Origin of the sequence: Streptomyces sp. 5K101, from assembly GCF_046506645.1 — a bacterium.
Taxonomy (GTDB): Bacteria; Actinomycetota; Actinomycetes; order Streptomycetales; family Streptomycetaceae; genus Streptomyces.
Genome location: NZ_JBKFFO010000008.1, coordinates 225,180 through 282,114, shown reverse-complemented (window position 1 = coordinate 282,114; position 56,935 = coordinate 225,180). Strand labels below are relative to the sequence as shown.

At 71.5% G+C, this 56,935-nt stretch carries 47 protein-coding genes and 2 pseudogenes (1 of these 49 running past the window's edge); 22 read left to right on the top strand and 27 right to left on the bottom strand.

Going from position 1 to position 56,935, the window contains the following annotated elements; translation table 11 throughout:
- Nucleotides 1–99: 99 nt before the first annotated feature.
- The 3 genes and pseudogenes from ACLB9X_RS18225 to ACLB9X_RS18215 form a co-directional block, all read left to right on the top strand.
- Nucleotides 100–321, top strand: a pseudogene (locus ACLB9X_RS18225) (SRPBCC family protein); the annotation flags it as partial.
- Nucleotides 322–373: 52 nt separating this feature from the next.
- A complete protein-coding gene (locus ACLB9X_RS18220) occupies nt 374–529 on the top strand; it encodes a hypothetical protein (RefSeq protein WP_410361474.1) in 156 nt (51 codons plus the stop codon).
- Nucleotides 526–1,074 carry a TetR/AcrR family transcriptional regulator gene (locus tag ACLB9X_RS18215; RefSeq protein ID WP_410361426.1) on the top strand — a complete coding sequence of 183 codons (549 nt, stop codon included), beginning with the start codon at nt 526–528 and terminating at the stop codon, nt 1,072–1,074. Before ACLB9X_RS18220 ends, ACLB9X_RS18215 begins: the two co-directional genes overlap by 4 nt.
- A 97-nt stretch (nt 1,075–1,171) precedes the next feature.
- Here ACLB9X_RS18215 and ACLB9X_RS18210 read toward each other — a convergent pair whose 3' ends face one another.
- From ACLB9X_RS18210 to ACLB9X_RS18190, 5 genes are all read right to left on the bottom strand, one after another.
- Nucleotides 1,172–1,699 (bottom strand): MarR family winged helix-turn-helix transcriptional regulator, encoded by a 528-nt coding sequence (locus ACLB9X_RS18210; RefSeq protein ID WP_410361425.1) that lies wholly within the window; start codon nt 1,697–1,699, stop codon nt 1,172–1,174.
- A 106-nt stretch (nt 1,700–1,805) separates the two neighbouring features.
- Complete coding sequence (locus ACLB9X_RS18205; RefSeq protein ID WP_410361424.1) at nt 1,806–2,279, bottom strand: DUF1772 domain-containing protein; 474 nt, start codon at nt 2,277–2,279, stop codon at nt 1,806–1,808.
- Nucleotides 2,280–2,428: 149 nt separating this feature from the next.
- Nucleotides 2,429–4,030, bottom strand: a complete 1,602-nt coding sequence (locus tag ACLB9X_RS18200; RefSeq protein ID WP_410361423.1) for a von Willebrand factor type A domain-containing protein — start codon at nt 4,028–4,030, stop codon at nt 2,429–2,431.
- 120 nt (nt 4,031–4,150) lie between these two features.
- Nucleotides 4,151–5,026, bottom strand: a complete 876-nt coding sequence (locus ACLB9X_RS18195; protein WP_410361422.1) for an ABC transporter permease — start codon at nt 5,024–5,026, stop codon at nt 4,151–4,153.
- Nucleotides 5,023–7,824, bottom strand: coding sequence for an alpha/beta fold hydrolase (locus tag ACLB9X_RS18190; RefSeq protein WP_410361421.1), 2,802 nt, complete (start codon nt 7,822–7,824; stop codon nt 5,023–5,025). Before ACLB9X_RS18190 ends, ACLB9X_RS18195 begins: the two co-directional genes overlap by 4 nt.
- A 325-nt stretch (nt 7,825–8,149) precedes the next feature.
- Here ACLB9X_RS18190 and ACLB9X_RS18185 point away from each other — a divergent pair, with 325 nt between their 5' ends.
- Nucleotides 8,150–9,331: a S8 family peptidase gene (locus ACLB9X_RS18185; RefSeq protein ID WP_410361420.1), complete on the top strand. Its 1,182-nt coding sequence runs from the start codon at nt 8,150–8,152 to the stop codon at nt 9,329–9,331.
- A gap of 225 nt (nt 9,332–9,556) precedes the next feature.
- The gene (locus tag ACLB9X_RS18180) at nt 9,557–10,435 is read left to right on the top strand and encodes a hypothetical protein (protein ID WP_410361419.1); all 879 of its coding nucleotides are present in this window, start codon (nt 9,557–9,559) and stop codon (nt 10,433–10,435) included.
- Between the two features lie 56 nt (nt 10,436–10,491).
- Here the strand turns inward: ACLB9X_RS18180 and mmsA are convergent, their stop codons facing one another.
- The 5 genes from mmsA to iolC are packed head-to-tail and all read right to left on the bottom strand — an operon-like array spanning nt 10,492 to nt 16,729.
- Nucleotides 10,492–11,994, bottom strand: a complete 1,503-nt coding sequence (gene mmsA / locus ACLB9X_RS18175) for a CoA-acylating methylmalonate-semialdehyde dehydrogenase (protein ID WP_410361418.1) — start codon at nt 11,992–11,994, stop codon at nt 10,492–10,494.
- 14 nt (nt 11,995–12,008) lie between these two features.
- Nucleotides 12,009–13,880, bottom strand: coding sequence for a 3D-(3,5/4)-trihydroxycyclohexane-1,2-dione acylhydrolase (decyclizing) (gene iolD / locus ACLB9X_RS18170; protein WP_410361417.1), 1,872 nt, complete (start codon nt 13,878–13,880; stop codon nt 12,009–12,011).
- Complete coding sequence (gene iolB, locus ACLB9X_RS18165; RefSeq protein ID WP_410361416.1) at nt 13,877–14,836, bottom strand: 5-deoxy-glucuronate isomerase; 960 nt, start codon at nt 14,834–14,836, stop codon at nt 13,877–13,879. The genes iolD and iolB overlap by 4 nt, the downstream gene beginning before the upstream one ends.
- A gap of 16 nt (nt 14,837–14,852) precedes the next feature.
- Nucleotides 14,853–15,737 (bottom strand): deoxyribose-phosphate aldolase, encoded by an 885-nt coding sequence (locus ACLB9X_RS18160; protein WP_410361415.1) that lies wholly within the window; start codon nt 15,735–15,737, stop codon nt 14,853–14,855.
- A complete protein-coding gene (gene iolC / locus ACLB9X_RS18155) occupies nt 15,734–16,729 on the bottom strand; it encodes a 5-dehydro-2-deoxygluconokinase (RefSeq protein ID WP_410361414.1) in 996 nt (331 codons plus the stop codon). Before iolC ends, ACLB9X_RS18160 begins: the two co-directional genes overlap by 4 nt.
- Nucleotides 16,730–16,854: 125 nt before the next feature.
- Between iolC and ACLB9X_RS18150 the strand changes: the two genes are divergently transcribed.
- The 4 genes from ACLB9X_RS18150 to ACLB9X_RS18135 all read left to right on the top strand — a co-directional run bounded on the left by ACLB9X_RS18150 (nt 16,855) and on the right by ACLB9X_RS18135 (nt 21,050).
- Complete coding sequence (locus tag ACLB9X_RS18150) at nt 16,855–17,766, top strand: sugar phosphate isomerase/epimerase family protein (protein ID WP_410361413.1); 912 nt, start codon at nt 16,855–16,857, stop codon at nt 17,764–17,766.
- 210 nt (nt 17,767–17,976) lie between these two features.
- Nucleotides 17,977–18,174 carry a helix-turn-helix transcriptional regulator gene (locus tag ACLB9X_RS18145; RefSeq protein ID WP_410361412.1) on the top strand — a complete coding sequence of 66 codons (198 nt, stop codon included), beginning with the start codon at nt 17,977–17,979 and terminating at the stop codon, nt 18,172–18,174.
- 194 nt (nt 18,175–18,368) lie between these two features.
- A complete protein-coding gene (locus ACLB9X_RS18140) occupies nt 18,369–18,686 on the top strand; it encodes a heavy-metal-associated domain-containing protein (RefSeq protein WP_410361411.1) in 318 nt (105 codons plus the stop codon).
- Nucleotides 18,687–18,851: 165 nt separating this feature from the next.
- A complete protein-coding gene (locus ACLB9X_RS18135) occupies nt 18,852–21,050 on the top strand; it encodes a heavy metal translocating P-type ATPase (protein WP_410361470.1) in 2,199 nt (732 codons plus the stop codon).
- Between the two features lie 663 nt (nt 21,051–21,713).
- Here ACLB9X_RS18135 and ACLB9X_RS18130 read toward each other — a convergent pair.
- The 5 genes from ACLB9X_RS18130 to ACLB9X_RS18110 form a co-directional block, all read right to left on the bottom strand.
- Nucleotides 21,714–23,003, bottom strand: a complete 1,290-nt coding sequence (locus ACLB9X_RS18130) for a citrate synthase (RefSeq protein ID WP_410361410.1) — start codon at nt 23,001–23,003, stop codon at nt 21,714–21,716.
- A 266-nt stretch (nt 23,004–23,269) separates the two neighbouring features.
- Complete coding sequence (locus ACLB9X_RS18125) at nt 23,270–25,489, bottom strand: ATP-dependent RecD-like DNA helicase (RefSeq protein WP_410361469.1); 2,220 nt, start codon at nt 25,487–25,489, stop codon at nt 23,270–23,272.
- A gap of 89 nt (nt 25,490–25,578) precedes the next feature.
- Complete coding sequence (locus ACLB9X_RS18120; RefSeq protein ID WP_410361409.1) at nt 25,579–26,409, bottom strand: sugar phosphate isomerase/epimerase family protein; 831 nt, start codon at nt 26,407–26,409, stop codon at nt 25,579–25,581.
- Nucleotides 26,406–27,560: a dihydrodipicolinate synthase family protein gene (locus tag ACLB9X_RS18115; protein ID WP_410361408.1), complete on the bottom strand. Its 1,155-nt coding sequence runs from the start codon at nt 27,558–27,560 to the stop codon at nt 26,406–26,408. Before ACLB9X_RS18115 ends, ACLB9X_RS18120 begins: the two co-directional genes overlap by 4 nt.
- Nucleotides 27,557–28,708, bottom strand: coding sequence for a Gfo/Idh/MocA family protein (locus ACLB9X_RS18110; RefSeq protein ID WP_410361407.1), 1,152 nt, complete (start codon nt 28,706–28,708; stop codon nt 27,557–27,559). Before ACLB9X_RS18110 ends, ACLB9X_RS18115 begins: the two co-directional genes overlap by 4 nt.
- Before the next feature lie 138 nt (nt 28,709–28,846).
- On the opposite strand from ACLB9X_RS18110, the gene ACLB9X_RS18105 reads away from it, so the two are divergent.
- The 4 genes and pseudogenes from ACLB9X_RS18105 to ACLB9X_RS18090 all read left to right on the top strand — a co-directional run bounded on the left by ACLB9X_RS18105 (nt 28,847) and on the right by ACLB9X_RS18090 (nt 31,987).
- A complete protein-coding gene (locus ACLB9X_RS18105; protein ID WP_410361406.1) occupies nt 28,847–29,920 on the top strand; it encodes a LacI family DNA-binding transcriptional regulator in 1,074 nt (357 codons plus the stop codon).
- 181 nt (nt 29,921–30,101) lie between these two features.
- Nucleotides 30,102–30,436 (top strand): annotated as a pseudogene (locus ACLB9X_RS18100) (GNAT family N-acetyltransferase); the annotation flags it as partial.
- A 76-nt stretch (nt 30,437–30,512) separates the two neighbouring features.
- A complete protein-coding gene (locus ACLB9X_RS18095; protein ID WP_410361405.1) occupies nt 30,513–31,289 on the top strand; it encodes a sugar phosphate isomerase/epimerase family protein in 777 nt (258 codons plus the stop codon).
- An 86-nt stretch (nt 31,290–31,375) separates the two neighbouring features.
- Nucleotides 31,376–31,987, top strand: a complete 612-nt coding sequence (locus tag ACLB9X_RS18090; protein ID WP_410361404.1) for a DUF6058 family natural product biosynthesis protein — start codon at nt 31,376–31,378, stop codon at nt 31,985–31,987.
- Nucleotides 31,988–32,026: 39 nt separating this feature from the next.
- Here ACLB9X_RS18090 and ACLB9X_RS18085 read toward each other — a convergent pair whose 3' ends face one another.
- A complete protein-coding gene (locus ACLB9X_RS18085; RefSeq protein WP_410361468.1) occupies nt 32,027–32,941 on the bottom strand; it encodes an EamA family transporter in 915 nt (304 codons plus the stop codon).
- 106 nt (nt 32,942–33,047) lie between these two features.
- On the opposite strand from ACLB9X_RS18085, the gene ACLB9X_RS18080 reads away from it, so the two are divergent.
- Entirely contained in the window at nt 33,048–33,959 is a 912-nt protein-coding gene (locus ACLB9X_RS18080) for a LysR family transcriptional regulator (RefSeq protein ID WP_410361403.1), read from the top strand.
- 415 nt (nt 33,960–34,374) lie between these two features.
- On the top strand, nt 34,375–36,192 hold the full coding sequence (locus ACLB9X_RS18075; RefSeq protein WP_410361402.1) for a glycoside hydrolase family 3 protein: 1,818 nt from the start codon (nt 34,375–34,377) through the stop codon (nt 36,190–36,192).
- A 58-nt stretch (nt 36,193–36,250) separates the two neighbouring features.
- On the opposite strand, the gene ACLB9X_RS18070 is transcribed toward ACLB9X_RS18075, so the two are convergent.
- The 3 genes from ACLB9X_RS18070 to ACLB9X_RS18060 form a co-directional block, all read right to left on the bottom strand.
- The gene (locus ACLB9X_RS18070; RefSeq protein ID WP_410361401.1) at nt 36,251–37,678 is read right to left on the bottom strand and encodes a S28 family serine protease; all 1,428 of its coding nucleotides are present in this window, start codon (nt 37,676–37,678) and stop codon (nt 36,251–36,253) included.
- Between the two features lie 113 nt (nt 37,679–37,791).
- On the bottom strand, nt 37,792–38,136 hold the full coding sequence (locus tag ACLB9X_RS18065; protein WP_410361467.1) for a hypothetical protein: 345 nt from the start codon (nt 38,134–38,136) through the stop codon (nt 37,792–37,794).
- A gap of 202 nt (nt 38,137–38,338) precedes the next feature.
- On the bottom strand, nt 38,339–42,193 hold the full coding sequence (locus ACLB9X_RS18060; RefSeq protein WP_410361400.1) for an ABC transporter ATP-binding protein: 3,855 nt from the start codon (nt 42,191–42,193) through the stop codon (nt 38,339–38,341).
- A gap of 248 nt (nt 42,194–42,441) precedes the next feature.
- Between ACLB9X_RS18060 and ACLB9X_RS18055 the strand changes: the two genes are divergently transcribed.
- Nucleotides 42,442–42,852, top strand: a complete 411-nt coding sequence (locus tag ACLB9X_RS18055) for a YybH family protein (protein ID WP_410361399.1) — start codon at nt 42,442–42,444, stop codon at nt 42,850–42,852.
- 63 nt (nt 42,853–42,915) lie between these two features.
- Here the strand turns inward: ACLB9X_RS18055 and ACLB9X_RS18050 are convergent, their stop codons facing one another.
- The 3 genes from ACLB9X_RS18050 to ACLB9X_RS18040 all read right to left on the bottom strand — a co-directional run bounded on the left by ACLB9X_RS18050 (nt 42,916) and on the right by ACLB9X_RS18040 (nt 47,282).
- Nucleotides 42,916–44,598, bottom strand: a complete 1,683-nt coding sequence (locus ACLB9X_RS18050) for a thiamine pyrophosphate-binding protein (protein ID WP_410361398.1) — start codon at nt 44,596–44,598, stop codon at nt 42,916–42,918.
- A 150-nt stretch (nt 44,599–44,748) separates the two neighbouring features.
- A complete protein-coding gene (gene speB, locus ACLB9X_RS18045) occupies nt 44,749–45,738 on the bottom strand; it encodes an agmatinase (RefSeq protein ID WP_410361397.1) in 990 nt (329 codons plus the stop codon).
- A gap of 62 nt (nt 45,739–45,800) precedes the next feature.
- Nucleotides 45,801–47,282, bottom strand: a complete 1,482-nt coding sequence (locus ACLB9X_RS18040) for a sodium:solute symporter (RefSeq protein WP_410361396.1) — start codon at nt 47,280–47,282, stop codon at nt 45,801–45,803.
- Nucleotides 47,283–47,464: 182 nt separating this feature from the next.
- Here ACLB9X_RS18040 and ACLB9X_RS18035 point away from each other — a divergent pair, with 182 nt between their 5' ends.
- On the top strand, nt 47,465–48,877 hold the full coding sequence (locus tag ACLB9X_RS18035) for a PucR family transcriptional regulator (protein WP_410361395.1): 1,413 nt from the start codon (nt 47,465–47,467) through the stop codon (nt 48,875–48,877).
- Between the two features lie 91 nt (nt 48,878–48,968).
- Entirely contained in the window at nt 48,969–49,340 is a 372-nt protein-coding gene (locus ACLB9X_RS18030; RefSeq protein ID WP_410361394.1) for a hypothetical protein, read from the top strand.
- A gap of 72 nt (nt 49,341–49,412) precedes the next feature.
- Here the strand turns inward: ACLB9X_RS18030 and ACLB9X_RS18025 are convergent, their stop codons facing one another.
- Nucleotides 49,413–49,709: a hypothetical protein gene (locus ACLB9X_RS18025; RefSeq protein ID WP_410361393.1), complete on the bottom strand. Its 297-nt coding sequence runs from the start codon at nt 49,707–49,709 to the stop codon at nt 49,413–49,415.
- A 17-nt stretch (nt 49,710–49,726) separates the two neighbouring features.
- On the opposite strand from ACLB9X_RS18025, the gene ACLB9X_RS18020 reads away from it, so the two are divergent.
- The 3 genes from ACLB9X_RS18020 to ACLB9X_RS18010 all read left to right on the top strand — a co-directional run bounded on the left by ACLB9X_RS18020 (nt 49,727) and on the right by ACLB9X_RS18010 (nt 51,225).
- Nucleotides 49,727–49,942, top strand: a complete 216-nt coding sequence (locus ACLB9X_RS18020) for a hypothetical protein (protein WP_410361392.1) — start codon at nt 49,727–49,729, stop codon at nt 49,940–49,942.
- Between the two features lie 274 nt (nt 49,943–50,216).
- Nucleotides 50,217–51,011: a Scr1 family TA system antitoxin-like transcriptional regulator gene (locus tag ACLB9X_RS18015; protein WP_410361391.1), complete on the top strand. Its 795-nt coding sequence runs from the start codon at nt 50,217–50,219 to the stop codon at nt 51,009–51,011.
- On the top strand, nt 51,004–51,225 hold the full coding sequence (locus tag ACLB9X_RS18010; protein ID WP_410361390.1) for a DUF397 domain-containing protein: 222 nt from the start codon (nt 51,004–51,006) through the stop codon (nt 51,223–51,225). Before ACLB9X_RS18015 ends, ACLB9X_RS18010 begins: the two co-directional genes overlap by 8 nt.
- 70 nt (nt 51,226–51,295) lie before the next feature.
- On the opposite strand, the gene ACLB9X_RS18005 is transcribed toward ACLB9X_RS18010, so the two are convergent.
- The 4 genes from ACLB9X_RS18005 to ACLB9X_RS17990 form a co-directional block, all read right to left on the bottom strand.
- Complete coding sequence (locus ACLB9X_RS18005; protein WP_410361389.1) at nt 51,296–51,967, bottom strand: ATP-binding cassette domain-containing protein; 672 nt, start codon at nt 51,965–51,967, stop codon at nt 51,296–51,298.
- A 43-nt stretch (nt 51,968–52,010) separates the two neighbouring features.
- Nucleotides 52,011–54,113: a hypothetical protein gene (locus tag ACLB9X_RS18000; protein WP_410361388.1), complete on the bottom strand. Its 2,103-nt coding sequence runs from the start codon at nt 54,111–54,113 to the stop codon at nt 52,011–52,013.
- Between the two features lie 156 nt (nt 54,114–54,269).
- Nucleotides 54,270–54,566 (bottom strand): lactococcin 972 family bacteriocin, encoded by a 297-nt coding sequence (locus ACLB9X_RS17995; protein WP_410361387.1) that lies wholly within the window; start codon nt 54,564–54,566, stop codon nt 54,270–54,272.
- 444 nt (nt 54,567–55,010) lie between these two features.
- A complete protein-coding gene (locus tag ACLB9X_RS17990) occupies nt 55,011–55,613 on the bottom strand; it encodes a PadR family transcriptional regulator (RefSeq protein WP_410361386.1) in 603 nt (200 codons plus the stop codon).
- Nucleotides 55,614–55,889: 276 nt separating this feature from the next.
- Here ACLB9X_RS17990 and ACLB9X_RS17985 point away from each other — a divergent pair, with 276 nt between their 5' ends.
- On the top strand, nt 55,890–56,935 hold the 5' portion of the coding sequence (locus tag ACLB9X_RS17985; protein WP_410361385.1) for an acyl-CoA dehydrogenase family protein. 112 nt of this gene lie beyond the right edge of the window; the window shows 1,046 of its 1,158 coding nt (coding positions 1–1,046); its start codon is at nt 55,890–55,892; its stop codon lies off the right edge, out of view.

Genomic DNA, 56,935 nt, shown 5'->3' with positions numbered 1-56,935 from the left:
AGTGGGTGGCGCAGCGCAGCCTTGCGCGGCTAACGGCGTTAGTCTTACGCTCGGCATACTCGGCTAACGCCGTTAGCCACCCGTCCGCCCGGAGGCCCCGTGCACGTCGTCCGCACCCGCATCGACATCGCCGCCCCTGCGTCCCGCGTCTGGCAGGTGCTCACCGACTTCGACGCCTACCCGCAGTGGAACCCCTTCATCGTCAGCGCCACGGGGGTGGCTGAAGCGGGGGCAGTACTGGAGAACGTCATCGTCAACAACGGCTCCACCATGCGTTTCCGCCCCACGGTCCTGGCCGCCGTACCCGGGCGGGAGCTGCGTTGGATCGGGCGGTTGGTGGGTCCGCGGTCTTCTCGACGGGGAGCACTCCTTCGTGATCGAGGAGACCGGGCCCAAGAGCGTACGGCTCACCCATGCCGAGACCTTCACCGGTGCCCTCGTGGCCCTGCCCTTCGTACGCCGTAAGCTCGACGTCCGTGACGCCTTCGGCGCCATGAACACCGCCCTCAAGCAGCGAGCCGAGCAGTGACCGACCAGCCCGACCGTTCCCCGCGCAGCCCGCGCGCCGCGCAGATCGTCGCCGCCGCGCGGGAGGTGCTGGAAGAGCACGGGCGTGACGCACTCACCATGCGCGCCCTCGCCGAACGTCTCGGCATCCGCGCGCCTTCCCTCTACAAGCACTTCCGCAACAAGGAAGCCGTGGAAGCGGCCCTCGTGGAGGACGGGCTCGCCGGCATGGGCACCGCCCTGCACGCCGCCCTGCGCACGGCGTCACCCACCGGCCGGGTACGGGCGCTCCTGGCCGCGTACCGGGGGCACGCGCTCGCCCACCCGGGTCTCTACCGCCTCACCACCGCCGGTCCCCTGCCTCGCGCGGCCCTGCCCGCGGGGCTGGAGGAGTGGGCCGGCCGCCCGTTCTTCCTCGCCACCGAGGACCCGCACCTCGCCCAGGCCCTGTGGTCGTACGCGCACGGGATGGTCGTCCTCGAACTCGACCGCCGCTACCCGAGCGGCTCCGATCTCGACCTGACGTGGGAGGCCGGGGCCCGTGCCTTCACGGCGCAAGCCGGGTAGGCGCCCGCAGTTCGCGGGGCCGAGGCGTCGTCGCAGCACGGTCCGGCGCCGGGACGGCGGCATTAGGACCGTACACGACGGCACCGCGCGGCAGGCGTCAGCCGTGGCTCGGCGTCATGTCCGACCAGCCCAGCGGATACAGCTCCGCCTCACGACCCCCTACGGCAGGTTCCGCGCCCGCCTCGGTGAACGCCCCGAGCGCGTCCACGAGCGCCGCTCGCTGCTCCGGGTCGAGCCGGGCCACGATCGCCGCGATCTCCTTGCGGCGGCGGCCGGTGACGTCCTCGACGATGCGGCGGCCGTCGTCCGTCAGCCGCAGCACGGTCTCGCGGCGGTTGTCGGGGTTGACCTGCCGGTCCGCGAGGCCGGCGGCGATCAGCCGGTCCATCATCCGCAGCGCGGTCGACGGGTTCACGCCGAGCCGCTCGGCCAGGACGACCAGCTTCGCGGGCCCCTCCGTGGACAGCACGACCAGCAGACGGAACTGGGGCAGCGTCACCCGGTCCTCCACGGCCGCCAGTGAGCGGGCGGACACGGCGACGAGCAGCCTGGACGCGGTGAGCACCGCGCGGGTCACGGCGTCGACGTCATCCATGTCCCCTGCGGACCGCGCTGGTTGGTTCATGCCATCTTTCTATCGCGCGACGCCCGGCGCGGGATCGCCGGTCCCGGATCCGACACGGAATACGGGCTCTCGGCCGGGCGGCTCACCGCCGCGCCGTCCCCGCTCGCTACGGGAGCGCCGCGCACACCAGCAGGACGAAGGCCGCCAGCGTCAGGAGCGTACGGGCGAGGTGCAGCCGGTTCCACCGGGTCTCGAAAGCCGCGCGGACCTGGCTGTCGGGAACCGGCGGGGTGGCGTTCTCGGATGCCGCGAGCGCGTTGTTGAGGGGGATGTTGCCGGCGACGGTGACGAGGTGGTTGATGACGGCGCAGACGAGCCCGGCGGCGATCAGCCACCGCTCGGCGGCGGTGCGGCCGTCGACGGGGACGGCGAGCGCGGCGGCCGGGAAGGCGACGATCGCGACGAAGACGAGGAGGAAGACCGCGCGCGGCACGGTCTCGTTGATGCGGCGCATCGCGGCCACGAACTGCTCGTCGGACAACCGGGCGAAGCCGGGCATGACCCCGGTCAGGAAGATGAGCATGAAGCCCGCGTACAGACCAGTGGAGATGACGGCGAGGGCGAGCAGCAGGGTCGGCATGGGCGACATCATGACGCTGTGGGGGGGTGTCGTGCAGCCGAGTTGACGTGTGTCGGTGCGCGCCGGGTGGCGGGCGGCCCCCGTGACCCGCGCCGGGCGGCGGGCGGACCCCGTCACGCACACCCGGGGGGGCCGCCGCGGCCCTCCCGTCAGTCCTTCAGGCGCTCCGCCCGGGCGATCGCGTCCGCCAGGTCGCGCACCGCCGTGTCCTCCGTCGCGTCCGCCAGCGCGCGGGCCCTGTCGCCCAGTGCGGCCAGGCCCGGTGAGCCCGGCACCGAGCCGCCGCGCAGTTCGTCGGCGAAATACGCCGCCACCGCCGTCACCTGGAGCCGCGTGGACGCCACGTCCCAGAGCGCCCCGTCGATCGCGTCGGTCTCCACCGAGCCGGACCGCTCGTGCGGCGCCCGCGTCGCGGGATCGAGCCAGCGCACGGTGGCCGTGGCGACGTGGCCGCTCGCGCCCTCCCGGAGGCGTACCGCGTACAGCGCCGTCACCGTGTGGCCGGGGCCGACCTCGCCGCCGTCGACGCGGTCGTTGCGGAAGTCCTCGTCCGCGACGGACCGGTTCTCGTAGCCGATGAGCCTGAACTGCCTGACCGTCTGCGGGTCGAAGGCGACCTGGGCCTTGGCGTCGCGGGCGCGCAGCTCCACGTGCGCGGGGAGCTGGTCGACGAAGACCTTCCGCGCCTCCTCCTCGTCGGAGACGTACGTCGTGTGCCCGTCGCCCTTGTCGGCGAGGCGTTCCATCAGCGCGTCGCCGTAGTCGCTGCCGACACCGACGCCGAAGAGGGTGATGCCGTGCTCGCGGCGGGCGTCGTCGATGCGGTCGAGGATCGCGTCGGCCGCCGTCCGCCCGGTGTTGGCGAGCGCGTCGGAGAGCAGCACGACCCGGTTGGTGGCGCCCTTCCGGCGGCCTTCGACGGCGGCCTCGTAGCCAGTGGTGACCCCGGCCTCCACGTTGGTCGAGTCGGTCGGCTCCAGGTCGTCGACGATGTCGTGGACCCGGTCGCGGTTGCCGTTCAGCCGCGTCATGGGCAGTCGCGTCTCCGCCTCGTCGCTGAAGGTGACCACGGCGATCGAGTCGTCGTCGCGCAACTGGTCGGTGAGGGTGCCGAGCGACTTCTTGACGAGATCCAGGCGGCCGGGCTCGGCCATCGAGCCGGAGATGTCGATGACGAACGTGAGCGCCGCGGGCGGCCGTTCGCTCGGGCGCGCGGGCGCGGCCGTGGACAGTCCCACGCGGACCAGCGACCAGTCCGCGCCGCCGCCGTCGCCGTGTATCTCCCCCTCCCGGGCCTCGGGCCGCGCGCCGTCGACGGTGACGGAGAAGCCGTTGCCCTCGGGGCGTACGTAGTCCTGGCGGAAGCTGTTGACGAACTCCTCGGGCCGCACCTCCTGCGCCTGCGGCAGCCGCCCCTCCCTCAGGGTGCGGCGGGCGTAGCCATAGGAGGCGGTGTCGACGTCGAGGGCAAAGGTGGACAGGTAGTCCGCGGGCGGCGCGGACTCGCGCTCCGTGTCCGCCTCCCCTTCGGCGGCGCCCTCGCCCGGCGCGCCCCGGCCGCCGTCCGGAACGACCGGGGCGGGCAGCGCCCCGCCCGGCTTGCGGCTGTCGGCCTGGTCGATGGCGATGTTGTCGGAGCCCGAGCAGGCCGACGTCAGCAGCACGCCGCCGGCCAGCGCGGCGGCCACCGCCGCCCTGACCGCCCGTCCGCTGCTTCTCCCCCGGGAACTGCGCCACGCACTGAAGGTCATCCGGTTCTCCCCCTCGCATAGAACGGCACTTGTGAATGTGACGTCCGAGGCCGCCGGAAGGAGCGGACGAAGAGGTTGCGGATCGATCTCAAAGCGGCAACGGCACCGGGCCGCACGGCCCTACGACACGATGTCCTTGCGGGAGAAGTTCCGGAAGGCGAGCGCGAACAGCACCAGCGCGTACGTGACCGACACGGACGCCCCCTTCACCATGCCCGTCCACTCCAGCTGCGGCTGCAGCGCGTCGATCCAGGCGAACTGCCAGTGCGCGGGCAGCACTTCGCGCCAGCCGCCCAGCGCCGTGACGGCGTCCAGCACATTGCCGATGATGGTCAGCCCGACCGCGCCGCCGACCGCGCCGAGCGGTGCGTCGGTCTTGGTGGACAGCCAGAACGCCAGCCCTGCCGTGACCAGTTGGGAGACGAAGACGAACGCCACCACGAGCGCCAGCCGCCCCAGTGACTCCCCGGCGCCGAGGGAGCCGCCCGTGGGCAGTGCCAGCGGCCCCCATCCGTAGGCGACCGTGCCGGCCACCAGCGCCACCAGCGGCAGCAGCACCATCGCCGCCGCGCTGAAGCCGAGCGCCACGGCGAGCTTGGACCACAGCAGACGGGTCCGGGGCACGGGCGCGGCGAGCAGGTACCGCAGCGACGACCAGCTCGCCTCCGAGGCGACGGTGTCGCCGTGGAACAGCGCCACCGGCACCACCAGCAGGAAGCCCGCCGAGACGAAGAGGCAGGTGGCGGCGAAGTTGGCGCCGGACGCGGTGGCCGTGTCCATCAGGGTGATGCGGCCGTTGTCGCGGCCGTCCGGGGTGCCGCCGATCGCGAACGCCGCGATCAGGATGAACGGCAGCGCCGCCAGGATGCCGGCCATCACCAGCGTCCGGCGCCGCCTCAGCTGCCGGACCGCCTCCACCCGCAGGGGCAGGGTGTGCCCGGCCCGGTAGCCGGGGGCCGCCCCGACGAGCGTGGCATCGTGGACGGGCGCGCTCATGCCGAGCCTCCGATCAGGGTGAGGAACGCGTCCTCCAGGCGGCGGTGCGGTCCGACGCCCGTCAACGGCACGTCGAGACGGACAAGTTCGGTGATCATCGCGGTGGGGCTCGCGCCGTCCAGCCGTACGAGCAGGCCGTCGTCCGTACGCACGGCCGAGCCGATCCCCGGCAGCGCGGCGATCTTCTCGACGACGGGATCGGGCACCTCGCCCGCCGTGGTGACGAGAAGGGTGTCGCTCTCGCCGGTGATCTCGGCGACGGGACCGGCCTGTACGAGCCGGCCGCGGTCCATGACGACGAGGTGGGTGCAGGACTGCTCGACCTCCGACAGGAGGTGGCTGGACACGATGACGGTCCGGCCCCCGGCCGCGTACCGGATCATCACGTCCCGCATCTCGCGGATCTGCGGCGGGTCGAGACCGTTGGTCGGTTCGTCGAGGATCAGCAGGTCCGGCAGGCCGAGCATGGCCTGGGCGATGGCGAGACGCTGCCGCATGCCCTGGGAGTAGGTGCGTACGGCGCGGGCCAGCGCGTCACCGAGGCCGGCGATCTCCAGTGCCTCCTCGATGTGCGCGTCGGCGGCCGGGCGGCCGGTCGCCCGCCAGTACAGCTCCAGGTTCTCGCGGCCCGACAGGTGCGGCAGGAAGCCCGCGCCCTCGACGAACGCGCCGACCCGTGAGAGCACGGGTGCTCCGGGCCTGATGGCGTGGCCGAAGACGCGGATCTCGCCGTCGTCGGGCCGGATCAGGCCCATCAGCATGCGCAGGGTGGTCGTCTTGCCCGCGCCGTTGGGGCCGAGCAGTCCGAGCACCTGGCCCTTCTCGACGCGGAAGGACAGGTCCCGTACGGCGTACCGGTCGGCGGACTTCGCGTAGCGCTTGGTCAGTCCGGTGATCTCCAGCGGTACGCCGGCGCGGTCCGGGTCGGGCGCCGGCGCGACGGCCCGGCGGCGGGCGGTGAACAGCAGGGCCGCCGCGACAAGGGCTCCGGCGGCGGGCAGCGCCCACACCCACCAGGGCAGGCCGGCGGCCTGGGTGCGTACGGCGGGTGCGGTGGGCACGGTGAGCGCTCCGGCGAGGGAGACGGTGTACGTGGCCGGTTCGGCCGGGGAGGCGTAGCCGAGGTCGGTCGCGGACAGGACGAGACGCAGCCGGTGTCCCGTGTCGACCTCGTGGTCCACGGCCGGCAGCGTGAGGGTCACCTTCCGCGGCGTGGCGGCGTCCTCGACCCGGACGGGCGCGACGAGTTGGGCGGGCAGCACCTGCTGCCTGCCGTCGGGCCCGACGTCGTACACCTTCCCGAACAGCACGGCGTCGCCCCGGTCGGCGGCCACCTCGACGGTGACCGACGGGGAGCCGGTGATCCGGGTGGCGCGGCCCAGCGGCGCCGAGGTGAAACTCGCGAACTGGCCGGGGAAGTCGAGGGAGAGGCCGACGCCCAGCGAGGACAGCGATCCGGCGCCGCCGCCGAGGCCGGGGACGGCGGAGATGGCGGGCGGGTTGGCGCCCGCCGGGTTGGCGATGCGCTGTTCGGGTCCGGCGAGCGGGAAGGTGCGGGGGCCGCTCGCCAGGCCCGGGTAGCGGTCCGCGGTCGCGCCGCGCAGCAGTGCCTGGCCGTCGGTCGAGTCGACGCCGCCGGTGCGGCTGACGCGGAAGGCGGGCCCGGTGTCCACGCCCTTGTCCTGCCCCAGGTACCGGTCGAACCAGGCGGTGATCCGCGCCTCCACCCGGCCCGTCTCGCGGTCTCCGCCGTCGTGTCCGCCCGCGACCCAGTCGACCGCGACGGGTGCGCCGTTGCCGCTGACGGCCCGGGCCATGGCGTCGGCCTGGGAGAGCGTGAAGAGGGAGTCGGACTGGCCCTGGACGATGAGCGCGGGCACCGCGATCCGGTCCGCGACGGCGGACGGGCTGCGCTCCTCGAGCAGCGCCCGCGCCGCGGCGTCGGGCTCTCCGGCGACGGCGACGCGCTCGTACATGGCGCACAGCCGCGGCTCGAAGCGGCCGCAGCCGGCCGGGTTCGCGGGGCCGGCTGCCGTGCGGCCGGCGCGGGCCGCCGCGGCGCCCTGCCCGGCGGCCTCACCCGAGGCGGCCTCACCCGCCGGCGCCTCGCCGGCTGGGGCCTCGCCCGCGGGTGGCGGGGCCACTTGCCGGCCGGGGTCGGGTGCCGAGCCGGTGGAGAAGAAGATGCCGGCCCACAGCTTCTTGAACACGTCGTCGGGGAACAGGGCCTCGGCGAGGTTCCAGTACGTGATCTGCGGGGCGATGGCGTCGACGCGCCCGTCGTACCCGGCGCCGAGCAGCGAGATCGCTCCGCCGTACGAGGAGCCGGTGATGCCGACGCGTGGATCGCCGTCCTCGTCGAGCCGCACCTCGGGCCGCCGCGCCAGCCAGTCGATCAGCCGGGAGACGTCCTTGACCTCCGCCTGCGGGTCGTTGAGGCCGATGCGTCCGGTGGACTTCCCGAAGCCGCGTGCCGACCAGGTCAGGACGGCGTACCCGTCCTGGGCCAGCTTCTCCGCCTGGGCGCGTACGTCCTCCTTGCTGCCTCCGAATCCGTGGCCGATGAGCACGGCCGGCCGGCGTCCGTCGCCGTCGGCGGTGAAGTACGAGGTGTCGATATCGGCCCCGGGCATGTGCAGCACCCGGTCCTCGCGGTGCACGGCGGGCGGGCCGTCGTCGGCGACCGCGGTCCAGGTGCCCGCGCCCGCGAGGACGGCGAAGGCCACGACACCCGCGAGCAACCGCCCGCGCGGTCCGGTCCCGAGCCGGCCCGGGGACCGGCGAAGTCGGATCTGCATGGGGAAAACCCTAAGCGGCCGACCTGTGCGCGCTCGGCTGCCGTCAGGCGGAACTCATGGACCTTCCCGAGGAGTACGCGGCAGGGTCCGCGTACAGCGGACGCGGTACGGCCACCGGACATTCCGGGCGCGCGACAGGAGCACACAAGATCCACACCTACTGACCCGTCGTCAGATCCCTTTGTCCAGGCAGAATACATCCGCCTGACGCCCTCTTGTGTCGCAGGTCACAGCACACGACTCTGGTGAACAGAACCGCACATGCTGGCACCATGCACGCCCGTACTTGTCCGTAACCGGTCAACGAAAGGTACAGGTGCACGAGATGGGACCCACTGCCCGTCGCGCGACGGCGCTGATATCAGCGGTCGCCGCCGCGACCGGTCTCCAGTTCGCCATGTCCCCCACCGCGCAGAGCGTGAACCTTGGCGATCTTCGTCTCGCCCCCACTGCAACCGCCGTCAAGAACAGCTGGATCGTCGTCCTGAAGGACGGCAGCACGCGTGCCGCCGATTTCGGCGTCACCCCCGAGCACACCTACCGCAGCGTCCTGAGCGGTTTCGCCGCCTCCATGTCCGCCGAGAAGGCCAAGGCGCTCGCGGCCGACCCGCGCGTGGCGTACGTCGAGCAGAACTCGGTCGTCCGCCTCAACGAGACCCAGCCGAACGCCACCTGGGGCATCGACCGCATCGACCAGCGCAGCCTGCCGCTGTCGACGACCTACACGTACAACACGACCGCGTCGAACGTGAACGCGTACATCATCGACACCGGGATCCGCGCCTCCCACAGCGAGTTCGGCGGACGCGCGAGCGTCGGTACGGACACGGTGGGCGGCGGCCAGAACGGCCAGGACTGCCAGGGCCACGGCACCCACGTGGCGGGCACGGTCGGCGGCAGGACCTACGGCGTCGCCAAGAACGTCAACCTGATCGCCGTACGCGTCCTGGACTGCAACGGCTCCGGCACCACCGCCGGTGTGATCGCGGGCGTCGACTGGGTGACCGCCAACGCCAAGAAGCCGGCCGTGGCCAACATGAGCCTCGGCGGCTCGGCGAACACCTCGCTCGACAACGCGGTGAAGAAGTCGATCGCCTCCGGCGTCAGCTACTCCATCGCCGCGGGCAACGGCCTCCCCGTCCTGGGCCTGCCGGCCAACGCCTGCAACTACTCGCCCGCCCGCGTCCCCGAGGCGATCACGGTCGGCGCGACGGACAACGCGGACCGCCGGGCGTCGTTCTCCAACTACGGCACCTGCCTGGACCTGTTCGCACCGGGCGTGTCCATCACCTCGGCGTGGAAGGACAACGACACCGCCACGAGCACCATCTCGGGCACGTCGATGGCGGCCCCGCACACCGCGGGCGCGGCCGCGCTCTACTTGTCCACCCACCCCACGGCGACCCCGGCCCAGGTCAGGGACGCCCTGGTCGGCAACGCGACCAGCGGCAAGGTCCAGAACCCGCTCACGGGCTCCCCGAACAAGCTGCTGTACTCGCTCTTCTGATCGCACGGGCGCAGCGACGTCAGTGACAGGGCGGGTCCGGGTGCTTCGGCACCCGGACCCGCCCATCCGTCGTATGTCAAGTCCCGAAATTCAGCGGCATGACGCGATTCGCTTCCTGGGGCGTACTTGAGGCATGGGTTCACGCAGAGCAGGTGGCCCACCCCCCACCCCACCGTCCGGAACGGCCCCGACGGTGCGCCCCTTTCTCATCGGAGGAGAATCCGCATGTCCCGCACCCCCCAGACACGGCGTCTTGTCCTGCTGACCGCCTCCACCGCCCTGGTGGCAGGTGGCACGCTGCTGCCCTCCAGCGCATTCGCCGCCCCGGCGACCCCGCACCTCGGCAACGCGAGCGTGACCGCAGCCGACACGCCGGACCTGGCGATCGATCGGGCGATCGCGAAGACCGAGAAGTTCGACTCGGCCCAGGTGGACATGACAATGACGTCGCCCCCAGAGGGTCCGGTCGCGATGGAGGGCACCTTCTCCTGGGGCGACGGGCCGGCCATGGACGTCGAGGTGGACGCCAAGGCCGTGGACATGCAGCACCTGGTGTCCGACGGGACCGTCCGGTGCCTGTTCACCGACGGGGCGTACTACTACGAAGTCGATCCGCAGTCGAGCGGCCCGCTCAAGGGCAAGCACTGGATGAAGATCGACGCATCGGCACTGTTCGGCGAGCAGAGCGCTTCGGAACTCTCCGGTGTCACGAGCGGTGGTGCCACGAGCGGTCTGGAATTGCTCGCCCTCTCCGACGACGTGAAGAACGTCGGCGAGGAAACCGTCCGCGGCAAGAAGACCACGCACTACCGGGGCGTGATCTCCAAGGACGACCTGGGAGGAGCCGCGGACGCGCTCATGCGGGGAGACAAGGGCTCGCCCGTCAACGAGTTCACCGGAGACGTCAAGGAGATCACGATGGATGTCTGGCTGGACGGCAACGACCTGCCCGTCCGGACAAAGGATCAGACGGGCGCGGTGACCGTCACCACGGACTTCGAGAAGTTCGGCCCGACCAGGGCCGTCGAGGCCCCGCCTGCCGCCGACACCGCGGACATGTCCGACGCGGTCCGGACCGCGGTCGGATCCGGCCCGCAGGTCTGACCCCGGCACACCCGCACGCGGTCGGCCGCCTCCGAAGAGGCGGCCGAACCGGTGCGTCAGTGGTGGCGCGGGAAGCCCAGGTCCACGCCCGCCGGGGCATCGGCCGGGTCCGGCCAGCGGGTGGTGACGACCTTGCCGCGGGTGTAGAAGTGCACGCCGTCGTTGCCGTAGATGTGGTGGTCGCCGAAGAGCGAGTCCTTCCAGCCGCCGAAGGAGTGGTAGCCCACCGGGACCGGGATCGGCACGTTCACACCGACCATGCCGGCCTCGATCTCCAGCTGGAAGCGGCGGGCCGCACCGCCGTCACGGGTGAAGATCGCGGTGCCGTTGCCGAACGGCGAGGCGTTGATCAGCGCCACGCCCTCCTCGTACGTCTCGGCACGCAGCACGCACAGCACCGGGCCGAAGATCTCGTCGCGGTACGCGTCGGAGTCGGTGGAGACCTTGTCGAGCAGGGACAGGCCGATCCAGTGGCCGTCCTCGAAGCCGTCGACCGTGTAACCGGTGCCGTCGAGGACGACCTCCGCGCCCTGGTCGGCGGCGCCCTTGACGTAGGAGGCGACCTTGTCGCGGTGGGCGGCGGTGATGAGCGGGCCCATCTCCGACGTGGGGTCGTTGCCGGGGCCGATCTTGATCTTCTCGGCACGCTCGCGGATCTTCTCGACCAGCTCGTCGCCGACCGAGCCGACCGCGACGACGGCGGAGATCGCCATGCAGCGCTCGCCGGCGGAGCCGTACGCGGCCGACACCGCGGCGTCGGCCGCCGCGTCCAGGTCGGCGTCGGGCAGCACCAGCATGTGGTTCTTCGCGCCGCCGAGCGCCTGGACGCGCTTGCCGTTGGCGGAGGCGGTGGTGTGGATGTAGCGGGCGATCGGGGTGGAGCCGACGAAGGAGACCGCGGCCACGTCCGGGTGCGCGAGCAGCGCGTCGACCGCGACCTTGTCGCCGTGGACGACGTTCAGCACGCCGTCGGGCAGGCCGGCCTCGGCCGCGAGCTCCGCGAGCAGGTTCGCGGCGGACGGGTCCTTCTCGCTGGGCTTGAGGACGAAGGTGTTTCCGCAGGCGATGGCCAGCGGGAACATCCACATCGGCACCATCGCCGGGAAGTTGAACGGCGTGATGCCGGCGACGACGCCGAGCGGCTGCCGGATGGCGGCGACGTCGACGCGGTGGGAGACCTGGGTCGACAGCTCGCCCTTGAGCTGGGTGGTGATGCCGCAGGCGAGTTCGACGATCTCCAGACCGCGGGCCACCTCGCCCAGCGCGTCCGAGTGGACCTTGCCGTGCTCGGCGGTGATCAGGGCCGCGATGTCGTCGCGGTGGGCGTCGAGCAGCGCCCGGTACCGGAACAGGACCGCCGTGCGCTGCGCCAGCGACGACGTGCCCCACGTCGCGTACGCCTCCTTGGCCGCGGAGACGGCCGCGTCGACCTCCGCCACGGAGGCCAGCGCCACCCGGGTCGTGACCTCTCCCGTCGCCGGGTCGGTCACGGGACCCCAGTTGCCGGACGCACCCTCGACGGTCTTGCCACCGATCCAGTGGTTGACGGTCTTCGTCATGGCGAGAAACTCCTTCAGAGATGGCGGCGTCGGGATGCGACTTGCCGGTCGTACTCCTCCCGGGCCGAGGCCGCCGACGGGCGGGTCGCGGTCTCGGCCACCGGAACATCCCACCACGCCTGTGCCTCGGGCGGGCCCGACACAGTGTCTGCCGTTCCGGTCTCCACGTAGACACATGTGGGGGCGTCCGCCGCCCGAGCCTCGGCCAGCGCTTCGCGCAGGTCACGCACCGTCCTGGCGCGGATCACCCGCATGCCCAGCGACTGCGCGTTCGCCGCCAGGTCGACGGGCAGCGGCGGTCCGGTGTACGTACGGCCGGGGCCGGTCCGCTGCCGGTAGTCCGTGCCGAAGCGCTCCGCGCCGACCGCCTCGGACAGACCTCCGATGGACGCGTACCCGTGGTTCTGCAGGATCACCATCCGGATCGGGACGCCCTCCTGCACGGCGGTGACGATCTCGGTGGGGTTCATCAGGTACGTGCCGTCGCCGACCAGGGCCCAGACCGGGCGTCCCGGTGCGGCCATCGCCACGCCGATCGCGGCCGGGATCTCGTAGCCCATGCAGGAGTAGCCGTACTCGACGTGGTACTGGTCGGCGGAGCGCGCGCGCCACAGTTTGTGCAGGTCGCCCGGGAGGGAGCCGGCGGCGTTGATCAGGATGTCGTCCCCGGTCACCAGGGCGTCCAGCGCGCCGAGCACCTGGGGCTGGGTGGGCGCCGCGTCCTCGTCGCCGGCCGCGTACGCGGCGTCGACCCGGTGCTCCCAGCGCTCCTTGCCGCGCCCGTACTCCTTCTCGTACGCCGCGTCCACGCGGTGGCCCGCGAGGGCGGCGGCCAGCTCGCCGAGGGCGGTGCGGGCGTCGGCGACGAGCGCGAGGCCGGACATCTTGTGGGCGTCGAAGGCGGCGACGGAGATGTTGACGAAGCGGACGTCCGGGGCGGCGAAGAGGGTCGAGGACGCGGTGGTGAAGTCGGTCCAGCGGGTGCCGACGCCGATCACCAGGTCGGCGGTGCGGGCCAGGTCGTCGGCGGTGGCGGTGCCGGTGTGGCCGATGCCGCCGATGTCGCAGGGGTGGTCGTGGGGCAGCGAGCCCTTGCCCGCCTGGGTGGAGGCGACGGGGATGCCGGTGGCGTCGGCGAGTGCGCGCAGCGCCTCCTCGGCCTCGCTGTGGCGGACGCCGCCGCCCGCGACGATCAGCGGCCGCCGTGCCCGGCGCACCGCGTCCGCGGCCTGCGCGAGGGCGTCCGCGTCGGGGCGGGGGCGGCGCACGTGCCACACCCGGTCGGCGAAGAACTCCTCCGGCCAGTCGTACGCCTCGGCCTGCACGTCCTGCGGCAGCGCGAGCGTGACCGCGCCGGTCTGCGCGGGGTCGCTGAGGACGCGCATCGCCTGGAGCGCGGCCGGGATCAGGGCCTCGGGGCGGGTGACGCGGTCGAACCAGCGGGAGACGGGGCGCAGGCAGTCGTTGACCGACACATCACCGGCGTACGGCACTTCGAGCTGCTGGAGCACGGGGTCGGCCGGCCGGGTGGCGAAGACGTCGCCGGGCAGCAGGAGGACGGGCAGGTGGTTGACGGTGGCGAGCGCGGCACCGGTGACCAGGTTCGTGGCGCCGGGGCCGATGGACGTGGTGACCGCGTGCGCGGACAGCCTGCGGGACTGGCGGGCGTAGCCGACGGCGGCGTGCACCATGGACTGCTCGTTGCGGCCCTGGACGAAGGGCATGTCCGCGGCGGACTCGACCAGGGCCTGGCCGATGCCCGCCACGTTGCCGTGTCCGAAGATGCCCCAGGTGGCGGCGATCAGCCGCCGGCGGCGGCCGTCGCGCTCGGTGTACTGGTGGGACAGGAAGCGCACCAGGGCCTGGGCCGTGGTCAGCCGCGTCATCGGTAACCCTCCGCGTGGTCGGGGTGGAAGCGGATCAGCCATTCCCTCTCGGTGCCCGGTCCCGCCATCACGTTGAGGTAGTACATGGCGTGGCCCGGCTCCGCGACGGACGGCCCGTGCCAGCCGTCGGGGACGAGGACCGCGTCGCCGCTGCGGACCTCGGCGAGCACGTCGGCGCCGCCCGGCCGCGAGGGCGACACGCGCTGGAAGCCGACGCCGCCGCCGTCGATCTCGAAGTAGTAGATCTCCTCGAGCTCGCTCTCCTCGCCGGGGACGCGCTCGTCGTGCTTGTGCGGCGGGTAGGAGGACCAGTTGCCGCCCGGGGTGAGGACCTCGACCGCGATCAGCCGGTCGCAGGCGAACGCGCCGGCCGCCGCGAAGTTGCGCACCTCACGGGCCTGGATCCCGCTGCCGCGGGCCTCGACGGGTACCTCCGGCGCGGGGCCGTAGCGAGCGGGGAGTCGGCGCTCGCACCTCGCTCCTGCCAGGGCGAAGCGGCCTCCCGCGCCGGAGGCGATCTGGGCATGGGCGTCTCTCGGCACGTACGCGAAGTCGCTCACTCCGCCGAACACGCCATCCCGCCCCTGCAGTTCAAAGATCTCGTCCTGCGTCTGCACCGTGCAACCGCCGCTGAGAGGAAGCACGATCCACTCGCTGTCGCCGGTGGTGAGCAGATGGGATCCGCCCGGCTCCAGCTCCAGTACGCGCAGCTGGGAGTAGCCCCAGCCGGCCTGCTCGGGGGTGATGCTCACGGCGTACGGTCCGAGGGCGGCGCTGCCCGCGGGGACGTGCAGGCCGGGCAGCTTGCCGGCCGGCGGCCCATCGCCGCGCGGTGTGCCGTTGCGCGGTGCGGCGTAGCCCGGTGTACCGGCGCCCGGTGTGCCGTTGCGCGGTGCGGCGCCGGTGTCCGGTACGCCCTCGTGGGGTGTGCCCTGGTGCGGTTGGTCGTGGCTCATGCCTTCTCCGTACCCCCTACAGCAGGCCCACGGCCGTGTCGACCGCGCCCGTCACGTCGCCGTCGGCCGGATAGAGCAGCGCGCGGCCGGCCACGAGCCCTTGGACCGTGGGCAGTTGCAGTGCCGCCCGCCACCTCTCGTACGCCCCGTCCTGGTCCTTGCCCGCGTCGCCGCCGAGCAGCACCGCGGGGAGGGTGGAGGTCTCCATCACGGACCGCATGTCGTCGGGGTCCTCGGTGACGGGCACCTTGAGCCAGGTGTACGCGGAGGTGCCGGCCAGCCCGGAGGCGATGGCGATGGAGCGGGTCACGGCCTCGGCTCCGAGATCGTTGCGCAGCCGGCCGTCGATCCGGTGACAGATGAACGGCTCCACGAAGACGGGAAGCTGACGCTCGGCCATCTCGTCGACCACGCGGGCGGCCGCGGCCAGGGTGTCGAGCGAGGCCGGGTCGTCGTAGTCGATGCGCATCAGCAGCTTCCCCGCGTCGAAGCCGAGCCGGTCCAGATCGCGGGCGCGATAGCCGGTGAACCGGTCGTCTAGCTCGAACGACGCGCCCGCGAGCCCGCCGCGGTTCATGGAGCCCATGACGACCTTGTCGTCGAGCGCGCCGAGGAGCAGCAGGTCGTCGAGGATGTCGGAGGTGGCGAGGACACCGTCGACGCCGGGATGCGTCAGGGCGAGGCAGAGCCGCTCCAGCAGGTCGAGCCGGTTGGCCATGGCGAGCGGGCGGTCGCCGACGGCGAAGGCGCCGCGGGCGGGGTGGTCGGCCGCGATGATCATCAGCCGTCCGCTGTCGCCGACGAGACGCCTGCGTCTGCGCCGCCGCATGGCGGCCTCGGCGACGGCCTCCGGGTGCCGGGTCCGGATCCCGACGAGTTCGCCGATGTCGACGCGGGTCACGACGCCTCCCGCGCCCGGCCGGGGCGGCTGGGGTCCGGGGGGACGGGCCCGCCCGCGAGGACCTGCTCGACCTCCTCCTCGTACGGCATGGCCGTCGAGCAGGCGAGGCGCGCGGCGACCACCGCTCCGGCCGCGTTGGCGAAGCGCGTCACGCGGTCCAACTCCCAGCCCGCGAGGAGCCCGTGGCACAGGGCCCCGCCGAACGCGTCCCCCGCCCCCAGGCCGTTGACCACGTCCACGGGCACGGGCGGGACCTCGGCGCGGGTGCCGTCCCGGTGCACGGCGAGCACGCCCTTGGGGCCCTGCTTGACCACGGCGAGCTCGACGCCGGCGGCCAGCAGCGCCTCGGCGGCCGCTTCCGGCTCGCGCTCGCCGGTCGCGATCTCGCACTCCTTCAGGTTGCCGACGGCGACGGTCGCGAGGGCGAGTGCCTTCGCGTAATGCGGTCCGGCCGACTGCGGGTCCGTCCAGAACATCGGCCGCCAGTCGAGATCGAACACGGTCGTCCCCGACTTCGCCCGGTGCGCGAGCGCGGCCAGCGTCGCCGTCCGGCTGGGCTCCGCGCACAGTCCCGTGCCGGTCATCCAGAAGACGCGCGCCGCCCGGAGCGGCTCCGGCTCCAGCTCGCTCTCCCGGATCTCCAGATCGGGCGCCTTGGGCTGCCGGTAGAAGTAGAGAGGGAAGTCGTCGGGCGGGAACACCTCGCAAAAGGTGACCGGCGTCGGATACTCCTCGACCGGCGTCACCCACCGGTCGTCCACACCGAACTCCCGCAGCGCCTGGTGCAGGTACGCGCCGAAGGGGTCCTGCCCGGTCCGGGTGATCACGGCCGTCCGCCGGCCGAGCCTGGCCGCCGCCACCGCGACGTTCGCCGCCGAGCCGCCGAGGAACTTCCCGAACGTGTCGACCTGCGCCAACGGGACGCCGGTACGCAGTGGATAGAGGTCCACCCCGATCCGGCCCATCGTGATCACGTCGTACGGCAAAGACATGCGCGTCCCTTCGGTCAGGGGGTGCCCTCAGGTCTAGCCCTCCCCCCACGACCCTGTCAATGTTTTGTCCGGACATTCGGACCAAGCCTTGACACCCTTCTCCGGCGGCCGGAAAGCTGACCGGCATGACCTCCTCCGTCCCCGCCCTGAACCGCATCCGGGTCGGCTCGGCCCCCGACTCATGGGGGGTGTGGTTCCCCGACGATCCCCAACAGGTCCCCTGGCAGCGCTTCCTCGACGAGGTCGCGCGGGCCGGGTACGAATGGATCGAGCTCGGCCCTTACGGCTACCTCCCGAGCGACCCCGCACGGCTCACCGAGGAGACCGCCCGCAGGGGGCTGAAGGTCTCGGCCGGCACCGTGTTCACCGGACTGCACCACGGCCCCGCCGTCTGGGAGCAGACCTGGGCCCATGTCTCGGACATCGCCGCGCTCACCCGGGCCATGGGCGCGGAACACCTGGTCGTCATCCCCTCGTTCTGGCGCGACGACAAGACGGGCCGGGTGCTGGAGGACCGCACGCTGACCCCGCAGCAGTGGCGCGATCTCACCACCCAGAGCGAACGCCTCGGCCGCGAGGTGCGCGAACGCTACGGGCTGAGGATCGTCGTCCATCCGCACGCGGACACCCACATCGACACGGAGGAGAACGTCAGCCGCTTCCTCGACGCGACCGACCCCGGCCTCGTCTCCCTGTGCCTGGACACCGGCCATTACGCCTACTGCGGCGGCGACAGCGTGAAGCTCATCGAGACGTACGGCGAGCGGATCGGCTACCTCCACCTCAAGCAGGTCGACCCCGCGGTCCTCGCCCACGTCCTGGCGGACGAGGTGCCGTTCGGCCCGGCGGTCGGCCGCGGCGTCATGTGCGAACCCCCCACGGGCGTGCCCGCTCTGGAGCCCGTTCTGAACGCGGCCTCTGCTCTCGGCGTCGCACTCTTCGCCATCGTCGAACAGGACATGTACCCCTGTCCGCCGGACAAGCCCTTCCCGATCGCCCGACGCACGCGCGCGTTCCTGCGGTCCTGCGGCGTCTGAGCACCTGCTGCACATCTGTCACGGTTGTCGCCGCCTGATCACACATGTCGCCATGACGCGGGCATTGCGTCACAGGTCGTCGACAGCCCTGCCCCGCCTTCCTCCGCCGTCGTTCACAGGGCAAAGGCTCAGTGATCGCCGGCGCCCGCGGCAGCTCCCCCGACGGCACCCCGCCCGCAGCCGCTGCGCGCGCAGGGAGGTGCCGGACACATGACGGACAGAAAGCTCTGGTCCTACAAGGACATCGCCGCGCACATCAAGGTGCAGACGGACACGGTCCGCTCGTACCGCAAGCACCGCCTTCTTCCGCCTCCCGACCACATGGAGGCCGGCAGGCCCTACTGGTTCGCCGACACCATCCGCCGCTGGGTGGCCAACAGACCGGCGAACAGAGGCCGCAGAAGGTGAGGCACCGGGCAGCGGACGCGGAGCCGCGTACGGTTCCCGGCCGGAAGCACCCTCTCCTCGGTGCGTTGTCGCCGCATCGTTGTTCGCATTCATACCCCCTAGGGGTATAGAGTGGTGACGTCAGGACGCCTCGGCGTTCCCGCGGGCCCCTGGCGCATCATGCACTCGTACGTTCCGCTCAGGAGGAGAACGCGATGACCGCCGAGACGAAGATCGAGATCGAGACCGTCCAGGGCTCCGGTTCCTGCTGCTCGGCCGACGGCTCCTGCCACGACACCGGGGCGGACGCACCGGCCGCCGGTGTCACCACGGTCTACCAGGTCTCCGGCATGACCTGCGGGCACTGCGAGGGCGCAGTCAGCAGCGAGATCTCCGAGATCCCGGGGGTCAGCTCGGTGAAGGCCGTCGCGGCCACCGGCACGGTGACCGTGGTCTCCGAGGCGCCGCTCGACGAGGCCGCCGTGCGCGCCGCCGTCGACGAGGCGGGCTACGAGCTGGTCGGCCGGGCCTGACGGCCACGCCGACCGAGCGCGCCGGGAGCCGCCGGCGCATCGCTCCGTAGGTACCGGGGCCGGGCCCGTCCCGATCAGTCCGATACTGGTCGGGTAAGGCCCGGCCCCGGTACGCAGGGAGTCCCGAACGTGGAAACAGCCCAGGTGGAGCTCACCATCGGCGGGATGACCTGCGCCTCCTGCGCGGCCCGCGTCGAGAAGAAACTCAACCGCATGGACGGCGTGAGCGCCACGGTCAATTACGCGACCGAGAAGGCCCATGTCAGCTACCCGCCGGACATGCCGGTCGCGGACCTCATCGCGACCGTGGTCAAGACCGGCTACACCGCCGCAGAACCGCCGCCTCCGGCCCGCGAACCGGAGGAAACGCCGTCGGTAGCCGAGAACGGAGCGGGGGCAGACCGGGAGCAGCGTGCCTGGTGGCAGCGCCTCGCCGTCTCCGCCGCCCTCTCCACGCCTGTCGTCCTCATGTCGATGATCGGCACGCTGCAGTTCGACAACTGGCAGTGGCTCTCGCTCACCCTCGCCGCTCCCGTCGTCGTCTGGGGCGGACTGCCCTTCCACCGCGCCGCCTGGACGAACCTCCGGCACGGCACGGCCACCATGGACACGCTGGTGTCCACCGGCACACTGGCCGCGTTCGGCTGGTCCGTGTGGGCGCTGTTCTTCGGGCACGCGGGCATGCCGGGCATGCGCCACACCTTCGACCCGACGGTCTCCCGCACGGACGGAAGCTCGGCGATCTATCTCGAAGTGGCCGCGGGTGTGATCACGTTCCTCCTGCTCGGCCGCTGGCTGGAGGCCCGCTCCAAGCGCCGGGCGGGCGCGGCCCTGCGCGCGCTGATGGAGCTGGGCGCCAAGGACGTGGCCGTACTGCGGAACGGCACGGAGGTGCGCGTGCCGGTCGACCGCCTGACGGTGGGCGACCGTTTCGTCGTACGGCCCGGGGAGAAGATCGCCACCGACGGCACGGTCGTCGAGGGCGCGTCGGCCGTGGACGTCTCGATGCTGACCGGCGAGTCCCTGCCGGTGGACGTGACCGCGGGCGACGAGGTCACCGGCGCCACCCTCAACACCTCGGGCCGCGTCGTCGTCGAGGCCACCCGTGTCGGCGGCGACACCCGCCTCGCCCGCATGGCGAAGCTCGTCGAGGACGCGCAGAACGGCAAGGCGGAGGTCCAGCGTCTCGCCGACCGGGTGTCGGCGGTCTTCGTGCCCGTCGTGCTGCTGATCGCGCTGACGACGCTCGTGGTCTGGCTGCTCGTGACCGACGACGCGACCGCCGCGTTCACCGCCGCCGTCGCGGTCCTGATCATCGCGTGCCCCTGCGCGCTCGGCCTCGCCACCCCGACGGCCCTCATGGTGGGCACCGGCCGGGGCGCGCAGCTCGGCATCCTCATCAAGGGGCCCGAGGTCCTGGAGTCGACCCGCAGGATCGACACGGTCGTCCTGGACAAGACCGGAACGGTCACCACCGGCCGGATGACCCTTCAGGGCGTGCACCCCGCCGAAACCGCCGACGCGGCGGAACTGCTGCGCTTCGCGGGCGCGTTGGAACACGCCTCCGAGCACCCGATCGCGCGCGCCGTCGCCGAGGGCGCCGAGGCGCGCATCGGCCCGCTGCCCGCCGCCGGGGCGTTCGCGAACGTCCCGGGCCTCGGCGTCCGCGGGACGGTCGAGGGCCACGAGGTGCTCGTCGGGCGCGCGGCGCTGCTGCGGGACGCGGGCGTGGAGCTGCCCGAGGCGCTCGTGACGGCCGCGGCCGGCGAACCGGGCCGTACCGCCGTCTACGCCGCCCGGGACGGCAAGGCGCTCGGGGTGCTCACGGTCGCCGACGCGGTGAAGGAGACCAGCGCCGAGGCGGTACGGGACCTGCGGGCCCTCGGGCTCACCCCGGTACTGCTGACCGGCGACGGGCGGACCGTGGCGGAGGCGGTGGCCGCCGAGGTGGGCGTGGACAAGGTGTACGCGGAGGTCCTGCCCGAGAAGAAGGTGCGGGTCGTCGAACGGCTGCGGGCCGAGGGCCGTACGGTCGCGATGGTCGGCGACGGGGTGAACGACGCCGCGGCGCTCGCGACCGCCGATCTGGGCCTCGCCATGGGCACCGGCACGGACGCGGCGATCGAGGCCGGGGACCTGACCCTGGTGCGGGGCGATCTGCGGGTCGCCGCGGACGCGATCCGTCTCGCCCGTCGGACTCTGGCGACGATCAAAGGGAATCTTTACTGGGCCTTCGGCTACAACGTCGCGGCCCTGCCTCTGGCGGCATTCGGCCTGCTCAACCCCATGATCGCGGGTTTTGCCATGGCCTTTTCGTCCGTATTTGTGGTGACCAACAGCCTGCGCCTGCGCTCCTTCTCGTGACTACAAACAGGTCACAAGACCTTCACAAGGAGACCTAGATCACAGATATTTGGGGGTAACCATTAAGGCTCCTCGCGAGTCTAAGTGGGCGATGCCGAGAACGTCTTGGGGGACGTTCATGGAATGTCTTGGGGGACGTTCCAGGCAAGCGTTGGCCGGGGCACGTGCCCGGGGAGCTTTGAGCGGCCCTCCCGTACGTACGTACCCCGGCAGAGCGCGCGAGAGCTTCTGCTGCCCAGCAGACGCCCGGCCGGATCCCGTGGGGGGAATCCGCTCGGGGATATGGGAAGCGCCCCGTCGCCGACCCGTGGGGGGATCGGCAGCGGGGCGCTTTCCGCGCGTGCCACGCTTGCCGCCTGGCGGCTCGCTCACCTGGGGGGCGCCCGCTGAGGTTCGCCGACGCCATTCGCCACCCCCGGGGCCACCCCGCCCGGCCGGTCGTCCACCGGCGGGCCGGGAAGGGCCCGGGCCCGGGGCCGCAGCCCCGCCCGCCTCGACCAGAGCCGGCCGTGTGGGGCCATGGAACGGGGCGCAAGCCCCACCGGACCTCAGCCGGGGCGCAGCCCACCGGCCGGGGCGGGGCCGGGCCCCGGGAGGGGCGGGGCCGGGCCCAGGGAGGGGCCGGGTCGGGGGCGACCCGGTATGCGCGCGCCTTCGGCGCGCCTAGCGGGACTCGACCGGGACGAAGTCGCGCAGGACCTCGCCCGTGTAGATCTGGCGCGGACGGCCGATACGGGAACCGGGCTCCTTGATCATCTCGTGCCACTGGGCGATCCAGCCCGGAAGCCGGCCGAGAGCGAAGAGCACGGTGAACATCTCCGTCGGGAAGCCCATCGCGCGGTAGATCAGACCCGTGTAGAAGTCCACGTTCGGGTAGAGGTTGCGCGAGACGAAGTACTCGTCGGAGAGCGCGTGCTCCTCCAGCTTCAGGGCGATGTCCAGCAGCTCGTCGGACTTGCCGAGGGCCGAGAGGACGTCGTGCGCCGCCGCCTTGATGATCTTCGCCCGGGGGTCGAAGCTCTTGTAGACGCGGTGGCCGAAGCCCATCAGGCGGACGCCGTCCTCCTTGTTCTTCACCTTGCGGATGAAGGAGTCGACGTCGCCGCCGCCCGCCTGGATGCCCTCGAGCATCTCCAGGACCGACTGGTTGGCGCCACCGTGCAGCGGGCCCCACAGGGCGCTGATGCCGGCGGAGATCGAGGCGAACATGTTCGCCTGCGAGGAGCCGACGAGGCGCACCGTCGAGGTGGAGCAGTTCTGCTCGTGGTCCGCGTGCAGGATCAGCAGCTTGTCGAGCGCGGAGACGACGACCGGGTCCAGCTCGTACTCCTGGGCGGGGACCGAGAAGGTCATGCGCAGGAAGTTCTCGACGTACCCGAGGTCGTTGCGCGGGTAGACGAAGGGGTGGCCGATCGACTTCTTGTACGCGTAGGCCGCGATCGTCGGCAGCTTGGCCAGCAGCCGGATCGTGGACAGGTGGCGCTGCTTCTCGTCGAACGGGTTGTGGCTGTCCTGGTAGAACGTCGACAGCGCGCTGACCACGGAGGACAGCATGGCCATCGGGTGCGCGTCGCGCGGGAAGCCGTCGAAGAACCGCTTGACGTCCTCGTGCAGCAGGGTGTGCTGCGTGATCTCACCCTTGAACCCCGCGAGCTGGTCGACCGTGGGAAGCTCACCGTTGATCAGCAGGTACGCGACTTCGAGGAAGGTGGAGCGCTCGGCCAGCTGCTCGATCGGGTAGCCGCGGTAGCGCAGAATGCCCTGCTCGCCGTCGAGGTAGGTGATCGCGGATTTGTAGGCGGCGGTATTGCCGTATCCACTGTCCAGGGTCACCAGACCGGTCTGGGCTCGGAGCTTCCCGATGTCGAAGCCCTTGTCACCGACGGTGCTCTCGACCACCGGGTAGGTGTATTCACCGTCCGCGTACCGCAGTACTACAGAGTTGTCGCTCACGTCATCCCTCACCGACGTAGTGCCTCTACTTCGAGGTGCCCTGACTGTCTCTACCATCCCCCATTTGGCTCAGGAGAGTGCACTCGGGGTCGACCATTGGGTCCAATGGCGGCACTCAGTGCCGTCAACCTGCTCATCTTGCCCCCTTCGCCCTGGTTCTGAAAGCCGGGACGGGGGCAGGGTGGTGTTTCCCACCCTTCCCGGCACCTTCCCGCCGAGCGGGGGTCCCGAACCGCCGCCCGGCCCGCTCGACGGATGCCACCGGCTCAGCCGGTCGACTGCCCGCCCGCCAGCCGGTGGTCCAGCGCCGTGAAGCGCCTGCCTGCGGAAACGGTCCGCACGGCCTGTCCTATCGCCTTGCGGGAGCCGACCAGCACGACCAGTTTCCTGGCCCGCGTGACGGCCGTGTAGAGCAGGTTCCGCTGGAGCATCATCCAGGCCCCGGTGGTGACCGGGATCACCACGGCCGGGTACTCGCTGCCCTGCGAGCGGTGGATCGTGACCGCGTACGCGTGGGCCAGCTCGTCCAGCTCGTCGAAGTCGTACGGCACCTCCTCGTCCTCGTCCGTGAGCACGGTCAGCCGCTGGTCGTCGGTGTTGAGCGAGGTGACGACCCCGACCGTGCCGTTGAAGACGCCGTTGCGCCCCTTGTCGTAGTTGTTCCGGATCTGGGTCACCTTGTCGCCCACGCGGAACACGCGCCCGCCGAAGCGCTTCTCCGGCAGGTCCGGCCGGGCCGGGGTGATGGCCTGCTGCAACAGTCCGTTGAGCGTGCCCGCGCCGGCCGGACCGCGGTGCATCGGGGCGAGGACCTGCACGTCGCGCCGCGGGTCGAGCCCGAACTTGGCCGGAATCCGCCGTGCCGCCACGTCCACGGTCAGCCTCCCCGCGTCCTCCGTCTCCTCCGCCACGAAGAGGAAGAAGTCCTTCATGCCCGAGGTGACCGGCTGCTTCCCGGAGTTGATCCGGTGGGCGTTTGTGACGACACCCGACTGCTGGGCCTGCCGGAAGATGCGCGTCAGCCGCACGCTCGGCACCGGCCCGTTGTCCGCGAGCAGATCCCGCAGCACCTCTCCCGCCCCGACGCTCGGCAGCTGGTCCACGTCCCCGACGAGCAGCAGGTGCGCGCCCGTCGCCACCGCCTTGACCAGCTTGTTGGCGAGCAGCAGATCGAGCATCGACGCCTCGTCGACGACCACCAGGTCCGCGTCCAGCGGCCGGTCCTGGTCGTACGCCGCGTCCCCGCCCGGCTTGAGCTCCAGCAGCCGGTGCACCGTCGACGCCTCCGCCCCGGTCAGCTCCGCGAGCCGCTTGGCCGCCCGGCCGGTGGGCGCGGCGAGCACGACCTTCGCCTTCTTCGCCCGGGCCAGCTCCACGATCGACCGCACCGTGAACGACTTGCCGCAGCCCGGACCGCCGGTCAGCACCGCGACCCTGCTGGTCAGCGCCAGCTTGACCGCGGCCTCCTGCTCGGGCGCCAGCTCGGCACCCGTACGCGCCGCGAGCCAGGCCAGCGCCCTGCCCCAGTCGACGTCCCGGAAGGCCGGCATCCGGTCCTCGTCGGCGCGCAGCAGCCTGCGCAGCCGGCCCGCGAGGGACAGCTCGGCCCGGTGGAAGGGGACCAGGTAGACGGCCGTGACCGGCTCACCGCCGTCGGGTCCGGGCACCTGCTCCCGGACGACCCCCTCCTCGTCGGCCGCGAGCTCCGCGAGACAGTCGATGACCAGCCCCGTGTCCACCTGGAGCAGCTTCACGGCGTCCGCGATCAGCTGCTCCTCGGGCAGGAAGCAGTGCCCCTGGTCCGTGGACTGGGACAGCGCGTACTGCAGGCCGGCCTTGACCCGCTCGGGGCTGTCGTGCGGTATGCCGACCGCCTGCGCGATCTTGTCCGCGGTCAGGAAGCCGATGCCCCACACGTCGGCGGCGAGGCGGTACGGCTGGTTCTTCACGACGGAGATCGAGGCGTCCTCGTACTTCTTGTAGATGCGCACGGCGATGGACGTGGAGACGCCGACGCCCTGGAGGAAGACCATGACCTCCTTGATGGCCTTCTGCTCCTCCCAGGCGGCCCCGATCATCTTCGTCCGCTTCGGACCGAGACCGGGCACCTCGATGAGCCGCTTCGGCTCCTGCTCGATGACGTCCAACGTGTCCACACCGAAGTGGTCGACGATCCGCTCGGCGATGCGCGGCCCGATCCCCTTGATCAGCCCGGAGCCGAGGTAGCGCCGGATGCCCTGGACGGTGGCGGGCAGGACGGTGGTGTAGTTCTCCACGGTGAACTGCTTGCCGTACTGCGGGTGGGAGCCCCAGCGCCCCTCCATCCGCAGCGACTCCCCGACCTGCGCGCCGAGCAGCGACCCGACGACGGTGAGCAGCTCACCGCCCCCGCGCCCGGTGTCGACGCGCGCGACCGTGTAGCCGTTTTCCTCGTTGGCGTACGTGATCCGCTCGAGAACGCCTTCGAGGACGGCGAGGCGAGGCATGACCTGTTGGGACATGCTCCGACGTTATCGCCGGGGTCGGACAGCGCGGGAGGCCTGTGGACAAGTGCAAGCGCTGCGCGGCCGACGCTTCAGAACACCTCCCTCGCGAACCTCTCCGCCGTCTCCTCCAGCACTTCCACGCCGTCCCGCGCCCACAGCCCCTCGTTGAACAGCTCCACCTCGATGCAGCCCGTCCAGCCCGTCGCCTCCACGCGTTCGCGCCATGCGCGCATGTCGATCGCGCCGTCGCCGAGTTGGCCGCGGCCGGTCAGGACGTCCGCGGGCAACGGCGTGACCCAGTCCGCGAGCTGGAAGGAGTGGATGCGGCCCTGTGCGCCCGCGCGGGCGACCTCGGCGGGGGCCCGGTCGTCCCACCAGATGTGGTACGTGTCCACGACCACGCCCACCTGCGACGCCGGGAAGCGTTCCGCGAGGTCCAGTGCCTGGGTCAGGGTGGAGACCACGCAGCGGTCCGCCGCGTACATCGGGTGGAGCGGCTCGATCGCCAGGCGGACGCCGCGTTCAACGGCGTAGGGGGCCAGTGCCGAGAGCGCGTCGGCGATCCGTTCGCGCGCCGCGACCAGGTCGCGGCTGCCCGGCGGGAGGCCGCCCGAGACCAGGACCAGGGTGTCCGTGCCCAGCGCGGCCGCCTCGTCGATCGCCGCGCGGTTGTCGTCCAGGGCACGCGCGCGTGCGTCCGGGTCCCGTGCGGTCAGGAAGCCGCCGCGGCACAGGGACGTGACCGTCAGGCCCGCGTCGCGTACCAGCTTCGCCGTCGCCTCCAGGCCGTAGTCGGCGACCGGTTCGCGCCACAGGCCGACGGCCGGCACGCCCAGGCGGACGCAGGACTCGACGAGCGAGGGCAGGGTCAGCTGCTTGACCGTCATCTGGTTGATGCTGACGCGGGAGAGAGCGTTCACTGGGGGACTCCGTAGACCGTCAGCAGGGACTTCATGCGGGACTCCGCCAGCGCCGGGTCGGGGAACAGGCCCAGCCCGTCGGCGAGTTCGTACGCGCGTGCCAGGTGCGGCAGCGAGCGCGCGGACTGGAGGCCGCCGACCATCGAGAAGTGCGACTGGTGGCCGGCCAGCCAGGCGAGGAACACGACGCCCGTCTTGTAGAAGCGCGTCGGCGGCTGGAAGAGGTGGCGGGACAGCTCGACCGTCGGGTCGAGGAGTTTGCGGAAGCCCGCGGTGTCGCCCGTGTCCAGGACGCGTACCGCCGCCGCCGCCAGCGGGCCCAGCGGGTCGAAGATGCCGAGCAGCGCGTGGCTGAAACCCTGTTCGTCACCGGCGATCAGTTCCGGGTAGTGGAAGTCGTCACCCGTGTAGCAGCGCACGCCCCGCGGCAGGCGGCGGCGCAGGTCGACCTCGCGCCGCGCGTCCAGCAACGAGACCTTGATGCCGTCGACCTTGTCCGGGTGGGCGGCGATCACGTCGAGGAAGACCGACGTGGCGGTGTCCAGGTCGGAGGAGCCCCAGTAGCCCTCCAGGGCCGGGTCGAACATGGGCCCCAACCAGTGCAGGACGACCGGCTCGGAGGCCTGGCGCAGCAGGTGCGTGCAGACGGTGACGTAGTCGTCCGGCGAGGAGGCGGCGGCCGCGAGGGCGCGGGACGCCATCAGGATCGCCTGTGCGCCGGTGGACTCGACGAGGGCGAGCTGTTCCTCGTACGCCGCGCGGACCTCGTCGAGCGTCGCGGGCCCGGTCAGCCGGTCCGTGCCCACGCCGCACGCGATCGTGCCGCCGACCGCCTTCGCCTCGGCCGCCGAGCGGCGGATCAGTTCGGCCGCGCCCGCCCAGTCCAGGCCCATGCCGCGCTGCGCGGTGTCCATCGCCTCCGCGACGCCGAGCCCGTGCGACCACAGGTGGCGGCGGAAGGCGAGGGTGGCGTCCCAGTCGACGGCGGCGGGTGAGTCGGGGGTGGTGTCGGCGTACGGGTCGGCCACCACGTGGGCGGCGGAGAAGACCGTACGGGAGGTGAGGGGCGCGCCCGTGGTGAAGGTCAGCGGCTCCGCGCGGGGTTCGTAGGCGCGGGTCGTGCCGTCGGTGCGCGGGAGTCGGATCGTCACAGGGACAGCTCCGGGACGTCCAGGCGGCGGCCCTCGGCGTTGCTGCGCAGGCCGAGTTCGGCGAGCTGCACGCCGCGCGCGCCGGCCAGCAGGTCCCAGTGGTACGGCTCGTCCAGCGCGACATGGCGCAGGAACAGCTCCCACTGGGCCTTGAAGCCGTTGTCGAACTCGGCGTTGTCCGGGATCTCCTGCCACTGGTCGCGGAAGGACTCGGTGACGGGCAGGTCCGGGTTCCACACCGGCTTCGGCGTGCCGGAACGGTGCTGGACCCGGCAGTTGCGCAGGCCCGCGACGGCCGACCCGTGGGTGCCGTCGACCTGGAACTCGACCAGCTCGTCCCGGTTGACGCGGACCGCCCAGGAGGAGTTGATCTGGGCGATCGCGCCGCCCTCCAGCCCGAAGATGCCGTACGCGGCGTCGTCGGCGGTCGCCTCGTACGGCTTGCCGTCCTCGTCCCAGCGCCGCGGGATGTGCGTGGCGACCTGCACGGTGACCGAGGTGACCCGGCCGAACAGCTCGTGCAGCACGTACTCCCAGTGCGGGAACATGTCGACGACGATGCCGCCGCCGTCCTCGGCGCGGTAGTTCCAGCTGGGGCGCTGTGCCTCCTGCCAGTCGCCCTCGAAGACCCAGTAGCCGAACTCGCCGCGCACGGACAGGATCTCGCCGAAGAAGCCGCCGTCGATCAGGCGCTTCAGCTTCAGCAGGCCCGGCAGGAAGATCTTGTCCTGGACCACGCCGTGCTTGATGCCCGCTGCGGTGGCGAGACGCGCCAGGTCGAGTGCGCCCGCGAGGTCGGTGGCGGTGGGCTTCTCCGTGTAGACGTGCTTGCCGGCGGCGACGGCCTTCTTCAGCGCCTCGACCCGGGCGGAGGTGACCTGCGCGTCGAAGTAGACGTCGATCGTGTCGTCGGCGAGTACGGCGTCGAGGTCGGTGGAGATCTCCGTCAGTCCGTGCCGGTCGGCGATGGCGCGCAGCGCGTGCTCGCGGCGGCCGACGAGGACGGGCTCGGGCCACAGGATGTTGCCGTCCCCGAGGTCGAGACCGCCCTGCTCGCGGATCGCGAGGAGGGAACGCACCAGGTGCTGGCGGTAGCCCATCCGTCCGGTGACCCCGTTCATGGCGATCCGCACTGGCCTGCGTGTCACGAAGGTACCTCCCTGTTCCCCTCGGTTTTCCCGAGATCCCCGATATGGGCGTAGCAAGCGCTTTCTACGCGGTATGAAGCTAGCCTGCCGACAGCGGCCCGGACAAGGGGGCCGGTCCATCTCCTGCGGAGGAAAGCGATGACAGTCACCCTGGCGGATGTGGCGGCGCGCGCCCGGGTGTCCCCGGCGACCGTCTCCCGCGTGTTGAACGGCAATTACCCGGTCGCGGCATCGACCCGGGAACGGGTCCTGCGAGCGGTCGACGAACTGGACTACGTGCTGAACGGCCCGGCGAGCTCGCTCGCCGCCGCGACCTCGGACCTGGTCGGCATCCTCGTCAACGACATCGCCGACCCGTTCTTCGGGATCATGGCCGGGGCGGCCCAGACGGAGATCGGCGGAAAGGAGGGCTCGGGGCGGGCCGGGGGCGAGAAACTGGCCGTGGTGTGCAACACGGGCGGCTCCCCGGAACGTGAACTGACCTACCTGACGCTCCTCCAGCGCCAGCGGGCCGCGGCGGTGATCCTGACCGGCGGGGCGATCGAGGACCCGGCGCACATCGCGACGATGAGCGCCAAGCTGACGAGGATGGCGGACGCCGGGACGCGCGTGGTGCTCTGCGGGCGGCCCCCGCTGCCGGGCAGCGACGCGGTCCTCGCGGCTCTCGCCTTCGACAACCGGGGCGGCGGGCGGCGCCTCACCGAGCATCTGATCTCGCTCGGTCACCGGCGGATCGGCTACGTCGCCGGGCCCGAGGAGCGCACGACGACCCGGCACCGGCTGGAGGGGCACCGTGCGGCGATGGCCGCGGCGGGGGTGGCCGGCTCGGACGCCGAACAGGACCGGCTGACGGTGCACGGACCGTACGACCGGCAGTCGGGATACGACGCCACGCTCGAACTGCTGCGGCGGGAGCCCGGGTTGACGGCCGTGGTGGCCGCGAACGACACGGTGGCGCTGGGCGCCTGCGCGGCGCTGCGCGACCAGGGGCTGCGCATCCCCGACGACATCTCGGTGGCGGGCTTCGACGACCTGCCGTTCTCGATCGACGCGGTGCCCGCGCTGACGACGGTGCGACTGCCGCTGTTCGAGGCGGGGGCGCGGGCGGGGCGGCTGGCAATGGGGAACGAGGCGCCGCCGCCGGGAGGCATCGCGACGATAGCGGCGGAACTGATGGTGCGCGACTCGACGGCCCGGCCGGGGCGGGGCTGAGGGCGGCGGCGAGCGGGCGGCGAGCGGGGTCTGACGGGCTGCGGGGGCCGCGGATTCTGACTGGCGGCGACGTGCGTGTGGGGGCGCGGGCGGCGCGGCGGTGTCGGGCGCGACCCGGCGCGGGCGAGCCCTGGGCACAGGGCGCGCGGCTGCGGTGGGCGCGCGCCCCGTGACTCGCGCGGGCCTCGTCGCGAAGATCGTCGCCGACTTCGCGCAAGGCACGACCCGAGCCGGGAGCGGGTGTGGACAGCCGAGCTGGACGGCCGCCCGGTGGGGTCCGTGATGTGCGTGCGGGACGACGCCCCGGCCACCACGCGGCTGCGGCTGCTGCTCGTCGAGCCGGAGGCCCGCGGGCACGGGCCGGGCGACCGGCTGGTGCGCACGGCCGTGGATTTCGCGCGCGAGGAGGGGTATCGGGACATGGTGTTGTGGACGAACGACGTGCTGCACGGCGCCCGCCGGATATACCAGCGCACCGGCTTCACGCTCGTCGCGGAGAAACCACATCGCTCGTAGGGGGCGGAGCTGGTCGGCCAGGACTGGTGGCGGCCCTGCCCCTGCACGAACCGCCCCTGCAGGAAGGACCGACCCGATGAAGTTCGCCTTCTCGACCCTCGGCGTGCCCGGCATGCCCGTCGCGGACGTGGCCGCGCTCGCCGCCACGACCGGATACCGGGGCGTGGAGCTGCGCACGCACCCCGAGGAGCCGGTGCACCTGGGCCTCACCACGCCCGAACGGCAGGCGGTGGTGAAGGAGTTCGGGCAGGCGGGTGTCGAGATCCTGACCGTCGCGGGGTATGCGCGGGTCGCGGCGCCGGGTGACGACCGTCCCGTCCTGCAGGAGCTGGACCGGCTGGTCCGCCTGGCCGGCGACCTGGGGGCCGCGTTCGTCCGGGTGTTCCCGGGGGGCGGCGACCAGGACCCGGCGGAGGCCGACGCGACCGCGGCGCGGCGGCTGGGCGCGGCCGCGGAGACCGCGGCGAGCGCGGGCGTGCGGATCCTGCTGGAGACGCACGACTCGCACCGCACGGGCGCCGATGTCTCACGTGTCCTCGGCACCGTCGGCCACAAGCACGCGGGCGCGCTGTGGGACGTGATGCACCCGTGGTTGGGCGGCGAGGAGCCCCGGACGACGCACGCCGGTCTGAGCCCCTTCCTCGGCTACCTCCAGGTCAAGGACGTGGCCTCGCGCGACGACCTGACGCCTCTCCCGCTCGGCGCCGGCGTGCTCCCGCTCGCCGAGTGCCTGTCCTTGGCGGACCCGGACGGCTGGGTGTGCTGGGAGTACGAGAAGCGCTGGTACGAGGCGGCGGCCGAGCTGCCGGGGCTGCTCGCGGCGGGCCGGGAGCATCTGGAGGGACTGGCCTGAGGGGGCGGCGGGGACGGTTCGGCCGGGGCCGAACGGATGAGCGGCCAGCATGTGGGGACGGCGTCCGACCGAAGGAACGAGGTCCCATGTACGAGCAGGAACTGGCCGAACGCTTCCGCCGCGTCAACGGCGACCATCCGATGACGCCCGCGGACGACGCGTACGTCACTGCCCAGTTCGCGGTGTTGGAGGAGGTGTGCGCGACCGAGGGCTACGACCCCGGCGCTGTGCGGCTGATGATGCTCGCCGGCCTGCTGCCGCTGCCCGGCTACCTGCGCTCCGACGGCGTGGCGATGGTCCCCAGGGACCTGTTCGCACTGGCGGAGCTGGCCGGCGGGCCGGAGCGGCTGGAGGAGTGGTTCACGGCGCACTGGGCGGACGAGGGAACGGGACGGCGCGAGTGGGAGGCGTACCTGAGCGGGCAGTACGTGTGCCTGCACGAGGTGAGTCCGGCCACGATCCGGCGCAAGGAGTACCTGACGGCGGCCATCACGGCGGCTCCGTCCGAGCCGGACGCGGGCTCGGCCGCGTGGACGGCTCGGCTGCACGAGCTGATCGACGAACTGGACGCGCTGGTGCCGGCGTTCACGAGCTACGACCGCCTCCGCTTCGGCGGCCCCACCTCACGTGACACATGCATCGACGCGATGCGGTCACGCTACCCGCGCCCCGGAGCGGCCATCGCCACGGGAGCGTGAGCCAGGGGCTCTCGGGGTCGGGGGTGAGCACCTTGACTCTCAGGTCCGGCCGGCCGCGGCCGGCTCCGGCTCCGCCTCCCGGCTCGCCTGCCCCGCCTTGCGGCCGCCGGGCAGCGACGTCAGGGCCACCCCGGCCACGAGCAGCGCCGCCGCGCACCAGCGCAAGGGGCTGATCGACTCGTCGAGGAACAGGGCCGCCGACGACATGCCGAACACCGGGACCAGCAAGGAGAAGGGCGCGACCGAGGAAGCGGGGTGATGGCGCATCAGGTAACCCCAGGCCCCGAAGCCGAAGATCGTGGTGATCCAGGCGACGTAGATCACGACGCCGACGCCCGTCCAGTCCAGGGAGCGGAGCGCCGCCATGTCGCGGCCCACGCCTTCCGTGAGCAGGGAGAGGCCGAGCAGCGGAAGGATCGGGACGAGGCTCACCCACACCATGAAGTTCAGGGCATCGGGAGGGGACGCCTTGCGGGTCATGACGTTGGAGACGCCCCAGCAGGCCGCCGCGGCGATGCACAGCAGAAAGCCCAGCAGCGGGCCGGACGTGCCCTCGTCGACCGCCGCGACCGCGATGCCGCCGAGGGCGACGGCCATGCCGACGGCCCGTACGGGACCGGGCCGTTCACCGAGGGCCACGAAGGCGAACAGGGCCGTGAAGACCGCCTGCACCTGCAGGACCAGCGACGACAGACCGGCCGGTGATCCCAGGTCCATGCCCGTGAAGAGCAGGCCGAACTTGGCCACACCCAGTACCAGCCCCACTCCGACGATCCACTTCCAGGCGACTTTGGGGCGGCCGACGAAGAAGACCGCGGGCAGGGCCGCCGCGAGGAAGCGCAGTGCGGAGAAGAGCAGCGGCGGGAAGTGGTCGAGGCCGATCTCGATGACGACGAAGTTGACGCCCCAGACGGCGGCGACCAGGGCGGCGAGGGTGATGTGAGCGGGCGGCATGACACGGGCGGGAGGCATGGCATCGAGCATCACCGCCAGGCACTGTGCAGGACCAGCGCGGATTTCTTCATGGTTGGATGAAGCACTGCTTACGAAAGGATGCGCCGTGCTCGATCTCGGCCGACTGCGCGCCCTGCACGCCGTCTCCGTCCACGGCACGGTCGGCGCCGCCGCCGCGGCGCTCGGCTACACGCCCTCCGCCGTCTCCCAGCAGATCGCCAAACTGGAGCGGGAGACCCGTACGACGCTGCTGGAGCGGCAGGGGCGCGGCGTGCGGCTGACCGACGAGGCGCGGCAACTGGCGGCGATTGCCCAGCAGTTGCTGTCCCTCGTCGAGGAGGCGGAGGTGCGCCTCGAGGAGCAGCGCGGTGTGCCGTCGGGGCAGCTCGCCATCGCCTGTTTCGCCAGCGCGGCGCGTGGCCTGATGCCCCTCGTGCTCGCCGATCTCGCCCGCCGCCACCCCGCTCTGGACGCGCGGCTGCAGGAGCTCGATCCGCATCTGTCGGTCGACCTCGTCGCCCGCGGCGCCATCGACCTGGCCGTGGCGCACGACTGGGACATCGCCCCGATGCCGGCCCCGCCCGGCGTGGAGCAGGCCGTCATCGGCGACGACCTGTGCGACGTGCTCGTCCCGGCGGATCACCCGATGGCCGGCGAGAAGTCCGTACGGCGTGAGGACCTCGGCGGCGAGCGGTGGATCACGCAGCCACCGGGCACGGTCTGCCACGACTGGCTGATGCGCACCCTGCGGGCCGCCGGCCACGAGCCGCTGATCGCGCATCAGGCCGAGGAGTACCACACGCAGGTCGCCCTCGTCTCCGCCGGGCTCGGCATCGCGCTGGTCCCGCGGCTGGGCCGCGGGCCGCTGCCGCCGGAGGTCGCGGTCGTCGGACTGGATCCGGCGCCGAGCCGCCGGCTCCGCGCGCTGTGGCGTGCGGGAGCGGCCCGACGGCCGGCGATCACGGAGACCGTCCGCACGCTGAAGCGGCTGTGGCCGCAGGTCGCCGCCCGGGCATAGGGGTCACCCCCGATGCGTCGGGCCACCGGCCCGCGCGAGTCCCCGCACCGTCCGACGCGTGCGGGACGGGTACGGGTGCGCGTACGGCGAGTGGGGCCGCGCCACGCCGCGCCGGCGGCCCAGGTACGGGTACGACCGGGCCCGGCCCGCCCCGCGGTCGCGCCACACTGCACGGGCCGGCCCGACCTCCGATGCGGTACGGCTACGACGCGGTCGGCCCCACCCCGCGGCACGCACCACCCTCACCGAGGTGACGGGCCCGGCGCCCAAGGGCCCTCTGGCGGCAGTCATTCGTGCCGGTTCTGCGCGGAGCCTTGACCTGGCAGTTACTTTCCGGATATCCGTGGCACCTTGGAAGTTTCCTTCAACCTCCCTTGGGCAACTCCCTTGTCGAGCAAGGCCGGAAGGAGCACCAGTGCACGACCGGAACCTCTCCAGACGCACCCTCCTCACCGCGACGGCGGTCGCCGCCGGGACGGCGGCGGTGGCGTCGCCCGCCGTCGCGTCGCCCGCCGCCCGTGGCACCCGAGACCGCCTCAAGCGCCTCATCTCCCGGATGAGCCTGGAGGAGAAGGTCGGCCAGCTCTTCGTGATGCGCGTCTACGGGCACTCCGCCACCGCCCCCGACCAGGCCGACATCGACGCCAACCTGAAGGAGATCGGGGTCCGCACGGCCGCCGAGCTCGTCGCCCGGTACCACGTCGGCGGCATCATCTACTTCGCCTGGGCGCACAACACCCGCGACGCGCACCAGATCGCGGACCTGTCGAACGGGATCCAGCGCGCCGGGCTCGCCCAGCCCACGCCCGTGCCGCTGCTGATCTCCACCGACCAGGAGCACGGGATCGTCGCCCGCGTCGGCAAGCCGGCCACGCTGATGCCGGGCGCGATGGCGCTCGGGGCCGGCGGCTCACGGTCCGCGGCCCGCGCCGCCGCGCACATCGCCGGGACCGAGCTCGCCGCCATGGGTATCGTGCAGAACTACGCGCCCGTCGCCGACGTGAACGTGAACCCGGCCAACCCGGTCATCGGCGTGCGGTCCTTCGGCGCCGACCCGGCCGCCGTCGCCCACATGGCCGCCGCCCAGGTGACGGGCTATCAGGCCGCGGGCATCGCGGCGACCGCCAAGCACTTCCCGGGCCACGGGGACACCACGGTGGACAGCCACACCGGCATCCCGGTCATCACCCACACCCGTGAGGAGTGGGAGCGGATCGACGCCCCGCCCTTCCGGGCGGCGATCGACGCCGGGATCGACTCGATCATGACGGCCCACATCCAGTTCCCCGCGCTGGACCCGAGCAACGACCCGGCGACGCTCTCCCGCCCCATCCTCACCGGCATCCTCCGCGAGGAGCTCGGCTACGACGGCGTCGTCGTGACGGATGCGCTCAACATGCAGGGCGTGCGGGAGAAGTACGGCGACCACCGGGTGCCGGTGCTCGCGCTGCTCGCGGGTGTGGACCAGCTGCTCAACCCGCCGGATCTGGCGGTCGCCTGGCACGGCGTGCTGGGCGCGGTCAGGAGCGGCGAGCTGAGTGTCGCCCGCATCGAGGAATCGATCCTGCGGATTCTGCTGCTCAAGGACAAACTCGGGCTGTTCCGCGACCCGTTCGTCACCCACCGGGGCGTGGACCGTGTCGTGGGCACGGCCCCGCACCTGGCGGCCGCCGACCGGATCGCCGAGGGGACCACCACCCTGCTGGCCAACCCGGACGGCCTGCTGCCGCTCAGCCGCCGCAGCCGGCCGAACCTGCTGGTCGTCGGTGCCGACCCGGCCTCTCCCAGCGGCACGACGGGCCCGCCGACGACCGTGCTGGCCGGTGCCTTCACCGAGCTGGGCTTCCGGGCGAGCTCCCTGTCCACGGGCATCGCCCCCAGCAGCGCCAGGATCGACGAGGCGGTGGCAGCGGCGCGGGGCAAGGACGTCGTGGTCGTGGGCACCTACAACGTCACAGCGGCGAGCTCGCAGCGCACGCTGGTGGACCGGCTGGTCGCCACGGGGGTCCCGGTCGTCGCGCTGGCGATCCGCAATCCGTACGACATCGCCCGGCTCGCCGGGGTGCAGGCGGCGCTCGCGAGCTACTCGTGGACCGACGTCGAACTCCGCGCCGTCGCCCGGGTCATCGCGGGCGCGGCCGACCCGCGGGGCCGGCTGCCGGTCCCGGTCCAGCGCGCCGACGACCCGTCCCGGGTGCTGTTCCCGATCGGCCACGGGCTCTCGTACAGCTGACGCGCGAAGGGGCTGTGTCCGCCGTACCGCGGACACAGCCCCTTCTCTTGCACAGGCGTCACGGGCGCAGGGTGTGCTCCGTGTCCCTCTTGTCGAGCTTGGCGTCCGCCTTCGCGAGCGGCCTGGCCTTCGTCGGGTCCTCCTGGACGGCGGCCGGGGCGACGCCCGCCCACCTCAGGATGGCGGCCGTGGCCTTCGCCTTCTCGTCGGCGGCGAGACGGGCGACACTCGCACCGTGGTTGGCGCCCGGCGCGGTGTAGACGTAGCTGTCACGCGCGCCGTGGCCGAGACGGAACGGTTCCGCGCTCCACGGGTCGTTCTGGCCGTTGACGAACATCATCCGGGTGGCGTTGTGGCGCACCCAGGAGTCGACGTCCCTCATCACCCACGGCTTGAACCGCATGGGGATGTCACGCGGCACGAAGTTCCGCGGCGGCTGGTAGCCGTAGCGGCTCAGGCCGTCGAGGTGCGGCTGCTTGATGTCGGGAGAGCCGAGCTCGGTGCCCGCCTGGTAATAGTACGGCGTGTAGGTCGAAAGACCCTGGTCCGCGTAGGCGGAGAAGCCCGAGATCGCCTCGATGCTGTCCCAGATCTCCTGGTCCGTGGCGGTGGCCGCGGCCGGGATCGAGTCGCAGTCGGCGAGCAGGCTGTACTGCCAGAAGGCCCACACGTAGTCGAGCACCACGGCCTCGAAGGCGCGGTCCAGGCCGCCGACGGTGTCGAAGGTGTAGCCCCTGTCCGCCGCGTACTTCTCGTACAGGGCCGCCATCGGCTCACGGCGCACGAGGGCCTCGCGCTGCACGGCGTTCAGCCTGTCGCGGCACTCCTTGGTGCCGACGTTCTCGAAGAAGCGGTCGTAGGCGCTGTCCTCTTTGTTGACGACGTCGTTGGGCGCGACGTAGGCGACGACGCCGTCCATGTCACGCGGGTAGTGGCGCTCGTAGTACGTGGCGGTCATGCCGCCCTTGGAGCCGCCGGTGGACAGCCACTTCTTGGTGTAGATCTTCTTCAGCGCGGCGAAGACCCGGTGCTGGTCGCTGGCGGCCTGCCAGATGTCCAGCGTGGACCAGTCCGCGGGAGCGGGCCGCGACGGCGTGAAGAAACGGTACTCCAGAGAGACCTGGTTGCCGTCGACAATGGTCGTCGGCTCACTGCGGCGCGGCGTGGTGGACACGTTGTAGCCGGAGGTGAAGAAGACGGTGGGGCGGCTGGTGTCCTTGTGCAGCAGGGTGATCCGCTGCTCGAAGGTGCCCTTGCCCGGGTGCCGGTGGTCGACCGGCTGTGTGTAGTTGAGGACGAAGAACCGGTAACCCGGGTACGGCTTCTCCTCGATGAGACTCATGCCCCGGATCGCCAGAATCCGGTCCTTGATGTCCGTGCCGGCCGTCGGCTCGGCGGCGGTCGCCGCACCGGCCGTCGCTCCGGCCGCGCTCACGGTGCCTATGAGCACCACGAGCGACAGCAGCCATCTGAGCGCCTTGCGCATTCACCCTCCCCTGAAGATCTCCCCTTGAGATCAAACGGTCCGGGTGAACCTAGCGGTGCCAAGTCCGGGCCCGCCACCCCCCGTTGGGCCCGGGTCCGCTGACGAAGGGCCGCTCAGCACAGGATCCAGCCGGTCGAGCGGGAGGTGCCGGAGACGGAACCGGTGGCCTTCACGCAGCGGCCGCGCGCCGGCACGGTGACCGGTCCCGCCTGCCGCGTGAAGTTCCCGCTGTCCGTCTCCGGACGGCCGCCGCGCACCTGGAGGGAGACGGACATGGGACGCCTGGCGCCCGGGTTCCTGGCGAAGGTGACGGCGCAGACGTGCTGCCCGTTCTGATAGACCCTCAGCTGCCCGGTGGCGAAGGAGAGCGACTTCGCCAGACGTCCGGCACAAGGCGCCGCCGCCTGGGCGCTCTGGAGGCCGGGGCCCGCCACCGCCAGGGCGGACGCGGCCGCCATCACGGCGAGCGCCCGCGCGAGTGCCCGGGCCGCCCGCCCCGTGTGCCTGTTCCCGTTCCCCACCCGGTCGACCACGTCCGCTCCCGCCTGTCACTGCTCCGTACAGACGTACGACGCACACACGACGGGATTTGGTTGCGATGCGCCCGCGCGGACCGCTGCGCCCGGCGCCGTGGTAGGCGCGCGCCGCCGCACTCCCCCGTCACACGGTCGCGGGCTCGTCCTCCCCTATGAACGTGCGCCACAGGGCGGCGTAGTGTCCGCCGCGCGCGAGGAGTTCGTCGTGCGTGCCGTCCTCGGCGACCCGCCCGTGGTCCATCACCACGACCCGGTCGGCGCGGGCCGCCGTGGTGAGCCGGTGCGCGACCACCAGCGTGGTGCGGCGGCCGGTCAGCCGGTCGGTGGCCTGGTTGACCTGTGCCTCGGTCGCCAGGTCCAGGGCGGCGGTCGCCTCGTCGAGCAACAGCACGTCGGGGTCGACCAGTTCGGCGCGGGCGAGGGCGATCAGCTGGCGCTGTCCGGCCGAGAGGTTGCGCCCGCGCTCGGAGACCTCGTGCAGGTAGCCGCCGTCGAGGGTGGCGATCATGTCGTGCGCGCCGACGGCCCTGGCCGCGGCCTCCACCTCGGCGTCGCTCGCGCCGGGCCGGCCGTAGGCGATGGCGTCGCGGACCGTGCCGGAGAAGAGGTACGCCTCCTGGGGGACGACGCCGAGCCGGTGCCGGTAGGCCGTCAGGTCCAGCTCGCGCAGGTCGTGGCCCGCCCCTGAGCCGTCACCCCGGTCGCCCCGGTCGCTCCGGTCGTCGTGGTCGTCGTGGGAGGAGTCGTCGAGAGTGACCGTGATACGGCCGTGGGTCGGGTCGTAGAACCGCGCCACCAGCTTGACCAGCGTGGACTTGCCCGCGCCGGTCTCGCCGACGAACGCGACGGTCTGCCCGGCCGGGATGCGCAGGTCGACCCCGCTCAGCGCCTCCTCCTCGTCGCCGCCGGAACCGTAGGCGAACGACACGTTCTCGAAGGCGATGTCGCCGCGCAGCCTGCCCACCTCGCGCGGCCGTTCCGCCGCGGCCGTCGACGTCGGCTCCCGCAGCAGCTCCTGCACCCGGCCGAGCGACACGGTGGCCTGCTGGTAGCCGTCGAAGACCTGCGAGAGCTGCTGCACGGGCGCGAAGAAGAGGTCGATGTAGAGCAGGTAGGCGACGAGAGCGCCCGTGGTGAGGGTCCCGGCCTCCACCCGGCCCGCGCCGACGATCAGCACGGCCGCGGCCGCCACCGACGACAGCAGCTGGACGAACGGGAAGTAGACGGAAATCAGCCACTGGCCGCGGACACGGGCCTCGCGGTAGCTGTCGCTGCGCGCCGTGAAGTCGGCCCGGCCGTCACGCTCGCGCCGGAACGCCTGCACGATCCGCAGCCCGGACACGGACTCCTGGAGGTCGGCGTTGACGACGCTGATGCGCTCACGGGCGAGCTCGTACGCCTGCACGCTCTTGCGGCGGAAGAAGTACGTGCCGACGATCAGGACCGGCAGGGTGGCGAACACGACCAGCGCCAGCTGCACGTCGATGACGACGAGCGCGACCATGATGCCGAAGAACGTGACCAGCGAGACGAACGCGGTGACCAGTCCCGTCTGCAGGAACGTGGACAGGGCGTCCACGTCCGTCGTCATCCGGGTCATGATCCGTCCGGTCAGCTCCCGCTCGTAGTAGTCGAGGCCGAGCCGCTGGAGCTGGGCGAAGATCTTCAGGCGCAGGGCGTACAGGACCCGCTCGCCGGTGCGTCCCGTCTTGCGGATCTCGCCGGTCTGGGCGGCCCACTGCACGACGACGGTGCCGAGCGCGAGGAGGGACGCCGTCCACACCGCGCCCAGCGCGAGTTGTTCGACGCCCTCGTCGATGCCGTGCCGGATCAGCACGGGCAGGAGCAGTCCCATGCCCGCGTCGACGGCGACGAGCAGCAGGCTGACCAGCAGGGGCAGCCCGAAGCCGCGCAGGAGCGCGCGGAGCCGGCCGCCCTCCCCGGCGCGGGCGCCGGCCGGTTCGGCCCGGACGGCCCGCGCCTCGTCGATGTCGGGGGTGTCCGTGGCCGGGGGGAGCGCCTCGACCTGGGCGAGCAGTTCGGGCGTGGCGCTCGCGTCCTGCCTGGCCTCCCTGGCCTCCTCGGCTCGTTCGTCGCGCACCCACAGCCTTCGGGTGATGCCGCGCTCGGCGTCGAACTCCGCGTCCAGCTCGTCCCGCACCGTGCGGTCCTCGTCCGGCTCGGGCGCGGCCTCGGGGAGTACGTGGCCGGGCGAGACGCCGCCGAGCTCGTCCGGGTCGGTCAGCAGCCGGCGGTAGAGCGCGGAGCGCTCCTGGAGCTCCTCGTGGGTGCCGATGTCGGCGAGCCGGCCGCCGTCCAGGACAGCGATCCGGTCGGCGAGGCCCAGTGTGGAGCGGCGGTGGGCGATGAGCAGGGTCGTCCGGCCCGCCATGACCTGCCGCAGCGCCTCGTGGATCTCGTGCTCCACGCGGGCGTCGACGGCGGAGGTGGCGTCGTCCAGGAGGAGCAGGCGCGGGTCGGTGAGGATCGCGCGGGCCAGCGCGATGCGCTGGCGCTGGCCGCCCGAGAGGGTCAGCCCGTGCTCGCCGACCTTGGTGTCGTAGCCGTCGGGCAGCTCGGCGACGAACCGGTCGGCCTGGGCGGCGCGGGCGGCCCGGTCGATCTCGTCCTGGGTCGCGTCCGGCTTCCCGTAGGCGATGTTCGCGCGGACGGTGTCGGAGAACAGGAAGCTGTCCTCGGGCACGATGCCGATGGCGGCCCGCAGCGAGTCGAAGGTCAACTCGCGCACGTCGTGGCCGCCGACGAGGACGGCGCCGCGGGTGACGTCGTAGAAGCGCGGCAGCAGGAGCGAGACGGTGGACTTGCCGCTGCCGGACGCCCCGACGACGGCGACGGTCTCGCCGGGCCGGATCTCCAGCGAGAAGCCGTCCAGGACCGGCCTGCCGTCCCCGTACGCGAAGCTCACGTCGTCGAACTCGACGCTCGCCTCGGCGTCCGCCGGCAGCTCCTTCGTGCCCTCGTGCAGGGACGGCCGGGTGTCGATGAGCTCCAGCACGCGCTCCGCACCGGCCCGTGCCTGCTGACCGACGGTGAGCACCATGGCCAGCATCCGGACCGGTCCGACGAGCTGCGCGAGGTACGTCGAGAAGGCGACGAACGTGCCGAGCGTGATCTCGCCCTTCGTCGCCAGCCAGCCGCCGAGTGCGAGCATGGCCACCTGGCCGAGCGCCGGGACGGCCTGCAGGGCGGGCGTGTACCGCGCGTTGAGCCGGATGGTCCGCAGCCGGCCCGCGAACAGCTTCCGGCTGGCTTCGCGCAGCTTCCCGGTCTCCTGCTCCTCCTGCCCGAACCCCTTCACGACCCGCACGCCCGACACGGCCCCGTCGACGACTCCGGCGACGGCGCCGGCCTGGCTCTGCGCGTACCAGGTGGCGGGGTGCAGCCGGGCACGGCTGCGCTTGGCGATGATCCACAGGGCGGGGGCGACGGCGAGGGCGATCAGGGTGAGCGGCAGCGACAGCCACGCCATGACGGCCAGGGAGATCGCGAACAGCAGGAGGTTGCCGATGGTCATCGGCAGCATGAAGAGCAGGCTCTGGATGAGCTGGAGGTCGCTGGTCGCCCGTCCGACGACCTGGCCGGTCGACAGCTCGTCCTGGCGCCGCCCGTCGAGGCGGGTGATCGTGCCGTACATCTCGGTGCGCAGGTCGTGCTGGACGTCGAGCGCGAGCCGGCCGCCGTAGTAGCGGCGGATGTAGGTGAGGACGTACACCGCGACGGCCGCGGCGATCAGCAGACCGGTCCACGTCGCGAGGGATCGCGTCTTCGCGCCGATGACGTCGTCGATGACGACCTTGGTGATGAGCGGTACGAGCGCCATGACGGCCATGCCGCCCAGCGAGGACCCGAGCGCGAGCACCACGTTGCGCCGATAACGCCAGGCGTAACCGGCCAGCCGCCGCGCCCAGCCGTCCTCTTTTCGAGCCGCAGCCACCAGGGCCTCCCCGTCCGCATCCATCGGATCCCGCTGATCCCGACGATCTGATCTTCCGGAAGGCACCAACGCGGACCGGAACGGATTTCATCCCTCCACGACACATACCCGTCCCTGGTCCTGGGACCGCCCGGACACGTAGCACGGACGCCCGGCCCGCCCGTGTGGGTCGTCGCGGCGGTACGGGTCGGAATTCGTCACACCGGCGTGGGCGATGAATTCCGGGGCGCGGCCGGGTCCCTTCTTCGGGGGCCGTCGACGGGAGCAGCGCCATGGGTAGCGACGAACAGCAGATCCGGACCCTGATCGAGCAGTGGGCCGAGGCCGTCCACCGGGGCGACCTGGAGGGAGTCCTGGTGGACCACGCCGACGACATCGTCATGTTCGACGTGCCGCCGCCGCACGACGGCGTCCGCGGCATCGACGCCTACCGCGAGACGTGGCCGCCGTTCTTCGCGTGGCAGGCGCAGGGCGCGGCGTTCGAGATCCTGTCCCTCGACGTCACCGCCGGCGACGACGTCGCCTTCGCGCACGCCCTGCTGCGCTGCGGGACGCGGCAGGAGCTCGCCGAGCGTCCCGAGACCCGGCTGCGGCTCAGCGTCGGGCTCCGCAAGGACCGGGGCCGCTGGGTGGTCGCGCACGAGCACCACTCGTTCGCGGACACGACCGCGGTGGCGGGCTGATACGGGCCCGGCCCCGCCGCCCGGGGGAGTCGGGCGGCGGGGCCGGGTGGTCTGCGGGCCGTGTCACAGGTGCGTCGGGGCGAACATCCGCAGCAGGGCCGGGAGGACGACCACCGACGGACCGGGCTGGGCCAGCGCCTTGGCCAGGTCCTCGGACAGCGTCTCGGGGCTCGTCCGGGTCGCCGGGACGCCGAAGGACTCCGCCAGCGCGACGAAGTCCGGACACGCCAGCTCCGTCGCCGTGGCCTCGCCGAACGCGTCCGTCATGTACTCGCGCAGGATGCCGTAGCCGCCGTCGTCCACGATCAGCCAGGTGACCGGCAGGTCGTACTGGCGGGCCGTGGCCAGCTCGGCGATCGAGTACATCGCACCGCCGTCGCCCGAGACGGCGAGGACCGGGCGGGTGCGGTCGGCGGCCGCCGCGCCGAGCGCCGCCGGGAAGCCGTAGCCGAGGCCGCCGGCGCCCTGAGCGGAGTGCATCGTGTTGGGCCGGCGGGCGTCGAAGGCGGACCAGGCCCAGTACGCGAGGATCGTCATGTCCCAGAAGCTGGGCGAGTCGTCCGGCAGGGCCTCGCGCACGGACGCCAGGACCTGCTGCTCCAGGGTCAGTTCCTGGGAGTCGATCCGGGCGCGGACCGCGGCGAGGACCTCGCGCACGGCGTCGGCCGCCGACGGGTCGCGGCGGTCCTCCACGGTCTCCAGCAGGGCCGACAGCGCGAGGCGCGCGTCCGCGTGGATACCGAGGCCGGCGTGGTTGGACTCCAGCTTTCCGAGGTCGGCCTCGATCTGGATGACGCAGCCGCGGGGGGCGAAGGTGTAGTAGTTCGAGGACAGTTCGCCGAGTCCCGAGCCGACGACGAGCAGCACGTCGGCCGACTCCAGGAAGTTGGTGGTGTGGCGGTCCTCCAGCCAGGACTGGAGGGACAGCGGGTGCTCCCACGGGAAGGCGCCCTTGCCGCCGAAGGTGGTGACGACCGGCGCGTCGATCTTCTCGGCGAGCGCGCGCAGCTTGCCCGAGGCGTCGGAGCGCACGACGCCGCCGCCCGCGATGATCACGGGCCGCTCGGCGGTGGACAGCAGGTGGGCGGCCACGTCGGTCAGTTCGGGGCGCGGCACGACGTCTTCGGGTGTGGCGTCCATCGCCGTGACGACCGGCAGAGCGGTCTCGGCGAGCAGGACGTCCTGCGGGATCTCGACCCACACCGGCCCGTGCGGTGCGGTCAGCGCCGACTGCCACGCCGCCGCGATCGCCGACGGGATCTGGGAGGCCTTGCGCACGGTGTGCACGGACTTCACGATGTCGCGGAACGACGCCTGCTGGTCGCGCAGTTCGTGCAGGTAGCCGTGGCGTCCGCCGCCGAGCCCGGCCGCCGGGACCTGGCTGCCGATCGCGAGCACGGGCGCCGACGCCGCGGCGGCCTCCTGGAGCGCGGCCAGCGACATCAGCGCGCCGGGTCCGGTGGACAGCAGCAGGGGCGCGGCCTCGCCGGTGACGCGGCCGTAGGCGTCGGCGGCGAAGCCCGCGTTGTTCTCGACGCGCAGCCCGACGTAGGTCAGGGCCGAACGGCGCAGCGCGTCGAACATGCCGAGCGCGTGCTGCCCGGGCAGCCCGAAGACGGTCGTCGCGCCGAGGCCCTGGAGGGTCTCGACGACGAGGTCGCCGCCGTTGCGGCCCTTCGGCGGGTTGAGCGCGGCCTCGGTCTGGGCGACCGTCGGCCGCAGCACGAGGTCGTGGTCGTGGGTCACCGTGGCGTCCTTAGCGTCTGGATCGTTTCGTTCGTCTGCGTGCGGGCGCCTGCGCCCGGGGGCGGGGCCTTCCGACCCCCGGCTCGACGTTACGCGCGCGTCCCGGCCGGCAGGCCGGTGCCGGTCCCGCAGGCGGGACCGGCGGCGCGGTCACTTCGCGGTCTGCTCCGCGCCGGAGGCGCGGTTCGCCGCGATCTGGCGCGACATGATCGTGGTCAGCTCGTACGCCGTGTGCGAGGCGGCGACCGCGGTGATCTCCGCGTGGTCGTACGCCGGGGCCACCTCCACCACGTCGGCCGACACCAGGTTGCAGGAGGACAGGCCGCGCAGGATCTCCAGGAGCTCGCGGGAGGTCATGCCGCCCGCCTCGGGGGTGCCGGTGCCGGGCGCGTGCGCCGGGTCGAGGCAGTCGATGTCGATGGAGATGTAGAGGGGGCGGTCGCCGATGCGCTGGCGCAGCTGGTCGGCGACCTCGTCCGCGCCACGGCGGTAGATGTCGGACGAGGTGACGATGCCGAAGCCCATCTTCTCGTCGTCGGTCAGGTCCTGCTTGCCGTACAGCGGGCCGCGGGTGCCGACGTGGGACAGCGCCTCGGTGTCGAGGATGCCCTCCTCGACGGCCCGGCGGAACGGCGTGCCGTGGGTGTACTCGGCACCGAAGTAGGTGTCCCAGGTGTCCAGGTGCGCGTCGAAGTGCAGCAGGGCGACCGGGCCGTGCTTCTTGGCGACCGCGCGCAGCAGCGGCAGCGCGATGGTGTGGTCGCCGCCGAGCGTCATCATCCGGGCGCCGGTGGCGAGCAGGTCGTCGGCCGCGGCCTCGACCGTCTCGACGGCTTCGTTGATGTTGAACGGGTTGGCCGCGATGTCACCGGCGTCGGCGACCTGGGCCAGCGCGAACGGCGAGGCGTCCTGCGCCGGGTTGTAGGGGCGCAGGAGCCTCGACGCCTCACGGATGGCGTTGCCGCCGAAGCGCGCGCCGGGGCGGTAGGAGACCCCGGAGTCGAAAGGCACGCCGACCACGGCGACGTCGGCGGTGCCGACCTCGTCGAGCCGCGGCAGCCGGGCGAACGTGGCGGGTCCGGCGTACCGCGGGATGTGGGACGAATCGATCGGACCGCGCGGCTGCTCGTTGCTGCTCATGTGTGATGCCTTCCTTCTTGCGCTTCGTAAAGCGTTCATCCGTTGACGGACTGTTGTCCGGCTCAGCTGTGGACCGGGGCGGGCTCGGTGGCCGGGGCCTCGGGCTCGGCCTCGTCGCCGCCGCGGCCGGCCAGCCGCTCACGCCAGGCGGCGAGCACGGCCGCGTCGGTGGGCCGGGTGACGAGGCTGACGACCACGTACGCGGCGAGCGAGGCCAGCAGGCCGTAGTAGACGGGCTCGTTGGCGAGGATGCCGTACGTCGCCATCAGGCCGATGACCGAGACGCCTCCGACGGCCACCGCGGCGAGCGCGCCCTGCACGGTGCCGCGCTTCCACAGCAGGCCGCCGAGGATGGGCACCAGCAGGCCGCCGACGAGCAGGTTGTACGCGACGGTGAGGGCCTGGACGACGTCGTTGAGGGCGATCGCGATGAGGACGACGGCGGCGCCCATGATCAGGATGAAGGCGCGGTTGCCCTTGACCTCGTCGTGCTCGCCCTCCGTCCTCTTCGCGGTGAGGCCGCGCAGCCGGGACCAGATGTCGTTGTTGGCGACGGTGGCACAGGCGATGAGCGCGCCGGAGGAGGTGGACATGACGGCGGCGAGCGCGGCGGCCAGCACCAGGCCGCGCACACCCATCGGCAGCTCGTCCTTGACGATGGTGGCGAAGGCGTCGTCGGCGTGGGGCAGCTTCGGGTAGAGCACCTTGGCGGCCGTGCCGATGACGGCGCCGGCGAGGGCGTAGGCGAGACAGTACGTACCGGCCACGGTGCCGCCCCACTTGGCGACCTTGTCGGTGCGGGCGGTGAAGACGCGCTGCCAGATGTCCTGACCGATGAGCATGCCGAAGGTGTAGATCAGCACGTACGTGAAGATCGTCTCGCCGCCGATGCCCAGCGGCTCGAAGTACGCGGTCGGCAGCGCGGCCTTCATCTCGGCGAAGCCGCCCGCCTTGACAACGGCGATGGGCAGGAGCAGAAGCAGCACGCCGATGGTCTTCACCACGAACTGCACCATGTCGGTGATGGTGATGGACCACATGCCGCCGAGGGTCGAGTACGCGACGACGATCGTGCCGCCGAGGACGATTGCGGCCGTCCGGGGCAGGTCGAAGAGGACGTCGAAGATCGTCGCGTAGGCGATGGTCGAGGTGACCGCCAGCATCAGCGTGTACGCCCACATGACGACACCCGAGATGACACCGGCCTTGCCGCCGTAGCGCAGGTCGAGCATCTCGGAGACCGTGTAGACCTTGAGCCGGGCGATCCGCGCGGAGAAGAAGACGGACAGCGCGAGCAGGCCGAGGCCGATGGTGAAGACCATCCAGGCGCCCGAGAGCCCGTACTTGTAGCCGAGCCCCACACCGCCGATGGTGGACGCGCCGCCCAGGACGATGGCGGCCATGGTGCCGGAGTACATCCAGGGCCCGAGGCGGCGGCCCGCGACCAGGAAATCGCTCTTGGACTTGGCGCGGCGCATACCCCACCAGCCCATCGCCAGCATGCTGGCCAAATACAGGACGATCACTGTGTAGTCGACGGCCATGGGGCCCTCCTCTGCTCACCTCGGTGGCGTGTCGTGCGGGGAAAGGTGCCAGGGCCGTTCGCGGGGACATCCGCCCGTACCCGCTGCCGCTGGATGGCACGACAGTAGGTGGCCGGAAAGCGACGCTGAAGTGTACGTTTCCTCCACTGTTCTTACGATGGGTGTACGAAGGGTCCACGGTCATGTCCGCGCAGGAGCCCACCTCCACCCCACCGGCGTCCCCGGTCCCGCTCGCCGCTCTGCTCGCCCGCCGGGACCTCGGGCTGCGCCTGCTCGCGGGTTCCGAGGACGCCGCCCTCCACTGGGTGCACACCTCCGAGATGGCGGACCCCTACCCGTATCTCCTGGGCGGCGAGCTGCTGATGACGGCAGGCGTGCAGCTCACCGACCCGGCCCGGTACGTGGAACGGGTCGTGGAGGCAGGCGCGGCGGCGCTCGGCTTCGGCGTGACGCCGGTGTACGACACCGTTCCGGCCGAGCTCGTCGAGGCGTGCGCGCGGCACGGCCTGCCGCTGATCGAGGTGCCGCCGAAGACGCCGTTCACGGCGGTGGCCCGGGCGCTGTGGCGGCTGATGGCCCAGGCCCGCCTGCAGGAGCTGCGCCGGGTGACCGAGGCCCAGCAGTCACTGGCGACGGCGGCGGCCCGGCCGGCCCCGGTCCCGGCGGTGCTCGGCGCGCTGGCCTCGCGGCTCGGCGGACGCGCGGTGCTCTTCGCTCCGGACGGCACGGAGTCGGCGGCGGCCGGCCGGTCGATCCCGGACGCGGCGAGCCGGGCCCTCGCGGATCTGGCGCGCGTGGTGGGCCCGCGCCCCGGCGGGCCGGCGACCGCGAGCGGGGACAGCGGCGGGCTGCGGCTCGCCGCGTACGCACTCGGCGGCGAGGGCCTCACGCTCGGGGTGGCGTCCGAGCACCACGAGCCCGGGAACCACACGATCGCCGGGGTGGCGGTCGTTCTGCTCTCCCTGCTCACGGCCCCGCGACAGGCCGCGGACTCGGCGGTGCGCGACGCGACCCTGGTCCGCCTGCTCCTCGGCGAGGCCCCGGCCGACGCGGCGCGCGCCCTGGACCCGGGGCCCTGGACGGTGGTCCACGCGCGGGGCGGCGACGGGACCCCGTTCGCGGCGGCGGCGCTGGCGGCGGCGCTGGGCACGCCCCTGTTCGAGGCGCCGGAGGCCACGGCGGTGCGCCTGCTGCTGCCCGCGAGTACGGCCGTCGCGGCCCAGCCGGACTGGACGCTCGGGGTCAGCGTCCCCGTCGAGGCGCGGGACCTCGCCACCGCCGACACGCAGGCGGCCCGTGCCGTACGCAGTGCGCTCACGACGCGCAAACCCCTGGTGCGCCACCGCGACGCTGGCCCGTTCTCCGCCGACGCCGCCCGCGCGCGCCTGGCCCCCCTCGCGGACACCCCCGCGCTGATCGAGACGCTTCGGACCTGGCTGTCGCTGCACGGCAGTTGGGACCGGACGGCGGCGGCGATGGGGATCCACCGCAACACCGTCCGCCAGCGCATCGCGCGCATCGGCACGCTGCTGGACGAGGACCTGGACGATCCGGACGTCCGGATGGGGCTGTGGTTCGCGCTGCGGCAGGGGTGAGAAGCCGGACGTCCACGGTTCCGTGGGAAGCCCACCACGAACGCCTGCCAGGACTGTCGGGACAAGGCCAAGTCCCCTTTGCCTCACGTGTGTGGGAATTTTCCGCAGGGCCATCGCCCCTGACGGCACCACCCGGTCCACGCCGGACGAGCCCGCCCGCCGTCTGCGCGCCGAGATCACGCGGCTGCGCGAGGAAGCGGAGCGGCAGCGCGGACTCGCCCACCGCAGAGCCGAGTTCTGGACCAAGGTCGACATCGGCCTCGGCTTCCCCGCGGCCCTCCTCGCCGCCACGGCCGGTGCCACGGGCCTGGCCACGGCGAACGCCCGCATCCCCGCGGCGCCGGCGGCCCTCGCCGCGGCGGGATTCGCCGCGGCGCGGGCTTCCTGCGCAGCGACCACCGCCGCAGAGCCAACGAGCGCGCCCGTCACGCGTGGGCGGCGGCGGAGGGCCGGGCCACGGTGAAGCTCGCCCAGGAGCACCTGACCCACGAGGACCTGGCCGAAATCCTGGAGCACCGCCAGACGGCCTTTCGGCCTACGACGGGGACGAGCCGTCGGCCTGAGCCGCGGGGAGCCGCGCTCCCCGGCTGAGCGCAATGCGGTGCACGTCACGCAGAGCCTCGGCCATGCGGGCCACGACGTACCGGAGCTGCTCTGGGGTGGCCTGCCGGTCGGCGAGCAGGTCGTCGACGTGCCCGAGCAGATCAAGGGCCATGCCGAGCTGCACGCTCTCGACGTTGTCGGCGACGCGGGAGACGTAGCCGGTGCCATCGCCGATGAGGTAGCAGGGCCGGCCGTCCGGCGTGGACCACGGCAGCAGACGGTTGTTCACGCCGTCACCTCCACTCCGTGGATGGGACACGGGCCGATGTCGACGCCGTGCACGGCGAGCCACAGGGCCCGCCGCCGGGCCCGCTGACGGCGGGCTTCCTCGCGCTCTTCGTGCACGACGAGGTAGAGGTAGGGGCGGACGAGGGGGCCGTCTTCGCCGGGGGGACACGGCTCCGGCGCGCGGGTGTGCCGGAGCGGGAGCACGGGTGGGCGGAGCGTGGGGTCCTGGCCTGAGCGTGGCAACCGGTGGCGTCCGGGCAGAGGCGGCCAGTCAAGCCGCAACAGCGGATCGAGCGGCCGGAAGATACAGAGCAACACGTCGTCAACTCCTGGTTGTTGAGGGCCACACCCTCGGACCGTCGCGCGGTCGCCGGGCCCTGTGCATAGAGCGCGCGGGTGACACCGGACCGCTTCGCTCTGTAGCGATTCACTCACAGCGTGAGACCGACAGAACTACCCTGACCAGGAGGTTCGATGTGACAGAGCGTTTGTCACAAGGGAGTTGACGATGAGCAACGTGTATGGGGAATGGTTGAAGGCGCAACGCGCTGCGGCACGCCTGACACAACAGGAACTGGCGGACGCCGCGATCATGACGCGTTCGCATATCGCTCACATCGAGGCGGGGCGTCGCATCCCGTCGAGGGAGGACGCGCGACGGCTGGACAGGGCACTGAACACGGGAGACGTGTTGAGTAGCTTCCTGCCGCAAAAGGATGTCGCGGTCGCCGACTATTTCGAGTCGGCGCTGCTACTCGAACAACAAGCGTCGGTCATCCAGGAGTTCACGCTCTCCCTCGTGCCAGGCATCCTGCAGACAGAGGGGTACGCGCGTGCGGTTCTGCGCCCCGACGTCTCTCCCCGGAGTGAAGAGGAATGTGACACGCTCCTTGTCACACGGCTGGACCAAGGAAGGGTCCTCACCAACCCTGTGACCCCGCTGGTCTGCGTCCTCATGGACGAGGCGGTGCTGCGCCGCAGCGTTGGAAGCCCCGAGATCATGGCGGAGCAGCTGACCCACATCGTCCATATGACGGAGAGGGAACGCATCCGCGTGCATGTCCTCCCCTTCGGGGTGGGCTACCACCCACTGCTCCAAGGAATGCTGTCGCTGATGATGTTCGAGGACCAACCTCCGGTCGCCTACGGCGAGGGCGTACTCATGGGCAAGCTGCACGACTCCCCCGCCCTGGTTGAGACTCTGCAGCGCACCTACACTCTCGCCCTGGGCGACGCACTCCCCCGCAGGGCATCCCTCGCCCTCCTGAAGGCGACGGCAAAGGATTACGAGCAGCATGTCTGAGCGCACCATCCCCGATTCCGCCAGATTGAACGGCTGGCGCAAGTCGTCCTACAGCAGCGGGGACGGAGGCAGCTGCGTGGAGGTGCTGGACGACCACCCCGCCGGCGTCCCCGTCCGCGACTCCAAGCGCCCGCACGGCCCCGCGCTGGTCTTCCCGGCCGACGGCTGGTCGGTGTTCGTGAACGCCGTGAAGGACGACGGCGTGCCTGCCTGAGGTGCACGCACGCCGCCTGATCCACCGCACTTCCGTGGGGCGTAGTTCCCCAGCTTCTCGGAACAGGTCGCTACATCGCCGAAACCTCAGGAGCAGCAGCGGTCCCGGAAGGGCGCACATTGAACACGGTGTCGCACCGATCACGCACATAGTCGTCGTGAGTGGCGAGGACGACCGCACATCCTGAATCGCTCATCTCCCGGAGGATGTCCACAACCATGACGGTGTTGTCGTGGTCGAGGGCGCCGGTCGGCTCGTCGGCAAGCACAAGGGACGGCTGCTTGACCATGAGCCGGGCGAGAGCGACGCGTTGCTGTTCGCCACCGCTGAGCCGGGAGACTCGCTCCCCTTGGCGCCCGGCGAGGCCCACTCGCTCCAGGGCTTCGGCGATGACGCTGTCCGCGGTCCGGCCGAGTCGGCGCCGGGGTTTGGCGACGACATCCAGGTTGGCCGCGACGGTGGCATTGTCGATCAGGGCATAGTTCTGGAAGAGATAGCCGAGAATGTCGCGGCGGAACGAACGGGCCTGCCTCGGCCCGAATCGGGTGATGTCCTTTCCCTGATGACGGATGGCCCCGGAACTGGGCGCGTCCAACATCCCGAGACAGTTGAGCAGAGTCGACTTGCCCGAGCCACTGGGGCCGGTCAGGGCGAGCATCTGCCCACCGTGGACGGTGAGGTCGATGCCGGACCACAGAGTGCGCGGTCCGAAGGACTTCGACAGATTCTCGATGTCGATCACTGCGTTGCTCCTGCTGGAATGGGGTGGGAAAGACGCGCCGTGGTCATGCCTCGCTGCTGCCTTCCCTGACGATGCGACGGTGGAACAGGGTGAGCGCGCAGAGCACCACGCCGACCGAGGCAGCAGCCAGGCCGACCATGGCCCCCACGTCCAGCCCGGTGATCTCGACAGGAGGACGTGGGGCAGGAATCCCCAGTGCCGCAAACTGCTCAAGCTCCCGGTTCACCCACCATGTCCGCACCGGAAGCCAGACAGCAAGCAGTACAGCGATGGCTGCCTCCGCTGCGAGGACCGTGCGGTGGGTCGCGGCGAACAGCCATCCGCTGATGTGCCGGACGAAGATGGCCTGTGCGTTCCTGCGGGCATGGACGATGCACACGCCGGTGGCAGTGATGAGCAGCACGGCCGCGCCCGCAATGAAGTTGAACAACTGGAGCCGGAACTCATGGGCTGCCTCACCCATGGCGACCGCGGCCTTCTGCTTCACCGGGAGAAGCGCGGCGATGTAGGTCCGCATCTTCTCGTCCCGCAGGATGTCGTGGACGTCCTGCGGGTCGGGGAAGACCACTTGGTTGCGGGTGGCAAAAGCGTAGTAGTTGATATCGGTGAGATAGCGGGACCCGTTGGGCAGGACGAGGACGACCGGATCGTGCACGAAGGAACGGTCCAGGCCGATCCCGTCACGGTCGCGGCTCTCTCCAGGCGTGTAGGCGAAGATGCGCTGGTCGCTCTTCATGGGATGGGTCTCGATGTCGCTCTGTGCGATACGCCCGGGGTCAGCGGGGCTCAGGATTCCAGGTGTTCCTGCCCGAAAGAGTTGCAGGTGGTCACCGAGGACTTCGGGCACGAGCAATCGCACTCTGCCGTCGCCGGATTCCCCCACCTGCCGACTACCAGGTACGTGGCGCCGCCCGTCCGGGGCAAGGACGGGCTGTTCGGCGAGGAAAGCCTCATTGACGATGAGCAGCTCTCCCGGCAGCTCCTCTTGAAAGACATCGCGGAGCCATAGCCTCCCCGCAACGATGATCTCTCCCCGCTTGTCCGCCTGGTGAAGCCGGCTCCCCACCGCCCGCTCCATCTCCGGCATCTCGTCCATTCCCACACTGCCGTTGATCCGGATTCCGGTCGCGTCGCCCGTCCGGGCATAGGTCTCCCAGGCTTGCCTCCGCTCCAGGAGGTCCTGTCCCACCGCGACGACCTCAGCGGCGAGGCCCACGACGAGCAGCAGCGCCGGGATCCGCACCGCGTAGGCGGCAAGGGAGGCGGCTCGGGCGGGGATTTCCCCCTTGAGGGCCGCGAGCACGCTGGTCCTGAAGGTCAGCTTGAGCACAGCCGCGTGAGCCGTCAGCGCGACCAGCTCCAGAACCATGGCGAGAGCCACGGTCACCACCGCATAAAGCCCCAGCCACGCCAAGCCGTTGTAGAGACCGAGCGACAACAGCAGAACCGCGACCAGTACACCGGCCACGATCAGCCAGAACCTGCCAAGTTGTCGCAAGTCCCTGAGGAAGATCTCGGTGAAGGACTTGCCTTGAAGTCTGAGCACTCCATAGGCCTTCGCGTTGAGAAGCACGCTCGCGCCGGTGAGTGTCACAAGGGCGAGAGCCATGATCTGGAAGGCATCGAACAGGGTGCTGCCCAAGAAGGAGGCTCGCAGCTCGGAGAACGAATAAGGGTGGCTGATGGACGCCTTCAGGCCGAGAGCGGCGAACTCCGCAGCCACTTCTCTCTCCGCTGGATGGGCGCCGAAGATGTAATAGAACCCCCGCGGGTCCGTATTCCCGAGCTCGGTCATCGGGTGGACATCTGTAATGACCTGTCGGCCGAAGTTCGGGTAGCCCCTCTCCAGCCACGAAGCTGCGGCGGATCGCGTGTCGCCGACTGCGAGGTAGAGGTGCCGACGGCCCTCCGAGTCCTCCAGGTCGGGCAGTTCACGCCCGATCCCGACATCCCGCTCGGCTGCGAGGTCCGTGAGCGCCCGCACCACTTCCTCGCCGCTTGCCGACCCGTCCGATTCGGCCACCCGCACCACGGCGCGGTTGCCCAGGATCATTCCCTCGTCGAGGTCGCGGACGACGAGGAACGCCAGCACCGCCGAGAAGGCCAGGGCAACGGCATGGACGAACTTGATACCTCTGTGCAGCATCGTTGTCTGTTCTCGAGTCGGAGCGCTCGGCGGTCAGCGGAGCGGAGTGGTCGTGCAGAGACATGGTTCCGCATGCCTGTGGAGAGCGGCTGCGCCCTCCGCTCCCCACAGGCACTCAATCGTCAGCGATATCTCCGGCCACAGCTAACGAACGGGTCAGCCACAGGTGGTGCGGTAGTAGGACTTGTCCTCCACGAAGTCCCGCTCCGGCGCGGAAGCGTACGACCAGCGGCCAGCCGCCGTGTCGGGGCTGCGGTCCGTGTACGTACCCACCGCGGTGGAGCCGTGGCAGAGGCTGCCGTGGTAGTAGTTCGACCACACGGTGGAGCTGTTCGTCCCGTAGTCCCAGGTGCCACCGCCGGCGTTGACCACGACGGCGAGAGCAGGTGTGGCAGTGGCAACGACGAGCGCCCCAGTGGCGACCCCGAGTCTCACAACCTTCTTGATGTTCATTGGAGTTGTCCCTCCCTACGCTCCGATCCCTTCGGAGCGCGCTCACTGTAGGCAGTACTAACGATCTTCGAACAGCTGGTTCCAAGCCACCTGCGAGGGCGTAATGACGAGGCGTTTCATCACCCTTCAGCCCTTCCTCGGCATGCTTGTGAGCAAGTAGCGATGAAAGGCCGCCAGGAGGCGGAAAAGACCGTCACGCGAGGCGCCCGTCACGACGCCATCACAGCGCTCTCACACGGAAATCACAGCTTGCGGGCGGCCCGGAATCCGCGACGCGTGACCGCTGAGCAGGCATGTTCATGCATGGCGTGATCTTGTCAGTGGCACATACCGAAGGTACACCCAGAGATCTTCACCCCGGCGCGTCAGCGCCTGCCAAGGGCGGGTGAGGGTGCGATCTGTGCGCCGCGCAACGCATCCCTCCGCACGTACCTGTCCACATTGCTACGGTCGCAGACGAACGGGCGATGCCTGCGGCGACGGATCGGGAAGGGACGGCGCAAGTCGTGCGAGCCGCATCTCACAGTGGTGGAGCCACTGCAGCTCTGCCGCCACCCGAAAGATCATCTGATCCAGTACGAGCAGTCGTGCGAGCCGGCCACCGGGCCCGCCGACACCCTCGGCATCTTCCCCCTCCTCGGCCGCGATCTGCGCCTTGAGCCGCATGCAGTCCTGCATAGCCTTCACCGTGTGGTGGCGTTGCCCCTGAACGACGGCCCGCACGTCGACACCGGAGGAGCAGATCGCCATTGCCAGCTTGATCGCGAGTTCGTCACGGGGAGGGCTGGTGCGGTCCACGGGCCGCTCGCACCAGGAGTGCAGCTCCTCCCGGCCGGCGTCGGTAATGCCGTACAGCGCGTGGCCCGCACTGTCCTCCCCATCGGAGACGGCCAGCCCGTCGCGTTCGAACCGGGCCAGGGTCGAATAAACCTGGCCCACGTTGAGCGGCCAGGTCGAGCCCGTGCGCGACATGAACTCACGGTGGAGTTGTGAGCCATAGCGCGGAGCCATGCCAAGGAGGGCCAACAGAGCGTAACGGATCGACATACCGAGTATGCATACCGAGTAGGCGCGCCTGACTCAAGCCGCTCCTGACGGACCGGCCGGAGGACGGAGAAGCGTCGCACCTTCACTGGAGGCGATCACAACTCCCTCGTTACGGAGCGCTGAAGACGCGGACTGGGCCTGTTTCCGGCGCCATCCGCGCGAGACATAGCCCCAGCGTGCGCAGCATCACTATGGACACTTTCAACAACCGCCGGGTAACTTAGTTCTGAGCAAGCGCTTAGACATTGTCGTACCCGCAGTCACGAGGAGGCGTCCGTGCGCCGGACCGTATTCAACGAGGACCACGAGGCGTTCCGGGACACCATCCGCGCCTTCATCGAGGCCGAGGTCGTCCCCGTCTACGATGAGTGGTTCGCCGCGGGCCAGGCGCCGCGCGACTTCTACTACAAGCTCGCCGAGCTGGGCATCTTCGGCATCAACGTCCCCGAGGAGTTCGGCGGCGCGGGCCTGGACACGCACAAGTTCGAGGCCGTGCTCTACGAGGAGACCTCGCGCGCGGGCGTCCAGTTCGGCGGCTCCGGCGTGCACGTGCTGCTCGCCCTGCCCTACATCAAGATGCTGGCCGACGACGAGCAGAAGAAGCGCTACCTGCCGAAGTTCGTCTCCGGTGAGGAGATGTGGGCGCTGGCGATGACCGAGCCGGGCACCGGCTCCGACGTCGCGGGCATGAAGACCACCGCCAAGCTCTCCGAGGACGGCACGCACTACGTCCTCAACGGCGCCAAGACCTTCATCACGGGTGGTGTGCACGCCGACCGCGTCATCGTCTGCGCCCGCACCTCCGCCCCGACCGCCGAGGACCGCCGCTTCGGCATCTCCCTGTTCGCGGTGGACACCAAGTCCGAGGGCTACTCCATCGGCCGCAAGCTCGACAAGCTGGGCCTGCGCACCTCCGACACCGCCGAACTGGCGTTCGTCGACGTGAAGGTGCCGGTCGAGGACCTGCTCGGCGAGGAGAACAAGGGCTTCTACTACCTCGGCCAGAACCTGCCGTCCGAGCGCTGGGGCATCGCCTTCGGTGCGTACGCGCAGGCCAAGGCGGCCGTCCGGTTCGCGCAGCAGTACGTGCAGGAGCGCACGGTCTTCGGCAAGCCGGTGGCCCACTTCCAGAACACCAAGTTCGAACTGGCCGCCTGCCAGGCCGAGGTGGACGCCGCCGAGGCCGTCGCCGACCGTGCCCTGGAGGCGCTGGACGCCGGTGAGCTCACGCCCGCCGAGGCCGCCTCCGCCAAGCTGTTCTGCACCGAGGTCGCGCACCGCGTGATCGACCGCTGCCTCCAGCTGCACGGCGGCTACGGCTA

What these genes read in the sequence shown, in the direction of transcription:
- ACLB9X_RS18210 (WP_410361425.1), bottom strand. Translation starts at nt 1,699, where the DNA reads ATGAACCAACCAGCGCGGTCCGCAGGGGACATGGATGACGTCGACGCC.
- ACLB9X_RS18205 (WP_410361424.1), bottom strand. Translation starts at nt 2,279, where the DNA reads ATGCCGACCCTGCTGCTCGCCCTCGCCGTCATCTCCACTGGTCTGTAC.
- ACLB9X_RS18200 (WP_410361423.1), bottom strand. Translation starts at nt 4,030, where the DNA reads ATGACCTTCAGTGCGTGGCGCAGTTCCCGGGGGAGAAGCAGCGGACGG.
- ACLB9X_RS18195 (WP_410361422.1), bottom strand. Translation starts at nt 5,026, where the DNA reads ATGAGCGCGCCCGTCCACGATGCCACGCTCGTCGGGGCGGCCCCCGGC.
- ACLB9X_RS18190 (WP_410361421.1), bottom strand. Translation starts at nt 7,824, where the DNA reads ATGCAGATCCGACTTCGCCGGTCCCCGGGCCGGCTCGGGACCGGACCG.
- ACLB9X_RS18185 (WP_410361420.1), top strand. Translation starts at nt 8,150, where the DNA reads ATGGGACCCACTGCCCGTCGCGCGACGGCGCTGATATCAGCGGTCGCC.
- ACLB9X_RS18180 (WP_410361419.1), top strand. Translation starts at nt 9,557, where the DNA reads ATGTCCCGCACCCCCCAGACACGGCGTCTTGTCCTGCTGACCGCCTCC.
- mmsA (WP_410361418.1), bottom strand. Translation starts at nt 11,994, where the DNA reads ATGACGAAGACCGTCAACCACTGGATCGGTGGCAAGACCGTCGAGGGT.
- iolD (WP_410361417.1), bottom strand. Translation starts at nt 13,880, where the DNA reads ATGACGCGGCTGACCACGGCCCAGGCCCTGGTGCGCTTCCTGTCCCAC.
- iolB (WP_410361416.1), bottom strand. Translation starts at nt 14,836, where the DNA reads ATGAGCCACGACCAACCGCACCAGGGCACACCCCACGAGGGCGTACCG.
- iolC (WP_410361414.1), bottom strand. Translation starts at nt 16,729, where the DNA reads ATGTCTTTGCCGTACGACGTGATCACGATGGGCCGGATCGGGGTGGAC.
- ACLB9X_RS18150 (WP_410361413.1), top strand. Translation starts at nt 16,855, where the DNA reads ATGACCTCCTCCGTCCCCGCCCTGAACCGCATCCGGGTCGGCTCGGCC.
- ACLB9X_RS18145 (WP_410361412.1), top strand. Translation starts at nt 17,977, where the DNA reads ATGACGGACAGAAAGCTCTGGTCCTACAAGGACATCGCCGCGCACATC.
- ACLB9X_RS18140 (WP_410361411.1), top strand. Translation starts at nt 18,369, where the DNA reads ATGACCGCCGAGACGAAGATCGAGATCGAGACCGTCCAGGGCTCCGGT.
- ACLB9X_RS18135 (WP_410361470.1), top strand. Translation starts at nt 18,852, where the DNA reads ATGACCTGCGCCTCCTGCGCGGCCCGCGTCGAGAAGAAACTCAACCGC.
- ACLB9X_RS18125 (WP_410361469.1), bottom strand. Translation starts at nt 25,489, where the DNA reads ATGCCTCGCCTCGCCGTCCTCGAAGGCGTTCTCGAGCGGATCACGTAC.
- ACLB9X_RS18105 (WP_410361406.1), top strand. Translation starts at nt 28,847, where the DNA reads ATGACAGTCACCCTGGCGGATGTGGCGGCGCGCGCCCGGGTGTCCCCG.
- ACLB9X_RS18095 (WP_410361405.1), top strand. Translation starts at nt 30,513, where the DNA reads ATGAAGTTCGCCTTCTCGACCCTCGGCGTGCCCGGCATGCCCGTCGCG.
- ACLB9X_RS18090 (WP_410361404.1), top strand. Translation starts at nt 31,376, where the DNA reads ATGTACGAGCAGGAACTGGCCGAACGCTTCCGCCGCGTCAACGGCGAC.
- ACLB9X_RS18085 (WP_410361468.1), bottom strand. Translation starts at nt 32,941, where the DNA reads ATGCCGCCCGCTCACATCACCCTCGCCGCCCTGGTCGCCGCCGTCTGG.
- ACLB9X_RS18070 (WP_410361401.1), bottom strand. Translation starts at nt 37,678, where the DNA reads ATGCGCAAGGCGCTCAGATGGCTGCTGTCGCTCGTGGTGCTCATAGGC.
- ACLB9X_RS18065 (WP_410361467.1), bottom strand. Translation starts at nt 38,136, where the DNA reads ATGGCGGCCGCGTCCGCCCTGGCGGTGGCGGGCCCCGGCCTCCAGAGC.
- ACLB9X_RS18060 (WP_410361400.1), bottom strand. Translation starts at nt 42,193, where the DNA reads ATGGATGCGGACGGGGAGGCCCTGGTGGCTGCGGCTCGAAAAGAGGAC.
- ACLB9X_RS18055 (WP_410361399.1), top strand. Translation starts at nt 42,442, where the DNA reads ATGGGTAGCGACGAACAGCAGATCCGGACCCTGATCGAGCAGTGGGCC.
- speB (WP_410361397.1), bottom strand. Translation starts at nt 45,738, where the DNA reads ATGAGCAGCAACGAGCAGCCGCGCGGTCCGATCGATTCGTCCCACATC.
- ACLB9X_RS18040 (WP_410361396.1), bottom strand. Translation starts at nt 47,282, where the DNA reads ATGGCCGTCGACTACACAGTGATCGTCCTGTATTTGGCCAGCATGCTG.
- ACLB9X_RS18035 (WP_410361395.1), top strand. Translation starts at nt 47,465, where the DNA reads ATGTCCGCGCAGGAGCCCACCTCCACCCCACCGGCGTCCCCGGTCCCG.
- ACLB9X_RS18015 (WP_410361391.1), top strand. Translation starts at nt 50,217, where the DNA reads ATGAGCAACGTGTATGGGGAATGGTTGAAGGCGCAACGCGCTGCGGCA.
- ACLB9X_RS18010 (WP_410361390.1), top strand. Translation starts at nt 51,004, where the DNA reads ATGTCTGAGCGCACCATCCCCGATTCCGCCAGATTGAACGGCTGGCGC.
- ACLB9X_RS18000 (WP_410361388.1), bottom strand. Translation starts at nt 54,113, where the DNA reads ATGCTGCACAGAGGTATCAAGTTCGTCCATGCCGTTGCCCTGGCCTTC.
- ACLB9X_RS17995 (WP_410361387.1), bottom strand. Translation starts at nt 54,566, where the DNA reads ATGAACATCAAGAAGGTTGTGAGACTCGGGGTCGCCACTGGGGCGCTC.
- ACLB9X_RS17990 (WP_410361386.1), bottom strand. Translation starts at nt 55,613, where the DNA reads ATGTCGATCCGTTACGCTCTGTTGGCCCTCCTTGGCATGGCTCCGCGC.